39 protein-coding genes and 3 pseudogenes (2 of these 42 running past the window's edge) are annotated in these 57671 nt (G+C 72.0%); 29 read left to right on the top strand and 13 right to left on the bottom strand.

What is annotated here, in order from left to right; all coding sequences use genetic code 11:
* Positions 1 to 916, top strand: partial view of an acyl-CoA dehydrogenase family protein gene (locus OG422_RS00675; protein ID WP_405738423.1) — the 3' portion only. The gene continues 311 nt to the left of window position 1, outside the view; the window shows 916 of its 1227 coding nt (coding positions 312-1227); its start codon lies off the left edge, out of view; it ends in the stop codon at positions 914 to 916.
* Positions 917 to 1035: 119 nt separating this feature from the next.
* Here the strand turns inward: OG422_RS00675 and OG422_RS00670 are convergent, their stop codons facing one another.
* Positions 1036 to 1251: a hypothetical protein gene (locus tag OG422_RS00670; protein ID WP_405738420.1), complete on the bottom strand. Its 216-nt coding sequence runs from the start codon at positions 1249 to 1251 to the stop codon at positions 1036 to 1038.
* A gap of 327 nt (positions 1252 to 1578) precedes the next feature.
* Between OG422_RS00670 and OG422_RS00665 the strand changes: the two are divergent.
* From OG422_RS00665 to OG422_RS00645, 5 genes and pseudogenes are all read left to right on the top strand, one after another.
* Positions 1579 to 3170, top strand: a pseudogene (locus tag OG422_RS00665) (thiamine pyrophosphate-dependent enzyme).
* 378 nt (positions 3171 to 3548) lie between these two features.
* Positions 3549 to 3776: a hypothetical protein gene (locus tag OG422_RS00660; protein WP_405738417.1), complete on the top strand. Its 228-nt coding sequence runs from the start codon at positions 3549 to 3551 to the stop codon at positions 3774 to 3776.
* Between the two features lie 193 nt (positions 3777 to 3969).
* Positions 3970 to 4479, top strand: a complete 510-nt coding sequence (locus OG422_RS00655; protein WP_405738414.1) for a methylated-DNA--[protein]-cysteine S-methyltransferase — start codon at positions 3970 to 3972, stop codon at positions 4477 to 4479.
* A 69-nt stretch (positions 4480 to 4548) separates the two neighbouring features.
* Entirely contained in the window at positions 4549 to 5286 is a 738-nt protein-coding gene (locus OG422_RS00650) for a 2OG-Fe(II) oxygenase (RefSeq protein ID WP_405738411.1), read from the top strand.
* A 739-nt stretch (positions 5287 to 6025) separates the two neighbouring features.
* Positions 6026 to 8359 carry an MFS transporter gene (locus OG422_RS00645; RefSeq protein ID WP_405738408.1) on the top strand — a complete coding sequence of 778 codons (2334 nt, stop codon included), beginning with the start codon at positions 6026 to 6028 and terminating at the stop codon, positions 8357 to 8359.
* A 91-nt stretch (positions 8360 to 8450) separates the two neighbouring features.
* On the opposite strand, the gene OG422_RS00640 is transcribed toward OG422_RS00645, so the two are convergent.
* Positions 8451 to 9584, bottom strand: a complete 1134-nt coding sequence (locus OG422_RS00640) for a PQQ-dependent sugar dehydrogenase (RefSeq protein WP_405738405.1) — start codon at positions 9582 to 9584, stop codon at positions 8451 to 8453.
* Between the two features lie 1034 nt (positions 9585 to 10618).
* Between OG422_RS00640 and pqqA the strand changes: the two genes are divergently transcribed.
* The 5 genes from pqqA (at position 10619) to OG422_RS00615 (ending at position 14285) form a co-directional block, all read left to right on the top strand.
* Positions 10619 to 10801, top strand: a complete 183-nt coding sequence (gene pqqA / locus OG422_RS00635; protein WP_405738402.1) for a pyrroloquinoline quinone precursor peptide PqqA — start codon at positions 10619 to 10621, stop codon at positions 10799 to 10801.
* A gap of 265 nt (positions 10802 to 11066) precedes the next feature.
* Positions 11067 to 11825: a pyrroloquinoline-quinone synthase PqqC gene (gene pqqC / locus OG422_RS00630; RefSeq protein ID WP_405738399.1), complete on the top strand. Its 759-nt coding sequence runs from the start codon at positions 11067 to 11069 to the stop codon at positions 11823 to 11825.
* Entirely contained in the window at positions 11822 to 12079 is a 258-nt protein-coding gene (pqqD, locus tag OG422_RS00625; RefSeq protein ID WP_143944962.1) for a pyrroloquinoline quinone biosynthesis peptide chaperone PqqD, read from the top strand. Before pqqC ends, pqqD begins: the two co-directional genes overlap by 4 nt.
* Positions 12076 to 13260 carry a pyrroloquinoline quinone biosynthesis protein PqqE gene (pqqE, locus tag OG422_RS00620; RefSeq protein WP_405738395.1) on the top strand — a complete coding sequence of 395 codons (1185 nt, stop codon included), beginning with the start codon at positions 12076 to 12078 and terminating at the stop codon, positions 13258 to 13260. Before pqqD ends, pqqE begins: the two co-directional genes overlap by 4 nt.
* On the top strand, positions 13260 to 14285 hold the full coding sequence (locus OG422_RS00615) for a chitinase (protein ID WP_405738392.1): 1026 nt from the start codon (positions 13260 to 13262) through the stop codon (positions 14283 to 14285). Before pqqE ends, OG422_RS00615 begins: the two co-directional genes overlap by 1 nt.
* A 97-nt stretch (positions 14286 to 14382) precedes the next feature.
* Here OG422_RS00615 and OG422_RS00610 read toward each other — a convergent pair whose 3' ends face one another.
* From OG422_RS00610 to OG422_RS00600, 3 genes and pseudogenes are all read right to left on the bottom strand, one after another.
* Complete coding sequence (locus OG422_RS00610) at positions 14383 to 14568, bottom strand: hypothetical protein (RefSeq protein WP_143944052.1); 186 nt, start codon at positions 14566 to 14568, stop codon at positions 14383 to 14385.
* A gap of 200 nt (positions 14569 to 14768) precedes the next feature.
* Positions 14769 to 14870: pseudogene (locus OG422_RS00605) on the bottom strand (undecaprenyl-diphosphatase); the annotation flags it as partial.
* 185 nt (positions 14871 to 15055) lie between these two features.
* On the bottom strand, positions 15056 to 15757 hold the full coding sequence (locus tag OG422_RS00600; protein ID WP_405738388.1) for a TVP38/TMEM64 family protein: 702 nt from the start codon (positions 15755 to 15757) through the stop codon (positions 15056 to 15058).
* Positions 15758 to 16031: 274 nt separating this feature from the next.
* Between OG422_RS00600 and OG422_RS00595 the strand changes: the two genes are divergently transcribed.
* Positions 16032 to 16886, top strand: coding sequence for a spermidine synthase (locus OG422_RS00595; protein ID WP_405738385.1), 855 nt, complete (start codon positions 16032 to 16034; stop codon positions 16884 to 16886).
* A 22-nt stretch (positions 16887 to 16908) separates the two neighbouring features.
* Here the strand turns inward: OG422_RS00595 and OG422_RS00590 are convergent.
* Positions 16909 to 17520 (bottom strand): annotated as a pseudogene (locus OG422_RS00590) (MFS transporter); the annotation flags it as partial.
* A 275-nt stretch (positions 17521 to 17795) separates the two neighbouring features.
* On the opposite strand from OG422_RS00590, the gene OG422_RS00585 reads away from it, so the two are divergent.
* On the top strand, positions 17796 to 18251 hold the full coding sequence (locus OG422_RS00585) for a DUF4442 domain-containing protein (RefSeq protein WP_143944055.1): 456 nt from the start codon (positions 17796 to 17798) through the stop codon (positions 18249 to 18251).
* A 194-nt stretch (positions 18252 to 18445) separates the two neighbouring features.
* Positions 18446 to 19099 (top strand): DedA family protein, encoded by a 654-nt coding sequence (locus OG422_RS00580; protein ID WP_405738382.1) that lies wholly within the window; start codon positions 18446 to 18448, stop codon positions 19097 to 19099.
* Between the two features lie 60 nt (positions 19100 to 19159).
* On the opposite strand, the gene OG422_RS00575 is transcribed toward OG422_RS00580, so the two are convergent.
* Both OG422_RS00575 and OG422_RS00570 read right to left on the bottom strand, forming a co-directional pair.
* The gene (locus OG422_RS00575; RefSeq protein ID WP_405738379.1) at positions 19160 to 19369 is read right to left on the bottom strand and encodes a hypothetical protein; all 210 of its coding nucleotides are present in this window, start codon (positions 19367 to 19369) and stop codon (positions 19160 to 19162) included.
* 162 nt (positions 19370 to 19531) lie between these two features.
* Complete coding sequence (locus tag OG422_RS00570) at positions 19532 to 20425, bottom strand: NADP-dependent oxidoreductase (RefSeq protein WP_143944620.1); 894 nt, start codon at positions 20423 to 20425, stop codon at positions 19532 to 19534.
* A 70-nt stretch (positions 20426 to 20495) separates the two neighbouring features.
* Here OG422_RS00570 and OG422_RS00565 point away from each other — a divergent pair, with 70 nt between their 5' ends.
* The 4 genes from OG422_RS00565 to OG422_RS00550 all read left to right on the top strand — a co-directional run bounded on the left by OG422_RS00565 (position 20496) and on the right by OG422_RS00550 (position 23294).
* Positions 20496 to 21065 carry a TetR/AcrR family transcriptional regulator gene (locus OG422_RS00565; protein WP_405738376.1) on the top strand — a complete coding sequence of 190 codons (570 nt, stop codon included), beginning with the start codon at positions 20496 to 20498 and terminating at the stop codon, positions 21063 to 21065.
* 65 nt (positions 21066 to 21130) lie between these two features.
* Entirely contained in the window at positions 21131 to 21661 is a 531-nt protein-coding gene (locus tag OG422_RS00560) for a gamma carbonic anhydrase family protein (RefSeq protein WP_405738373.1), read from the top strand.
* A gap of 92 nt (positions 21662 to 21753) precedes the next feature.
* Positions 21754 to 22527 (top strand): DapH/DapD/GlmU-related protein, encoded by a 774-nt coding sequence (locus tag OG422_RS00555; RefSeq protein WP_143944623.1) that lies wholly within the window; start codon positions 21754 to 21756, stop codon positions 22525 to 22527.
* A gap of 209 nt (positions 22528 to 22736) precedes the next feature.
* On the top strand, positions 22737 to 23294 hold the full coding sequence (locus OG422_RS00550) for a YbaK/EbsC family protein (protein ID WP_143943001.1): 558 nt from the start codon (positions 22737 to 22739) through the stop codon (positions 23292 to 23294).
* Positions 23295 to 23300: 6 nt separating this feature from the next.
* Here OG422_RS00550 and OG422_RS00545 read toward each other — a convergent pair whose 3' ends face one another.
* The 3 genes from OG422_RS00545 to OG422_RS00535 form a co-directional block, all read right to left on the bottom strand.
* Entirely contained in the window at positions 23301 to 23795 is a 495-nt protein-coding gene (locus OG422_RS00545; RefSeq protein ID WP_405738368.1) for a GNAT family N-acetyltransferase, read from the bottom strand.
* Between the two features lie 65 nt (positions 23796 to 23860).
* The gene (locus tag OG422_RS00540; RefSeq protein WP_143943003.1) at positions 23861 to 24268 is read right to left on the bottom strand and encodes a CoA-binding protein; all 408 of its coding nucleotides are present in this window, start codon (positions 24266 to 24268) and stop codon (positions 23861 to 23863) included.
* 196 nt (positions 24269 to 24464) lie between these two features.
* Positions 24465 to 25250 carry a type VII secretion system-associated protein gene (locus OG422_RS00535; RefSeq protein WP_143943004.1) on the bottom strand — a complete coding sequence of 262 codons (786 nt, stop codon included), beginning with the start codon at positions 25248 to 25250 and terminating at the stop codon, positions 24465 to 24467.
* A gap of 236 nt (positions 25251 to 25486) precedes the next feature.
* Between OG422_RS00535 and OG422_RS00530 the strand changes: the two genes are divergently transcribed.
* Both OG422_RS00530 and OG422_RS00525 read left to right on the top strand, forming a co-directional pair.
* Positions 25487 to 26113, top strand: coding sequence for a YigZ family protein (locus OG422_RS00530; protein WP_143943005.1), 627 nt, complete (start codon positions 25487 to 25489; stop codon positions 26111 to 26113).
* A 154-nt stretch (positions 26114 to 26267) separates the two neighbouring features.
* Entirely contained in the window at positions 26268 to 26615 is a 348-nt protein-coding gene (locus tag OG422_RS00525) for a hypothetical protein (RefSeq protein WP_405738363.1), read from the top strand.
* A gap of 171 nt (positions 26616 to 26786) precedes the next feature.
* Here OG422_RS00525 and OG422_RS00520 read toward each other — a convergent pair whose 3' ends face one another.
* Together OG422_RS00520 and OG422_RS00515 are read right to left on the bottom strand one after the other, a co-directional pair.
* On the bottom strand, positions 26787 to 27530 hold the full coding sequence (locus OG422_RS00520) for a GNAT family N-acetyltransferase (protein WP_405738360.1): 744 nt from the start codon (positions 27528 to 27530) through the stop codon (positions 26787 to 26789).
* A gap of 45 nt (positions 27531 to 27575) precedes the next feature.
* Positions 27576 to 28352 (bottom strand): thioesterase II family protein, encoded by a 777-nt coding sequence (locus tag OG422_RS00515; RefSeq protein ID WP_405738358.1) that lies wholly within the window; start codon positions 28350 to 28352, stop codon positions 27576 to 27578.
* A gap of 413 nt (positions 28353 to 28765) precedes the next feature.
* Here OG422_RS00515 and OG422_RS00510 point away from each other — a divergent pair, with 413 nt between their 5' ends.
* The 9 genes from OG422_RS00510 to OG422_RS00470 form a co-directional block, all read left to right on the top strand.
* Positions 28766 to 37045, top strand: a complete 8280-nt coding sequence (locus OG422_RS00510; RefSeq protein ID WP_405738355.1) for an amino acid adenylation domain-containing protein — start codon at positions 28766 to 28768, stop codon at positions 37043 to 37045.
* Positions 37042 to 44889 carry an amino acid adenylation domain-containing protein gene (locus OG422_RS00505; RefSeq protein WP_405738352.1) on the top strand — a complete coding sequence of 2616 codons (7848 nt, stop codon included), beginning with the start codon at positions 37042 to 37044 and terminating at the stop codon, positions 44887 to 44889. The genes OG422_RS00510 and OG422_RS00505 overlap by 4 nt, the downstream gene beginning before the upstream one ends.
* Positions 44886 to 50498, top strand: coding sequence for an amino acid adenylation domain-containing protein (locus OG422_RS00500; protein ID WP_405738349.1), 5613 nt, complete (start codon positions 44886 to 44888; stop codon positions 50496 to 50498). Before OG422_RS00505 ends, OG422_RS00500 begins: the two co-directional genes overlap by 4 nt.
* A gap of 313 nt (positions 50499 to 50811) precedes the next feature.
* Positions 50812 to 53202 carry an amino acid adenylation domain-containing protein gene (locus OG422_RS00495; protein ID WP_405738346.1) on the top strand — a complete coding sequence of 797 codons (2391 nt, stop codon included), beginning with the start codon at positions 50812 to 50814 and terminating at the stop codon, positions 53200 to 53202.
* 41 nt (positions 53203 to 53243) lie between these two features.
* A complete protein-coding gene (locus OG422_RS00490; protein WP_405738343.1) occupies positions 53244 to 54242 on the top strand; it encodes a TauD/TfdA family dioxygenase in 999 nt (332 codons plus the stop codon).
* A gap of 46 nt (positions 54243 to 54288) precedes the next feature.
* Positions 54289 to 55335 (top strand): 2,3-diaminopropionate biosynthesis protein SbnB, encoded by a 1047-nt coding sequence (gene sbnB / locus OG422_RS00485; protein ID WP_405738341.1) that lies wholly within the window; start codon positions 54289 to 54291, stop codon positions 55333 to 55335.
* A gap of 41 nt (positions 55336 to 55376) precedes the next feature.
* Positions 55377 to 56369 (top strand): 2,3-diaminopropionate biosynthesis protein SbnA, encoded by a 993-nt coding sequence (gene sbnA, locus OG422_RS00480; protein WP_143940543.1) that lies wholly within the window; start codon positions 55377 to 55379, stop codon positions 56367 to 56369.
* 61 nt (positions 56370 to 56430) lie between these two features.
* Complete coding sequence (locus tag OG422_RS00475) at positions 56431 to 56646, top strand: MbtH family protein (RefSeq protein WP_405738338.1); 216 nt, start codon at positions 56431 to 56433, stop codon at positions 56644 to 56646.
* 153 nt (positions 56647 to 56799) lie between these two features.
* Positions 56800 to 57671, top strand: the 5' portion of a protein-coding gene (locus OG422_RS00470) for a clavaminate synthase family protein (RefSeq protein WP_143940526.1). It continues 112 nt past the right edge of the window; only the first 872 of its 984 coding nucleotides appear in the window; its start codon is at positions 56800 to 56802; its stop codon lies off the right edge, out of view.

Here is a 57671-nt window from a genome sequence, read left to right as displayed (position 1 = left end):
CGAGGAGCAGATCGGCACCTGGATACCGCAGATGTACGGCACCCCCGACGATGTCAAGGTCGCCGCCTTCTGCTCCTCCGAGCCCGACGCAGGGTCCGACGTCGCCTCGTTGCGCACCCGCGCCGTCTACGACGAGGCCAAGGACGAGTGGGTCCTCAACGGCACCAAGACCTGGGCGACCAACGGTGGCATCGCAGGCGTCCACGTCGTCGTCGCCTCCGTCGACCCGGAGCTCGGCTCCAAGGGGCACGCCTCCTTCATCGTGCCGCCGAACACCCCCGGCCTGTCCCAGGGGCAGAAGTTCCAGAAGCACGGCATCCGCGCCTCGCACACCGCCGAGGTCGTCCTGGAGGACGTCCGCGTCCCCGGCAGCTGCCTGCTGGGCGGCAAGGAGAAGCTGGACGAGCGGCTGGCCCGCGCCCGTGAGCGCGCCAAGAGCGGTGGCGAGAGGGTGAAGAACGCCGCGATGGCCACCTTCGAGGCGTCCCGCCCGGCCGTCGGCGCGATGGCCGTCGGCACCGCCCGCGCCGCGTACGAGGAGGCCCTGGAGTACGCGAGGACCCGTGAGCAGTTCGGCCGCCCGATCATCGACAACCAGGGCGTCGCCTTCCAGCTCGCCGACATGCGCACCTCGATCGACGCGGCCCGGCTGCTGGTGTGGCGGGCCTCCTGGATGGCGGTCAACGGCAAGCCGTTCACGGCGGCCGAGGGGTCGCAGTCGAAGCTGTTCGCCAGCGAGACCGCCAAGAAGGTCACCGCCCAGGCCATCCAGATCCTCGGCGGCAACGGCTTCACGCGGGAGTACCCGGTCGAGCGGATGCACCGCGACGCCGCGATCTACACGATCTTCGAGGGCACCAGCGAGATCCAGCGCCTGGTGATCGCCCGGACCCTGTCCGGGATGCCGATCCGCTGAACCCCTACGGGGCGCGCCGCCACGGCCGCGCGCCCCGAACGGGATCCGACCGCCGGTACCCCCGATGCCCGGGGTGCCGGCGGTTTCCGTGTGTCCGGATTTCCGTGTGTCCGGGCGGGCTACGCCAGCGCCGTTCGCGCCGCGATCCCGCGGCTGCCGCCCGCGCCCCGCTCCGGCTCCAGCGCATCGAGGTTGGCGTCGGTGGCGTTCCAGTGGACGGGGGAGGAGGCGCCGAGTCCGTGCAGATGGACGCGGGCGGGCCGTCCCGTCCCGTCGTCCCGGTGCTCGATCCAGCGGATGCGGTCGCCTGCGGGGGTCACGGCGGCGTGGCGCACGGGCGGTACTCCTGCTCCCGGCGGGTCCCGGGCGCGGCGCCCAGCGGCCGTCCTCCGGTCGGACGTGACGGTACCGGCCGCCCGGGGCGAGGCCGCCGCGAGGGCTCCGTTCTCCTGAACTCCGTTGCATGTCAGGTGAGTTGACGTATGCGCGGCGATCCGACCGGGCGTCACCGTACGCCCGCCACCACTGGATCTCTTGACGGGCACACCGCCGCGCCCTACTTTTCTTCCGTAAAGCAAAACATGAATTCCATGATACGGAATTAGCGGGTTCCGGCTCCGCCGCCGGACCACGCCCCTGACCGGCCGACGCAGGAGTACGCGATGCCTCGAATGACAGCCGCCCGCGCCGCGGTGGAGATCCTCAAGCGGGAGGGCATCTCCCACGCCTTCGGGGTCCCGGGCGCGGCGATCAACCCCTTCTACGCGGCGCTCCGGGCCGCGGGCGGGATCGGCCACACGCTCGCCCGCCATGTCGAGGGCGCCTCCCATATGGCCGAGGGGTACACCCGCACCCACCCGGGCAACATCGGCGTCTGCATCGGCACCTCGGGCCCGGCCGGAACCGACATGATCACCGGCCTGTACTCCGCGACCGGCGACTCCATCCCGATCCTCTGCCTCACCGGCCAGGCACCGGTCGCGGTGATGCAGAAGGAGGACTTCCAGGCCGTCGACATCGCCGCCATCGCCGGGCCCGTCACCAAGGCGGCGACCACCGTCACCGAGGCCGCGCAGGTCCCCGGCGTCTTCCAGCAGGCGTTCCACCTGATGCGCTCCGGACGGCCGGGACCGGTCCTCATCGACCTGCCGATCGACGTCCAGCTCACCGAGATCGACTTCGACCCCGAGACGTACGAGCCGCTGCCCGCCTTCAAGCCCGCCGCCACCCGCGCCCAGATCGAGAAGGCCCTCGCGCTCCTCAACGAGGCCGAGCGCCCGCTGATCGTCGCCGGCGGCGGCATCATCAACGCCGACGCCTGCGCTCTGCTGGCCGAGTTCGCCGAGCTGACTGGCGTCCCGGTCGTCCCCACCCTGATGGGCTGGGGCATCCTCCCCGACGACCACGAGCTGAACGCCGGAATGGTGGGCCTGCAGACCTCCCACCGCTACGGCAACGCCACCCTCCTCGCCTCCGAACAGAAGGCCGCGGGCGCGCTGCCCGACCGCGGCGCATGGGCCGCCGCCACCCAGGAGCGCCGGGCGCGCCTCCAGCGGCGTACCCACTTCGACAACGTCCCGATCAAGCCGCAGCGCGTCTACCAGGAGATGAACAAGGCATTCGGGCCCGACACCCGCTACGTCACCACCATCGGCCTCTCACAGATCGCCGGCGCGCAGCTGCTGCACGTCCACAAGCCGCGCCACTGGATCAACTGCGGCCAGGCCGGACCGCTCGGCTGGACCATCCCCGCCGCCCTGGGGTCGCCACCGCCGACCCCGGCACCCCGGTGGTCGCGCTCTCCGGCGACTACGACTTCCAGTTCATGATCGAGGAGCTGGCGGTCGGCGCCCAGCACCGCATCCCGTACGTCCACGTCCTGGTGAACAATGCCTACCTGGGGCTGATCCGCCAGGCACAGCGCGCCTTCGACATCGACTTCCAGGTCAACCTGGAGTTCGCGAACATCAACACCCCCGAGCTGGGTGTCTACGGCGTCGACCACGTCAAGGTCGCCGAAGGGCTGGGCTGCAAGGCGATCCGGGTGACCGAGCCTGAGCAGCTGCTGCCCGCGTTCGAGGAGGCGAAGAAGCTCGCCGCCGAGCACCGCGTCCCGGTGGTCGTCGAGGCGATCCTGGAGCGGATCACCAACATCTCGATGGCCGGTGCCGAGATCGACAAGGTCAACGAGTGGGAGGAACTGGCGACCGAGCCCGGCCACGCCCCCACGGCGATCAAGCCGCTGAAGGTCTGACCTGCGCATCCGCCCTGGAGGAACGAACCCGGAAGGGCTGCCCCTGAGGGGCCCGTCTCTTCCGGAGCGGTCGCGTGGCCACCGTCACCCGCGCAGGCCGGAACACCGCCCTCCGGCTCGCCGTTCCACTGGGTGCGGGCACCGGAGGGACAGCGTCCCCGGGCCTCACCCTCCGCCTGTGGGGACGATCGTCCGGCTGAAGCCCCCCCAGCGCCTTTTGCCGAGAGGCGACCGCCTCCGGGCCCGCACCTCAGCCGCCCCGGCCGGTACCCCCCCGTCCGGCCGGGGCTTCCCCGTACGGGCCGCCCGGCGCACGGCACGGGGCGCCGCGGGCCGGGCCGACATGCGAGGCCGCGGACCCCGTCGCAGTCTGGAGGCATGACCGAGCACCCGCCCGTCATCGTGCATCCGCCGTCACTCTCCGGTGGGCGCCGCGTCACCGTGCACGGCCAGATCGTGGGTCTGGCCCACGGCCGCGGCGACGTCGCCGAGTTCCTGCGCCGCGCCGGACTCTGCGAACCGGCCGAGGACATCACGCTCGACGACCCCCGCCTCGTCGAATGGCGCGGCGGCGACCTGGACGACTGGCCGATCCCACCTGCCTGACCGGCGCCCCGCCCGCCCCCGGACGACAGCCCGGGGGCGGGCGGACGCGCGTCCCTGAAGCCCGGCCTTCCCGTCGGCCCGATGGCCGCCCCGGCCCCACCGGAGCGCCGTGTCCGATTTCCGCCAGCGAGACCCTCCGCCGTACCGCACAGTGGAGCGTGTACGGCCGAGAATCTCAGGAACGGACAGCCTCATGACCCACTACGCCACGTACGACAGCCCGCTGGGCGAACTCCTCCTGGTGGGCGAGGTGTCGGCGACGGCCGTCGGCGGCACCGCGCTGACCGCCCTGTCCCTGCCCGGCCAGAAGGGCGGCGCCACCGTCCAGGACGGCTGGATCCACGACCCGTCGGCCTTCACCGAGGTCACCCGCCAGCTCCGCGCCTACTTCGACGGTGAGCTCACCGACTTCACCCTCGAAATTGCCACCCCGGGCACGGAGTTCCGCCAACGCGTCTGGAAGGCCCTGGAAGCCATCCCGTACGGCACCACCACCAGCTACGGCAAGCTGACCGCCGAGATCGGTGCCGCCCCGGGCGCCGTCCGCGCCCTGGGAACCGCCATCGGCGCCAACCCGGTGCTCATCGTCCGGCCCTGCCACCGCGTGATCGGCGCCGACGGCTCCCTCTCCGGTTACGCGGCCGGACCCGAGCGCAAGGAACGGCTGCTCCGCCTGGAGAACGCCCTGCCCCGCACCGCGTGACCACCGGCGCGCCCCGCCCGTGACCGGGGCGCGCCACGGCCCCCGACCCGCCCCGCACCGGAGCCCCGTATGCCCACGACCACCGTCCGCCACCCCGACCGCTCCGGCCTCGCGGTACGCGTCGCCGCCACGGACCCGCAGGCCCTCACCGCGGAACTCGACGCCCTGGGCTGCGCGATGACGCCGCGCCTGCTCACCCCGGCGGAGTGCCGCGACCTCATCGCCCTGTACGACCGGGCCGAACTCTTCCGCTCCACCGTGGACATGGCCCGCCACCGCTTCGGATCCGGCCAGTACCGCTACTTCGCCCACCCGCTGCCCGAGCCGGTCCGCCAACTGCGCGCCGCGCTCTACCCGCTGCTGCTGTCCGTCGCCCGCGACTGGGCCGACCGGCTCGGCCGCCCCGCCCCCTGGCCCGACACCCTCGACGCATGGCTGGAACGGTGTCACGCCGCAGGTCAGGACAGGTCCTCCCAGATCCTGCTGCGCTACGGCCCCGGCGACTGGAACGCCCTCCACCGCGACCTCTTCGGCGACATGGTCTTCCCGCTCCAGGTCGTCATCGGCCTCGACGTCCCCGGGGACGACTACACCGGAGGCGAATTCCTCCTCGTCGAGCAGCGCCCGCGCGCCCAGTCGCGTGGCACGACGACCGTCCTGGAACAGGGCCACGGACTCGTCTTCACCACCCGCGACCGCCCGGTGCGCTCCGCCCGCGGCTGGTCGGCGGGGCAGATCCGCCACGGCGTCAGCACCGTACGGTCCGGCCGCCGCCACTCCCTCGGGATCGTCTTCCACGACGCCTGAACCATGACGGACGGCGGGCAGGGCCGAGGGGCCGGGCGAGGAGCCCGGCCCCTCCGTCGTGTCCTGACGGGGGAGCGTCCGGCGCCCGGTGCCGCTCGCGGGTCACCCCGTTGTCAGTGGTGTGCTGTTGACTGGTATCCGTGGCCGGACGGACCGCGGTCGCCGTGGCCCGGATCCCGTCCGGCCGCCGGTGAGCCGGGTCCGGGCCCGGCCGCGCCGTCGGCCGTCCGGCCGGAGTCAGCAGCGAAAACGGCACCGGGGGAGGGCCGATGACGGACGGACACCTGACAGCGGGCAGCGGGGTGACCCAGATCACGCGCATCTCGCGGGACGGACGAGATCGCGCCGGAATACGACCGCGACGTACAACGTTCGGTATGCACGTACCTGGCCCGCCACCCGGCATACCGACACCCTGATTCCGCCCCTCGAAGCCACCGCCGCGCCAACACCCTCATTCCGCCCGCACGTTGACCGCCACACGCGGCGACCACCCGTCACCCCGTTCCCGGCCTGCGCAGCCGGCCCCGGACCGCTCCGGCCCGTGGGCTCCGCCGCGCGCCGGAACCCATGAGGCACCGCGCGGACACCGAACCGCCCACTGGGCGCGGCCGCGTACGACGACCGCTGCCCGGCGGCGCCACCCGCCGTGCCCGAGACCGACCCGAACCGTCCGACCGCAGCAGGCCGGACGGACCAGATCCGTATCCGCTCCACTCTCCGCCCGGAGGCCGCAGGCATGACCCAGACGACGACGGAACAGCCACCCCGGAGCGCGCCGCCCACCACCGCGCCCCCGGTGCCCGACCCCGGAAAGGAACGGAGAACCGGCGGCATCGTCCCCGTCCTCGCCTTCTGCGGCATCGTCGTCGCCGTGATGCAGACGCTGCTCGTGCCGGTCATCAAGGACCTGCCGACGCTGCTGGGCACGGCACCGACCAACGCCACCTGGGTCATGACCGCCACCCTCCTCTCCGGGGCCGTCGCGACGCCCATCATGGGGCGCCTCGGCGACCTCTCCGGCAAGCGCCGGATGCTCCTCGCCAGCCTCGCCGTCATGGTCATCGGCTCGCTGATCTGCGGCTTCACCGACAACCTGGTCGTCATGATCGTCGGCCGGGCGCTCCAGGGCTTCGCCATGGGCGCCATACCGCTCGGCATCGGCATCATGCGCGACGAACTCCCCAAGGAACGCCTCGGTTCGGCGATGGCCCTGATGAGCTCGTCCATCGGCGTCGGCGGCGGCCTCGCCCTGCCCGTCGCCGCCCTCGTGGCCCAGCACGCCGACTGGCACGCCCTGTTCTTCCTCGCCGCCGGACTCGGCGTCCTGTCGATGCTGCTGACCGTGCTCGTCGTCCCCGAGACCTCCGTGCGGGCGCCCGGACGCTTCGACCTGCTCGGCGCCCTCGGCCTCTCCGCCGGGCTGATCGCGCTGCTCCTGCCGATCACCAAGGGCGGCGACTGGGGCTGGGGTTCGCCCACCACCCTCGGGCTGTTCGGCCTCGCCGCGCTGATCCTGGTGCTGTGGGGTGTGATGGAACTCCGCCGCGCCGACCCGCTGGTCGACCTGCGCACCAGCGCCCGCCGCGAAGTCCTCCTCACCAACCTGGCGTCCATCACCGTCGGCGTCGCGTTCTACGCCATCTCCCTGGTGCTGCCCCAGGTGCTCCAGCTGCCGGCGTCCACCGGCTACGGCCTCGGCCGGTCGATGGTGGTCGCCGGGCTGTGCGTGGCGCCGCTCGGCCTGACGATGATGCTGGTCGCCCCGGTCTACGCCCGCCTCGCCGCCCGCCGTGGCCCGAAGGCCACGCTGCTCCTGGGCATGCTGGTCATCGGCGTCGGCTACGGCGCCGGAATCGGCCTGATGAACGCCCCCTGGCAGACCGTCATCATCGCGGTGGTCGTGGGCGCCGGTATCGGCCTGGCGTACTCCTCACTGCCCGCCCTGATCATCGGCGCCGTCGACCCGTCCGAGACCGGCGCCGCCACCGGTCTGAACACCCTGATGCGTTCGATCGGCACCTCCGTGTCGAGCGCCGTCATCGGCATGGTCCTGGCCCATATGTCCACCACCAGGGGGCCGGTCACCTACCCGACGATGGCCGGGTTCCGGGTCTCCTTCATGATCGCCACGGGCGCGGTGCTCCTCGGCGTCGTCTTCGCCGTGTTCCTGCCCTCCCCGCGCCGCGCCGCCCGCCCCACCCTCGTCGCCGGGAACACCGGCGGGGAGACGGAGACGAACGGTTCCCGCGCCGCCGCGCCCGCAGCAGGCCGGGCCGACGTGGCCGGTCAGGCCGGTGTGCGGGGCGGGATCCGGGCCGCGTCCGGTGCGCCCGTGGCGGGAGCGAGCGTCACCCTCATCGACCGGCGGGGCCGTCAGGCCGGTGTCACCACCACCGACGCCGGGGGACGCTTCGCCCTCCCGGACCCGGGCGCGGGCACGTACGTCCTCACCGGCGCCGCCCCCGGCCACACCCCGCACGCCCTCGCGCTCACCTGCGACGTCGACGGTGCCCCCGTGGACGTACTGCTGACGCTGACCGGCGCCGCGCGGCTCGCCGGGACGCTGTCCGGCGGGGAGCGGGGCGCCGCGCTCGCCGGGGGCGCGGTCGTCGTCACCGACGTGGACGGCGAGGTGGTGGGCCGGGCGGTCACCGGCGCCGACGGCCGCTGGATGATCCGCGAACTGCCCTGCACCGTCTGCACGGTGGCCTTCAGCGCCCCCGGTCACCGGCCCGAGGCCCGCACCGTCGATCTGGCGGACACCTCCGGGCCCACCGGCTGCGAAGAGGTCCGGCTGCGGCCGGTGGCCTCGGTGCGCGGCACGGTCCGGGGCCCCGACGGCGCGCCGCTCGCCGACGCCGCCGTGACGGTATTGACGGACGGCACGGTCGCCGGACACATCGTCACCGGCCCCGACGGCAGCTTCGCCTTCGACGGCCTGACCGGCAGCCACCTGACGCTCACCGCGTCCGGCTACCCGCCCCGCGCCACCCCCATATCCCTCACCGCGGGCAGCCACCGGACGCTCGACGTGGACCTCGTCCAGCCGTCGCCGGACGAGATCGGCTGAGGCGGGCGGCGGTTCCGTACAGGGGACCGCCGTCCACCCGGGGCCGGGCCGTGAGGGCTTGGCCCCGGGGGCGGGAACCCCCGCGCCGCGCTCACTTCAGGTCGATCCGGAAGACCTTGTCCGAACCGGCGCCGCCGTCACCGTTGTTGTCGGCGTTCGTCGTCGTCAGCCACAGTGCCTTCGTGCCGGGTACGGCCTCGACGGTGCGCAGCCGCCCGTAGTCCTTGGTGTAGTACGCCTTGGGCGTACCGGCGGTGGTCCCGTCGACGGGGATGCGCCAGAGCCGCTGGCCGCGCAGCGCCGCCATGTAGAGGGCGCCGTCCGCGTAGGTGACGGCGCTGGGGGAGGCGTCCTTCACCGGCCACTGCCGCTTCGGGTTGGTCATCCCGTCGTCCGAGCAGGTGCCCTCGCAGACGGGCCAGCCGTAGTTCTTGCCCGACTCGATGAGGTTCAGCTCGTCGTACTTGGCATTGCCGAACTCCGCCTCCCACAGGCGGCCCTGGGCGTCCCAGGTGAGGCCCTGCGGATTGCGGTGACCGTAGGAGTAGACGAGGTTGCCGAACGGGTTGCCCGGCGCCGGTTTGCCGTCGGGTGTCATCCGCAGGACCTTGCCGTTGAGGGACTTCTTGTCCTGCGCCAGATCGGGGGTCTGGGCCTCGCCCGTGGTGGCGTAGAGCAGGCCGTCGGGGCCGAACTTGATGCGGCCGCCGTTGTGGTACGTGTTCTTCTTGATCCCCTTGACCAGCACGGTGTAGTCGCTGAGCTTGCCGTCCTGGTAGGTGAGGCGGGCGATGCGGTTGCCCTCCTTGGCGGTGTGCATCACGAAGACATGGTGGTCGCTCTTCCACTTCGGTGACACCGCGATGCTCAGCAGACCGCCTTCACCACCGGTGGTCACCACCTCGGGGACCTTGCCGACCTCCTTCTTCTTGCCGTCCTGGGTGAGGCTGAAGACCTTGAAGGTGTCCCGCTCCGTCAGCAGCGCGGACCCGTCGGGGAGCCAGCTCAGCCCCCAGGGGATGGACCAGCCCTCCGAAACGGTCACGGGCTTGCCGGGCGCCGAATCGGCCACGGCGGCAGGGACGTTGGCACCCGCCGGATGCGCGGGACCTGCCGTGGCGGGCCAGGTCGTACCGACGGCGAGGAGCAGCCCGGCGGCCAGGGCGGACGCACCGAGACTGGGAAGCGAGAGGAGATGGGTAAGGAAGGGGCTGCGCTTGCGCATGGGGGGCCTCCGGTCAGGAAGGTGCGGCAGGACATAGCCGGGGGAGCGGTGGAACGGGGCGGTGCGCGCGGGACGTGAGGGTGCGTGCCGGGGCGGGGCGGGCGTCCTCGTCCGGCCGGAGCGGTGGCCACCGGCCAGGGCGCCCACCGCCCACACCGGCCACCGCCCACAGCAACCGAGCGTGGATCACCGCCACCCCGTCCGGGCGCGGGGCCGACGGCGGGCCGCCAAGAGCTAATAGGAAAGTTTCCTGTTTGTTGACTGGCCGGGAACCTACTGCGGGCCCCGGGCACCGTCAAGAGACCGGGCAAGGGCGCGAGAGGCGCAGGGGCGCGCCCACGGCATCGCGCGATGCGCCCACCCGGCACGCCACCCGCCGCCTCACCAGGCACGCTCGCCGAGCCCGGCGCCTGCGGCGGAGCCCGCCCGGCGCCCACGGTCGAGCCCGGCGCCCGCGGCCGAGCGCGCCCGGCTCCGCCTCGCCCGCCCGAGCGCCGCCGGAGCCAACCCCCCGGCACCACACGCCCCCCGAGTACAGCAACTCACCCCGAACCCCGACCGGTTGCCGCATACCTGCGCCATCCCCCGGGAACATCCCATCCGCCCAGCGGCCCCAGCCCTCGCGCCGACGGATATCGCCCCCCACCCGAAAACCCGATTCCCGCCCGATCCGCACGCCGAACAAGCCGCCCCACCAGGCACATTGCCCATCAGAAAGAGAAGAGGTGCAGCGCCCCGTGAGGAAATGGACCGGACCAGTGCGCTCCCGCCCCATTGACTCAGGCGCTCGTGGGCGGTGATTCTGCGGTGCGGTACGGAGCGTCACGGCGTGGCAGGTGCACCGGGCATGCACCGGTCTCCCGGGACGGTGCCGTGCCGAAGGCTGTCACGTCACAACGCCCTTGAAAATAAAGGGAGTTGTCGGAACCCGGACGTCGGCGCCGTGGCCGGTGCGGGCGGCGCCCGGGGCGTGCGGCCGCCGTGTCCGAAACTCTCCGTTCCCACCACCTGTACCAGCGAAGGGCGGAACCTCCATGACCAGCCTGCAGACCGTACGCACCCCGCACACGACGGACACCCCGTCCACCGAGGCCCCGGCGGCCGCACCCCGTCCGCGCGGCGTCGCCGCCCGGCCCGCGACCACCTGGGCCACCCCCGGCTACACCGTGATCGACACCGCGCTCGAAGTCACCGCGTACCGCCTCGCCGACCGCTGACCCACCGACCGCACACGCCGCTGACCGGCCCGGTCGTTGCGCTCCGCCACGGGGCGCGCCCGTAGCCGGGCCGACGGCCGCGTACACCGGCGCCGTGGCGCGTGCCCCGGCCCGGCCGGGCGCGCGCCCACCCCGAACGCCCCCCACACCTCTCTCACCCCCCACCAACCCCGCGTACCGCCGCCCGCGCATCCCGGCGCACGGCGTCCCACCCGGGCGCCGCCGTACGGGAGTGCGCCGCGGCGGAAGGGATGGAGATCGCGCCATGAACGGCCTACAGGGAGACCCGGCCCCCGACCACTGCGTCCGCCCGGCGGCCCGGGCCTCCTTCGAGGAACGCCTGCGCACCGTCGCACGCGAGCACTACCACGACCGCCATCCCTTCAACATCCGAATGCACGAAGGGGAGTTGACGCCGGAGGAGCTGCGCCGCTGGATCCGTAACCGGTTCCACTACCAGCGCCACATCCCCGTCAAGGACGCCCTGATCACCGCGAAACTCGGCACGCCCGAGCTGCGCCGCATGTGGCTGCGCCGGATCCGCGACCACGACGGCGACCGCGAGGGCGAGGGCGGTATCGAGCGCTGGCTGCGGCTCGGCGAGGCCGCCGGAATCGACCGCGCCGTCCTGCTGGACGAGTCCGGGGTGCTGCCCGGCGTGCGCCTCGCCGTCGAAGGCTATGTGAACTTCTGCCGGTTGCGCTCCCCGCTGGAGGCGGTCGCCGCCTCCCTCACCGAACTGTCCGCACCGGACATCATGCGCACTCGTATCGGGGCCTTCGAACGCCACTACCCCTGGATCGAGCGGGACGGCCTGACCTACTTCCACGACCGGCAGGGGCAGGGCAGCCGCGACAGCAAGGAAGCCCTCGCCCTCGTCCTCGACGGCGCCCGGACCGAGGCGGAACAGGACCGCGCCGTCGCCGCCCTCGCCTTCAAATGTGAGGTGCTCTGGTCCCTCCTCGACGCCGTCGAACGCGGTGGCCGTCCGCCCGCCGCCGACCCGGCCGGAGCGCGGGCATGACCACCTGGCGCCCCGGCCCGGCCCCCGGCGTCCTCCTCCGCGCCGACCGGGTCCGCGGCGTCGACCTGCTGCTTCTCCCCGAACGCGTCGTGGTGCTGGAGGGCTCGGCGGGCGAGGTGCTGCGGCTCTGCGACGGTACCCGCGACGTCCCGCAGATCGTGCGGGAGCTGACCGCCCGCCACCCCGGCGCACCCGTCGCCGACGAGGTCCCCGCCTTCCTCGACCGCGTACGGAAGGAGGGCTGGCTGCGATGACCACACCGCCCGCCCCGGACGCCGTCCCGCCCACTCCCCACGACGGACCCACTCAGGGCCCCGGCCCCGTACCGCCGCCCCCCTGGGCGCTCCTCGCCGAGCTGACCCACGCCTGTCCGCTGCACTGCACCTACTGCTCCAACCCCCTCGAACTCACCAGTCGCAGCGCGGAGTTGACGCTCACGGAGTGGCAGGACACCTTCCGGCAGGCCGCCGACCTCGGCGTCGTCAGCGCCCATCTCTCCGGCGGTGAGCCGCTGCTCCGCCCGGACCTCGCCGAGCTCGTCGCCGCGGCCGACGGAGCGGGCATCCACACCCAGCTGATCACCAGCGGCGTCGGCCTGACCCGCGAGCGGCTGGCCGCCCTCACCGACGCCGGGCTGCGCAGCGTCCAGCTCTCCGTTCAGCACGCCGACGCGGCGGCCGGGGACCGGATCGCCGGGCGGCGCCGCGCCCACGCCGCGAAGGAACGCGCCGCCGCCCTCGTCACCGATGCCGGGTTGCCGCTCGGCCTCAACGTCGTCCTGCACCGTCACAACCTCGCCGTCCTCGACGCGCTGATCGACCTCGCCCCCGCCTGGGGTGCCGGACGCATCGAACTCGCCCATACGCAGTTCTACGGCTGGGCCCTCCTCAACAAGGCCGAACTGCTGCCCACCCGCGCACAGCTGGCCGAGGCGGAGGAGACCGTACGGCGCCGACGGCGGGAGCTCGACGGCCGGGTCGAGGTGATCTGGGTCGTCCCCGACCACTTCGAGGGCACCGCCAAACCCTGCATGGGCGGCTGGGGCGCCGTCTCCCTCACCGTCACCCCCGACGGCACGGTCCTGCCCTGCCCGGCGGCCGCCGTCCTCCCCGGGCTCGACCCGCCCGGCGTCCGCGACCATCCGCTGCGCTGGATCTGGGAGCGCTCCCCGGCCTTCGCCCGCTACCGCGGCACCGACTGGATGCGCGAGCCCTGCCGCAGCTGCGCCCTGCGCGAGCGGGACTTCGGCGGCTGCCGCTGCCAGGCGTACGCCCTCACCGGGGACGCCGCCGCCACCGACCCGGCGTGCCGCCACTCCCCGCACCACACCGTCATCCGCGACCTGGTGGACGCACCCGCGCCACCGTCCCACGCGCTGGGCCGCCCCCGGCGACCCGGCCGTCCGTCCCCGTCCCGCAGAGTGGAGAACTCCTGATGGATCGCGCCACATCCCCCACCCGCCGCCGTTCCCTGGTCGGCGCCGTGGCCGCGACGCTCCTGGCCACCGCCGCCACGACCGGCGCCGCCGGTACCTCCGCCGCCGCGCCGCCCGCCCACACCCCGAAGGCCACCCCGTCGATGGCCGCCGCGCCCTACGAATACCTCGGCTGGGGCGACCCGCAGCCGCCCGCCGACGTGATGAAGGCGACCGGCATCAAGTGGTTCACCCTCGCCTTCATCCTCTCCGACGGCGGCTGCAACCCCGCCTGGGACGGCGAACGGCCGCTGACCGGCGGCAGCGACGCCAAGGCCATCGACACGATCCGCGCCAACGGCGGCGACATCGTCATCTCGGCCGGCGGCTGGAGCGGCAACAAACTTGGCGAGAAGTGCGACAGCGCCGACGCCCTGGCCGGTGCTTACCAGAAGGTCATCGACGCGTACCACCTCAAGGCCCTCGACATCGACATCGAGGACACCGAGATGAGCAACGCCACCGTCCGGCAGCGCGTCGTCGACGCCCTGAAGAAGGTCAAGGACGCCAACAAGGGGCTCGTCACCTACGTCACCATGGGCACCACACCCGAGGGCCCGACCGACGAGGGCAAGGACATCATCCAGCGCGGCGCCAAGGCGGGGCTGGACAACGACGGCTGGGTGGTCATGCCGTTCGACTTCGGCAGCCACAGCGGCACCATGGGCGAGGCCACCGTCAGCGCCCTCGACGGGCTCGCCGCCGACGTCAAGGACGCCTACGGCTACAGCCAGGACGACGCCTACCGCAGGATCGGTGTCTCCTCCATGAACGGCCACACGGACGAGGCCGACGAGAACGTCACCCTCGACGACTTCCGGACCATCCTCGACTACGCCCGCACCCACCACCTCGCCCGCTTCGCCTACTGGGCCGTCAACCGCGACCGGTCCTGCGGCTCCGGGGGAAGCGACGGCGACAGCTGCAGCGGCGTCGACCAGGAGCCCTACGCGTACACCAAGGTCGTGGCGCAGTACGAGGGATGACCTGCCGGAGAGCAACGGAGCGGCGGCCCCGGAGCACCGGGGGCCGCCGCACATTCGTGGTCCGGGACGTGGATGACGCGGTGTCGGAGTCCGTCGGTCACGCCGCCTCGACGACCTCTGCGCGCACCGCCTGCGTCCAGGTCTCCAGCAGCGTCGCGTACTCCGTCATGTCCTGCGCCGTCCAGGTCCAGCTGGGCCGGGCGCACACGAAACGGCGGATCGCGTCGTTGGCCTCGGAGGCAGGGGCGGGCGCGCCCGAAAGGGCGGAAGGAGTAGGGGACATGGCAGACATGCTAGGGGCAACCACTGACAATGCCTCACCCCGCGCACGGCCCTTCTCGGCCCCCGCCGCCGCGCCCGCCGTCCCCGACCTTCCCGCAACTCCCTGCTGACCAGCGCGAACAAGGGAACATTCCCCCATGGTTCGCTGGCTGCATGTGTCCCTTCCCACACGCTCAGCGACCGCCGCGGGCCCAGGAAGCCTCATCCCGCCGACTCCGCCGCATGCGGACCGAGCACCCCGGCACCGATGAGGGCGAACAGTGCGATTCCCAGGACGATGTGGTAGATCACGAACGGCAGGAAGCGAACCAGCTCATGGGGCGGCAATCCCGGGATGAGGCCGCGTGCCCGCCCCCGTGCGCCGCCGGAGCGAAAGGGAAGCGGCGCGGCACGGCGGACGGGGAAGGTGATCACGCGGCGGCCCGGGCACCGTAACGATGGAAAATGTACGGCGGACCACGCCCGGACGGCCGCCGGGTGACCCCGGGTCAGCCGCCGCGCAGCGCCTCCCGCTTGCGCCAGGCGACGGCCGCGGCCACGAGCCCGCTCACCGCGATGAACGCCGTCGCGAGCAGGAACGCCGGTGAGGTGGGGGCGGTCGCCCGCGCCCCCGCGACGGCGTACGCGACGGTGTTGGGGACGCTGCCCACCGCGGTGGCCAGCAGAAACGACGTCCACCGCATCCGGGAGACCGCGGCGCAGTAGTTGGTCGCGCAGAACGGCAGCCCCGGCAGCAGCCGGACCACCAGCATGGAGCGGAAACCGTGCTCGCTCAGCTGCCGGTCCGCGGCGGTCAGCCACCGCGCCCGCAGCGTCCGCCGCAGCGCGTCCTGCCCCAGCCACCGGCCAAGACCGAAGGCGAACCCGGCGCCCAGCACCGTCCCGGCGAGCGCGGTGGCGCTCCCGGAGCCGCTGCCGAAGACCGCGCCCGCCGCGAGATTGAGGAACGGCCGCGGCACGAACGCCGTGGTGCACACGCCGTACGCCACGGCGAAGACGACCAGCGCGCCGGGCCCCGTCATCCGCTCCGGCAGATCCCCGGTCAGCAGCCGCTGCGGCTGCCACACCAGCATCGCCCCCGCCGCACAGGCCAGCAGCGTCGCGAGCAACGCCAGCCGGCACCAGGGGGAGAGCAGGACGCGCACGGCACGCGCGGCGGGACCGTCGGAAGGCGCGGCGGGTTCGAACACGTCGGGAGCGTAACTGACGGGGTGCGCGGACCGGGCCTCCGTGAGCCGTGCCGCACCAGGCGGACGGTGGACGCTGCGTGAGGGCCGCGCGGCGCCCGCGCCCGGCGCGTGCCGGTGGACGGTGGCGCGCCGCCCCGGTCGTACGTCGCGGTACCGCCGCGCACCGGTCGACCGCCCGCCATGCGCCGCCCCATGCCGAGCGCCGCCCCGCCGCCCCCTCCGCCCGCCGCGCGGCCGGTCCGCCCCGCCCCCACCCGCCCGGCACAATGGGACCGTGGACGCACCCTCTGAGCCGATACCGGTCATCCGTGACGTGGACGGCGGCACCGCCCGACTCCTGCCCGACGTGGACCGGCCCCGGGCCCGGCTGCTGACCGTCGACGGTGCCCCGCAGTCCTATGTGGACCTCGACGCCCCCGAGCACCTGGAGTTCGAGTACGTCCGCCGCCTCGCGCACGTCCTGGACGAGTCCGCGGCGCCCGGCCGGCCGCTCGATGTGCTGCACCTCGGCGGCGGCGCGATGACCCTGCCCCGCTACGTCGCGGCCACCCGCCCCGGCTCCCGGCAGCGCGTCGTCGAGGCCGACCGGGGCCTGCTCGCCCTCGTCGCCGACGAACTGCCGCTGCCCGCCGAGAGCGGCATCACCGTGCGCGTGGGCGACGCCCGGCAGGCGCTGGAGGCGGCGCCCGAGGGCTCCGCCGACCTCGTCATCGGCGATGTCTTCGGCGGCTCGCGGGTGCCCGCGCATCTGACGACCGTCACCTACGCCCGCGCCGTGGCCCGCGCCCTGCGCCCCGGCGGGGTGTACGCGGCGAACCTCGCCGACGGCGCGCCGTTCACCTTCCTGCGCGGCCAGCTCGCCACCGCCGCCGCGGTCTGGCCGGAGGTGGCGCTGATCGCCGAACCGTCCGTGCTCCGCGGCCGCCGCTTCGGCAACACCGTCCTCGTCGCCTCCGCCGCCCCGCTGCCGCTCTCCGCGCTGACCCGCCGCGCGGCCGGTGACGCCTTCCCGGCCCGGGTGACCCACGGCGCCGCCCTGCGCCGCCTGACCGGTGACGCCGTCCCGGTCCACGACGCCGAGGCCGTCGCCTCGCCGGAACCGCCACGGGGCGCGTTCAGCATCGGCTGAGGTGGCCGGGGCCCGGCGCGCCTCAGCCGACCGCCGGATCCTCCGCCACCGGCGGCACCGCCGCCCCCGCCGGAGCGGCCGTCCCCGCCGCGTCCGGTGTCCGCCGGACCAGCCGCCGTACGTCCGGCACGCACAGCACCGCCGCGGTGAGCAGCACGACCAGACCGGCGCAGCCCCACAGCGCCGCCGGGAGGCCGACGGCGTCCTGGACGGGACCGGCGAGCACGGTGGCGAGCGGGATCCCGGCGAGCGAGCCCAGCCAGTCGTACGAGGAGACCCGGGAGAACTTCTCCTCCGGGATCTCCTGGTGCAGCGCGGTCATCCACGTCACCGAGAACACCTCGACGGCCACGCCCGTCACGCCCATCACCACGGTCAGCCACACCGCGGAGAGCGGCACCGCCGGCGCCGCCGACGGCAGGGCGAGCGGGAAGACGCACAGCGAACCGGTCAGCAGCAGGCGGCGCGGCCGGTAGCGGGTCATCAGCAGCGCCCCGCCCACGGTGCCCGCGCCGAACGCGCCGAGCGCCACGCCCCAGGGCCCCGGGCCGCCCAGGTGCGCGGCGGCGACCAGCCCGACGTCGGTGGCGGAGCCGCCCGCCCCCAGCACGGCGAACGCGGCGGCGATCAGCGCGCCGGAGTGGCCGAGCCCGGAGATGGCCGTGGCGGCCGTGAGGATCGTGCAGTTCCGCCCCGCCCAGGCCGGCCGGCCCGCTCTCACCGCCGCACCGCCACCGCGACGGCCGGGCGTACGGGTCGGGGGCGCGGCCCCTCGGCGTGCTGCGGGCCGGGTCTCCCGGGCGGCTGCGGTGCGGTCGTCGTCATGGGCGTCCACGACAGGTGGCGGCCGACGCCGTGGTGCGGGGTCGGGTCTTCCGCTGGAAGCTACTCGTAGGTAACGTGCTGCTCATGTCTTCCGAGCCCCTGCCGTCGATCGGCGCGATGATGGCGGCCTCCGTGCCGATGGTCCGCACCCTCCACCTCGAATTCACCGAGACCACGGCCGAGCGCGCCGTCGTCCGCCTCCCCGACCAGCCCGCCTTCCACAACCACGTCGCCGGACCGCACGCCGGGGCGATGTTCACCCTCGCCGAGTCCGCCAGCGGCGCCATCGTGATGAGCGCCTTCGGCTCCGAGCTGCACCGCGCCGTGCCGCTCGCCGTCGGCGCCGAGATCGGCTACAAGAAGCTCGCCAAGGGCCCCGTCACGGCCACCGCCCAGCTCGGCCGCCCCGCCGCTGAGGTGATCGCCGACCTCGACGCCGGGCAGCGCCCCGAATTCCCCGTGAACGTCACACTCACCCGCGAGGACGGCGCGGTGACGGGCGAGATGTCCATCGTCTGGACCCTCCGCCCCCACAGCTGATCCCGCCCGGCCCCCGGCCGTACCCTCCGCCCTCGGACGTCCCCCGGCGCGTGCGCGACCCCGCCCGCGCGCCGGGCTGTCGAGTACGCTTCCCAGGCGCGCCCATCCGGCGCGCCGGGGGAATCGGACACACCGGCTTCGGTGACACCGGGCAGCGGCCCACGGGGGCCCGACACCATGCGGAGGAAGCGGCTTTGCACATCCAGGAGTGGCTGGCGACGGTTCCGGCCCTGAGCGTGTATCTCCTGGTCGGGGTGGTCATCGGCGTGGAGAGCCTGGGCATTCCGCTGCCGGGCGAGATCGTCCTCGTCAGTGCGGCGATCCTGTCCGCGACCCAGGACCACATCGACCCGTTCGTGCTGGGCGCCTGCGCGTCGGCCGGTGCGATCATCGGCGATTCCATCGGCTACCTCATCGGACGCAAGGGCGGCCAGCCGCTGCTGGACTGGGCGGGCAGCAAGTTCCCCAAGCACTTCGGGCCCGACCATGTCGCGATGGCCGAGGAGAAGTTCGCCAAGTACGGCATGTGGGCGGTCTTCATCGGCCGCTTCATCGCCCTGCTGCGGATCTTCGCCGGTCCGCTGTCCGGCGTGCTGAGGATGCCGTACTGGAAGTTCCTGATCGCCAATGTCCTCGGCGGCATCGTCTGGGCCGGCGGCACCACCGCCCTCCTCTACACCGTCGGCGTGGTCGCCGAGCCCTGGCTCAAGCGCTTCTCCTACTGGGGGCTGGCCGCCGCCGTGCTCTTCGGCATCGGCTCGTTCCTCCTCATGAAGCAGCGCGCGAAGAAGGCCGCCGCCGCGCGCGCGACGGCGGCCGAGGAGCCGGCCGGCGCGCCGACCGACTGACGCCCTCCGCTCGCGCGGTACGTCCCGGCCCGGTGGCTTCTGCCGCCGGGCCGGTGCCGTTCAGCGGGTGAACCAGATGTCGGGCCCGCCCTCCCGCCACTCGCAGACCCTCGCGTCCTCCCAGATCAGATCCGCCGCCGGGAACCCGGCGCGGCGCAGGAACGCGGCGATGTCGCCCCGGCGCCGGGCCCGCCCGATGTCCTGCCCGTGGAGCGTGACGCGGCGGCCGCCCGAGCAGGGCGGGTGCACGACGACGGGTGCGCGAGGCATGGCCCCAGCCTGCGCGCCGCCGCCCTTGATCGCATGCCGGGGGTGCGGGGCGCGTCACGTTGCGTGACGGCGATACGGGTGGCTCCCCGGGCCCGGTGCCAGGACGCGTCGGGCCCGGGGCCGCTTCCCCTTGAACTGCGGACGCCACCGCGCAGGAGACGCTCAGACGACGATGACCCGCCGCCCGCGCGCGTGACCGGCCTGACTGTCGATGTGTGCCGCCGCGGCCTCGGCGAGCGGGTACGTCTTCTCGACCGGGATGTGGAGCGCGCGCCGCCCGAGGAGATCGACGGCCTCGGCGAGTGCGTCCGGCACGCTCCCGGCCACGCCGGAGAACCGGACGCCGAGCTCCGGCGCGCCGAGATCGGCGATGGAGACCACCTTCCGCGGATCCCCGGTCAGCTCGACCAGCTCGCGGATCACGCCCGAGCCGGCCAGATCGAGGGCCGCGTCGACCCGGCCGAGCCGCCGCACCCGCTCGACCCAGCCCTCCCCGTACGTCGTGGCGACGGCGCCCAGGCCCCGCAGATAGTCCTGGTTCGCGGCACCGGCCGTGCCGATCACCGTGATGCCGCGAGCGCGAGCGATCTGCAGCACCGCCGACCCGACACCCCCGGACGCGCCGCTGACCAGCAGCGTCTGCCCGGACCGCACACCGACCTCGCGGATGACGCGCAGCGCGGTCTCCACCACGGAGGGGTACCCGGCTGCCTCCTCGAACGACAGCCCCTGAGGCATCCGGGCCCAGGCCGACAGCACGGCGAACTCGGCGTAGGTGCTCACCCCCTCGCCGAACACACGGTCGCCGACCGCGACCCCCGTGACACCCTCGCCGACCTCGTCCACCACCCCGGACGCGTCCAGCCCGACCCCGGCGGGCAGCTCGACCGGATGGGCCTTCAGGAGCTGGCCTTCACGGATCCTCCAGTCGACGGGGTTCACTCCCGCCGCCCGCACGGTGATGCGTATCCGGCCGGGGCCCGCGTGGGGCTCCTCGGCGTCCACGAGGCGCAGCACGTCCGGGCCGCCGAACTCGGCGAAACTCACTCTCTTCATGCGGCCGACCGTAACACTAACCGTTAGTGTTTCGGAACGGTTCCGCTTTTGCATTTGATAGCGTCGGTGCATGCCCGAGCAGCCCGGACGTCGTGAGCGCAAGAAGGCCGCGACCCGTCAGAAGATCGCCGACGCCGCCCTACGGCTCTTCCTGGAGCGCGGGTACGACGCGGTGGGCATCCGCGACGTGGCAGCCGAGGCCGACGTGGCCGTCACCACGCTCTTCTCCCACTTCGCCGCCAAAGAGGCCCTGGTGTTCGAGCAGGACCAGGACGTCGAGCGCCGCCTCACCCAGGCGGTCACCGGCCGGGCACCGCACGAGCCGCTCCTCCCCGCGCTGCGCCGCGAGATCCGGGCCCTGGTGCGGCACTGCACGTCGGACGCCGCCGCCCCGGTCCGGCGCATGGTCGAGGGCTCACCCGCCCTGCGGGAGTACGAGGAGTCGATGCGGCTGCGCCACGCGGAGTCGCTGGCCACTGCCCTCGCCGCCGATCCCGGCCTGTCCCGGTCCGTGACGGCCTGCCGGGCGCTCGCACGGTTCGTGATCGACGCCTACGCGCTGGCCCTCGGGGCGGCCGATCCGGAGACCGCGGTGGATGAGGTCTTCCGGATGATCGAGGCGGCCTGGGAGGCCGCCTGACGCCCCGTCCCACCCGTCGCCTACTGTGCATCCGGCGCGATCCGTACGGACGAAGGAGAACGGCAATGGCGCAGGGCGCACTCATCGCGGGCGTGGGTGACACCGCACCGGTCGTCGACCCGGAGGCGTTCACCGCCCCGACCTCGGTCGTGCTGGGCGAGGTGACGCTCGCCGCGCGGGCGAGCGTCTGGTACCAGACGGTGCTGCGCGCCGACTGCGGTCCGATCACCGTCGGCGCCGGCAGCAACATCCAGGACAACTGCACCGTCCACGTCGACCCCGGCTTCCCGGTGACCGTCGGCGCCGGGGTCTCGGTCGGCCACAACGCGGTCCTGCACGGCTGCACCATCGAGGACGACGTGCTGGTCGGCATGGGCGCCACCGTCCTCAACGGCGCGCACATCGGCGCCGGTTCGCTGATCGCCGCGCAGGCGCTGGTGCCCCAGGGCATGGTCGTCCCGCCCGGCTCGCTGGTCGCCGGGGTCCCCGCCAAGGTCAAGCGGGACCTGACCGACGAGGAACGCGAGGGCATCAAGCTGAACGCTGCCGTCTACCAGGACCTCGCGGCCACCCATGCCGCGTCGTTCACCGACTGAACCGCCGCTCCGGCCCGCGGGGTGCCCCGCTGGGGCGAAGATCACAGGGACGTGTGCAACCGGGCGCCCGGCGCGCTGAGTACGGTGTGCGAGTGGTGTCGAACAAGAACGTGTTCTCCTCCCTCGCCGCCTGGCGGCGCCGGGCCGTCTCGCGCGCCGTGCACCGCGGGACGCGGTGGGTGAGCCGGGCGGGAGCGGTCACCGCCGAGCGCCCCGGGCCGTACCGCTTCCGCGCCATCGGCCCCGGCACCCGCCTCGCCTTCCCGCAGGGCACGGTCTTCGGCGACCCCTGGATCGCCCTGGGCGACCACTGCATCATCGCCCAGGATGTCACCCTGACCGCCGGGATGATGCCCGACCTCGACCTGGGCCCCGACCCGATCCTCACCCTCGGCAACGGCGTCGTCCTCGGGCGCGGCAGCCATGTGATCGCCGATGTCCCCCTCACCATCGGCGACGACTGCTTCTTCGGCCCGGGCGTCTACCTCACCACCACCAACCACAGCTACGACGACCCCGAGGTGCCCGTCGGCAAACAGTGGCCCCGCAGCGCGCCGGTCAGCATCGGGCCGGGCAGCTGGATCGGCACCGGCGCGGTCATCCTGCCCGGCGCCCGGCTCGGCCGGAACGCGGTCGTCGCGGCGGGCGCGGTGGTCCGCGGCGAGGTCCCCGACCACGCCGTCGTCGCCGGTGCCCCCGCCCGCGTCGTCCGCCGCTGGGAGGCGGGGTCCGGCTGGCAGCCACCCCTGCGCACCCCGGCGCCGGTGCCGGTGCCGGAGGGTGTGACGCCCGAACAGCTTGCGGCCCTGTCGGCGGTGGAGATGCCGTCCGAGGCCGAGGACGGCGGGGCACCGGGCGCCGGGTGACCGGAGCCCGCCACGCACCCACCGGGGTCGGCTTCCGGTGACCGGATCGCGCCACGCGCCCACCGGCCGCGGCCCCGGCGACCGGATCGCGCCCCACGCCTTACCGTCCCCGGGCCCCGGCGACCGGCACCCACCGCACACCCATCGGCCCCCGCCCGCCCCCTGAGACGCCCCGCCGAACGCCCGGCTGCGGCTGTTAGCTTGGCTCCATGCCCGTGCCCATGGATGCGTTCTCCGATGTCCGGCCCGCCGTCGACTGCCTGGACCTGCTCGCCCCGCCCGTCGCCGCCGCCCTGCGCGCCTGGAGCGGTTCGGTGCCCGTGGCGGAGGTCCGCTACGTCGACACCGACCCGGCCATCGCCGACACCGCCGTCCTCGTCGCCCACCACGGCGACTGGCTGCTGGAGCAGTCGGCGAACTGCGTGGTCGTCGCCGGGAAGCGCGGCGGGGTGACCACCCTCGCCGCCTGCCTGGTGCTCTCCCACACCCGCGTCGACGTCAACGGCGCCGTACGCCGTCAACTCGGCGCCCGCAAGGCATCGTTCGCCCCCATGGAGACCGTCGTCGGCGACAGCGGGATGGAGTACGGCGGCATCACCCCCATCGGGCTGCCCGCCGAGTGGCCGCTGCTCGTCGACGCCGCCGTCGTGGACACGCCCTACGCGCTGATCGGCAGCGGCAGCCGCCGCGGCAAGCTCATCGTCCCCGGCAAGGCGCTGGCCGAACTCCCGCACGCCACCGTCCTCGACGGACTGGCGACCGCCTGACCCGGCTCAGCCGCCCGCCCGCCACGACCGCAGGTCCCGCGAGAGTGCGGTGGAGTGCGCCGCGAACCCCAGGCTGCGATAGAGGGGTTCGGCGGCGTCGGTGGCGTGCAGATCGACCCGGCTGACCCCCAGCTCCGCGAACCGGCCCAGCAACGCCTCCGTCACCGCCCGCGCGTACCCGCGTCCCCGGTACCGCTCGTCCGTGCAGACGCTGAAGACGAAGCCGAACCGGCCCGTGGGATGCCCGGGCGCCGGAAGCCGTTCCTCGATCGTGCCGACCGCGCACGCCGCCAGATGCGGCGCCTCCGCCCCGGATGCGCCGTCGACCACATACGCCACGAACGCCTCGGGGAAGTCCGTCAGCCGGCGCCGGGCCATGGCCTCGGCGTCGCGCTCCCAGGGCCCGGGCGCGTCCCGCCCGTTCATCGCGGCGAACATCGACCGGCGCAGCCGGACCAGCTCGGCGGCGTCCCCGGGAACGGCGGAACGTGGCGTGATCATGCCCGGACGCTATCGCCACCCCGAAGCGGCGCCGTCACCGGGCCCGCACCCTGCCGCCGCACCGCTCAGCCCAGGCGCGGTATCTCGATCGCCGGGCAGCGGTCCATCACCATCGCCAGCCCCTGGCCGCGCACCCGCTCCCACGCCGCCTCGTCCACGACGCCGAGCTGGAGCCACACGCCCTTCGCGCCGATGGTCACCGCCTCGTCCGCCACCGCGCCCGCCCGGTCGGCGGCCACGAACACGTCCACCACATCGACCGGGAACGGGATCGCCGACAGTGACGGATAGCCCCGCTCGCCGTGGACCGTCTCGGCCCGCGGATGCACCGGCACGATCCGCTTCCCGAACCGCTGCAACACCTCGGCGACGCCGTACGCCGCCCGTGCCCGGTTCGTCGACAGGCCGACCACCGCCCAGGTGTCGCCCCACTCCGTGAGCATGCCGCGGATCACCGCAGGATCGCCGTACACGCGCCGCCTCCCCGTTCCGTACCGTCGTGCCGTACCGGACCCCGGACCCGCCGCGGAGATGCACGAGACGGATGGCCTGGCCCGTACGCACAACGGCCGACGGGCGCCCAGGATTCCCGTCCGCGCGAATCTCCGGACGGTGGAACGCCCCGCCCGAAGGGGAAGACGGGCGGGGCGGGTTCGTGGGAGCGGGCCGTCAGACGGCGCCGCCCCGGGCCCCGCTGCTCGCCATGCCCGCACCGACGGCGGCGGTCCGCGCCGGTTTGCCGATCGGCAAACCGCCGCGTTCACCCGCCTCGCCGTCACGCACCGGCTCCGCGCCGCCCGCGCCGGTACCGGGGCGGCCGATCGCCGCCTCCACTGCGACCCGGCCCGGCGCGCGCTCTTCGACCGCCGCCCGTACCGCGTCCGGCTCCACCAGCATGCTCACCGCGCCCGTCGGGTTGACGTACAGCGCATGCCCGGCCGGGAGGCGCTCCAGCAGCTCCGCCACCGGGCGCCGGTCGACCAGCAGCCGTCCCACCGGCTCCAGATGGTCCTCCGAGGTGTAGACGGGCACCACCGGCGTGCCCTCCGGCGACGCCGCGGGCAGCGGTGCGCCCGCCGCCGTCACCAGGTACGACACCTCGGCGGCCGCCAGCGTCCGCGCGACCTCCGGCACCGGCCCGTACCCCGTCGCCGCCAGCTGCACGGCCTGGTCGACCGCGTCCGTCGGCTCCGACCAGTCCAGCATCTGCGGGGACGGCCGGTACTCCGGGTTGTCCCGCCAGTCCTCGATCTCGCCGGTCGGCCCCGACCGCCACTGCCCGATCACCGCCCACAGTGGCGGCGGGCCCTGGCCCGACCACGTCAGGTCCACCATGGCCAGCCAGTGGTCCGGCGCCTCGCGGGCCGCCTCGATCACCTCCGGCGGCGGCTCGGGCATCGCCTCGCCCGTCACGGGCGTGCCCGCCGCCAGCGTCGTGTGTGTGTTGTCGTCCATGAAGCCTCCGCCGACCCGCCGTACGGTTCCTGGGTGCGCGAGCGGGCCCCGTGCACGAGGCCGTCGCCCCGGTCACAGTGCCCACGGGCGGCCCCCGCGTCCGCCCGACGCACCGCAACACCCGCCCGGATACGCCGCCTGGACGTGCCCCGGGCCCCCGGACGGCGGACATCGCCCCGCGCCCCCGTGGGACGGCCGGTGACCGGGCCCGCCGCGCCGCCGCATAGGCTGGTGCGATGCAGGAGCAGTACCGGACCCTCGCCCACGCCGGGGTGCACGAGATCGAGATCAACAAGTCCCGCTTCCTCTGCGCCCTCGCGCCCGTCGCGACCGAGGCCGAGGCACAGGACTTCATCGCGGCCGTCCGTAAGGAGCACCCCACCGCCCGCCACCACTGCTACGCGTACGTCCTCGGCGCCGACGGCGGCGTCCAGAAGGCCAGCGACGACGGCGAACCGGGCGGCACCGCCGGCGTCCCGATGCTCCAGATGCTGCTGCGCCGCGAGATGCGGTACGTCGTCGCCGTCGTCACCCGTTACTTCGGCGGCATCAAACTCGGCGCGGGTGGCCTGATCCGCGCCTACGGCGGCGCCGTCGGCGAGGCCCTGGACACCCTCGGCACGGTCGTCCGCCGCCGCTACCGTCTGGCGACCGTCACCGTCGACCACCAGCGGGCCGGAAAGCTGGAGAACGATCTGCGGGCGACCGGCCGCGCCGTGCGGGAGGTCACCTACGGCGCCGAGGTCCGCATCGAGGTCGGCCTGCCCGAGGCGGACCTCCCGGCGTTCGGCGCCTGGCTGGCGGACACCACCGCCGGTACCGCCGTCCTGGAGCTGGGCGGCGAGGCGTACGGCGAGGCATGAGACGGGGTACGGGCCCTGGCGGCCGGGCGCGCCTGGGAGGACGGCCGGGTGGGGTGAAGGCAACTTCCAGGCGCCGCGACAACAGTTCGATACGGATCGCATAAAGCCGCTGTCTACCGTTCGCTCCGGACAATTCACTTTCTGGAGGCGGGATATGACGATGCGAGTCAAGAACGTGGTGCGGCGGGTCACGATGGGGGCGGCCGCCGTCTCCCTCGCGATCCTCGGTTCGGGCACGGCGCACGCGGCCACGGGCACTCTGGACTTCTACGGACCGGGTGTGCAGAAGCTGACCGACCCCAAGGACGGCCAGTGCTACAACGTCGTGGTCGGCGACTACGGCGACAAGAGAGTCACCAACAACACCAACAAGCCGATCCACTGGTACGCCTACGACAACTGCTCGGGTGACGAGGGCCATGCCGTACAGCCGGGTGCTACGGGCGTGTCCAGTGAGACGTGGTGGCCGATCGTTCAGATCCGGTCCGTCAAGATCGGCTGATCCGACCCGAGTGGAACGACTGGACCGGTCCGGGTCGACCGGCTGAGCCAGGCTGCGTCGCCGCGTCGGCCGGGGGTGTCCCCGGTCGGCGCGGCCTGTTGCGTCCAAGGTCTTATCCGCCCTGTTGGACACTGAGGTAATCGACCTCTGCATCAGTCGGCGGGGAAGATCTCACCAGACGTCGAACTCCAGGGTGCTGAATTCCCGGACCGTGCGGAATCCCAGGCGCTCGTAGACGCGCTTCGCGCCGTGGTTGGCGGAATCGAGAGCCAGCAGGCAGCCGGACGGCTCGCGTCCCAGGGCCTGACGCGCGAGCCACGCGGTGACTGCCGCTGCCAGCCCCTGGCCCCGGTACGCGGGCGCGGTGGCGATCGAGGCGAGGGAGCGCAGGGCCGCGCCCGGCTTGCGCACCATGGCTCCCCCGCAGATCAACGCACCGTTGGTGTCACGGACCCCCGCCCAGAGTTCGACGTCGGGCGCTCCGGGGCGTACCGAGTGTTCGGGACTGGCCGCGGTGAGCAGCGCGGTGATCTCCGCGCTCGGTTCCCTGGCCACCGGCACGACCCGCCCCTCGGCAGGCAGCGGCGGCGGGGCGTGGTGCAGGGACAGCACCTCCCATTGCGTCGCGGCGGTTTCGGTCCCCTCCACCTGGGTTCCGCGGGGCACCGTGAGGAGATACGGGGGCTCGGCCCGCCCCGCGAGCAGAAGCCGGACGAGCTCGGCGACGGCGTGCGGGTCGCCGACTGCGGTGAGGCATCCGTCCGGTTCGTCGGCGGTGCCGGTGCCGTAGCAGGCGGCACCGGGCATCAGCCACCCGGGCCCGGACCACGACGGGCCGATGATGCTCCTGGTCCACAGGTCATCGGTGACGGCCAGGATCTCCGCACCGGTGCACAGACGGGTGCCAGCTGTCACGGACGACTCCTCCCACTCTTGGTGCTGTGCCGCATCGCACTGCGGTCATGCTGCCGTCACTCGGGCGAGGCGGGTGTTGATGTCGCCGAGCACGTCGGCGGCGTGCGGGACGAGGAAGAAATGGCCGCCGGGGAACGCGCGGGAGGCGAATCGTTCGGGGCCGCCACTGACGTCGGCCCAGGCCAGAACGGACTCCGCAGGGTTGTCGACGTCACCCTCGCCGTAGTACGCGGTGACCGGCACGTGGAGCGGATGCAGTGTGGCCTCGGAGGCATAGGAGTCCACCAGCTGGTAGTCGGCCCGGATCGAGGGCAGAACGAGGTCGAGCAGGTCCGGGACGTCCAGGGCTGCGGCCAACGGCCCGCCGCGGCGGCGCACATCGGAGATCAGGTCGTCGTCCGGCTGGGAGCCCAGAGCGGAAGGGCGCAGACGGTGCGGGGCCGCGCGCCCTGAGACCAACAGCATGGCCGCGCCGGGACGGCCGCCGGCCGACAGGCGCCGTGCGACTTCGTAGGCCACCGAGGCTCCCATGCTGTGCCCGAAGAATGCAGTCGGCTCCGTAAGAAACGGTGCCAGCGCGTCCGCGATGGGCGCGGCGAGATCCTCCATGGCGTTCACGCAGGGTTCGTTGATGCGACTTTCGCGGCCGGGATAGCACACCGCGAGGACTTCTATGTCCCCAGCGAGCCGCTGCGGCCATTCGCGGAAGAAACTGGCGGCGCCGCCGGCGTGCGGGAAGCACACCAGCCGCCCGCGCGGATTCTGTACACGGCGCAGGCTGCGCAGCCAGGGGACGTCGGTAACAGCTGGGGCAGAGCTCATCACGGGCACCTCCGGATCCGGGACCGGCCCTCGGGAAGCAGGGTGGGCGCGCATCGATGTCCGTGGAAATGGCCGCTTGCGCTCGGCGCTTCGCACACTTCCGGGTGAGGGGGCGCTCCGCTGCCAACCGATTCAATACCCCAACCGGGCGGGCCGTTCCAGAAATCCCGCAATGGTTGCCCCGCTGGTGTCCTGGAGGGCATGGTCGTCATCGATTCCTCTCGGATGTGCGTCGGCACAACCGACAGCCGGAAGGTATAGCAGGTGCTTATCAGTGGCTTATTGCCGTTGCGGACAGCGGGCCTTATTGCCTGAAAGGGCCTCAATAGAGCTCTGAAATGCCCACTCCATACCTTGCTTGTTCAGGTCCGACGTGAGCGGACCGCCGGCAGGTGAATTGAGGAGTCGGATCCATGGCAGGTATGGCGGTGCGGAACTTCTCGTCGTCGGAGGGAAGGATGCCGGGTGCCGGTCTGCTGCAGCGCCTGGCAGAGCACGCTGCCCGCACGCCGGACCACCTCGCGGTAACCGGTCACGGAGCCTGCTGGAGCTATCAGGACTTCGCGGCGGAGACGGACCGGCTGGCCGGACGGCTACGGGCGTCAGGCGTGGCTGCCGGCGACACGGTAGCCGTCCATGCGCGGCGCGCCCCCGCGCTGGCCCTGGCGCTGACCGCGGTGGCGAAGGCGGGCGCGGCCTTCACCGTGCTGGACGAGGCATACCCACTGGAGCGGCTTCGCCGGTATGGGGAGCAGGCGCGGCCGTCGGCCTGGATCTCCTGCGTTCCGGACGGAATCCCGGCCGGGCTGGCCGACGGCCCGGTGCTGAGCGTGGGGACACGTGACGTGACGGGTGCACGCGAAACCAGCGGGGCAACCGCAGACCTGACCACTCAGCCGAACCCCGAGCACCCCGCCTACCTGGTCTTCACCTCGGGCACCACCGGTCGCCCCCGTGCGGTCCGGGGAACCTGGGAACCGGTCGAGCACTTCCTGGACTGGTACGCCACAGCCTTCGATCTCGGCCCCGGCGACCGGTTCGCGGTCCTGTCCGGCCTCGGACACGACCCCTTGCTGCGCGACCTGTTCACCGCCCTCTGGGTCGGTGGCACGATCTGCTTCCCCGACGCGGAGGTGCGCGAGGCCACGAAGGTGGCGGAGTGGCTCGCCGACGAGTCCATCACCGTGGCCCACCTCACTCCCGGCCTCGGCGACGTCCTGGCTGACAGTGCCCCTGCGGGCGGCTGGCCCGCCTTGAGGCTGACCGGTTTCGGCGGCGAGGCGGCGACCTGGCGTCTCGTCGACTCCTGGGCGGTTGCCGCTCCCCACAGCCGGGTGCTCAACATGTACGGCACCACCGAGACCCCACAGGCAGTCTCGGTCCTGACCGCCCGGGACCCCGGCCGGGAGCCGTTCGCGCCCCGGGGTGGTGCCGGCGTTCCGCTCGGTACCGGCATCGACGGCGTCGAGCTGCTGGTGCGCGGCGCGGACGGCACCCTCGCTCCGGTGTGCGACGCCGGCGAGGACGGCGAGGACGGCGAGCTGGTGGTACGCAGCCGCTACCTCGCTCACCACCTCGACCAGCCGCAGCCCGGCTCCGGCAGCGACCCCGCAACCGCAGTCGCCGAGGACCGCGACGGCGCGCGCCTCTACCGCACCGGCGATCACGTACGGCCGCGTGCCGACGGCACGCTGGAGTACCTCGGCCGCCTCGACGCGCAGATGACCGTCCGCGGTTTCCGGGTGGAGCCCGCGGAAGTCGAGGCCGCCCTGCTGGACTTCCCGGGCATCCTCCATGCCGCCGTCGTCTGCCGCAGTGGTTCCCTGACCGGCCACGTGGTCGCGGCCCCGGGCGCCTCCCCGCGGATGGCCGCCGTACGGGACTTCGTCGCGGAGCGGCTGCCCGCACATGCGGTACCGGCCGGAATCGCGCTGGTCGACGGGCTCCCGCTGACCCCCAACGGAAAGGTCGACAGGGCCGCCCTCGCCACCGCCGGGGAGAAGCGCGCAGCCGACGGCCCGACCGCCGCCGGCCAGGGGCCCAGGACCGCACGTGAGGAGATTCTGTGCGGGCTGTTCGCCGAGGTGCTCCGGGTCGACCGGGTCCACGCCGACGACGACTTCTTCGCGCTCGGCGGCCACTCGCTGAAAGCAACCCGCCTGGTCAACCGCATCCGCCGGCTGCTGGATATGAGCCTCCCGGTGAACGCGGTCTTCGACGCCCCCACCCCCGCCACGCTGGCCGCCCGGCTCGACGACGTCGGCGCCGGCCGTCCCCGGCTGGTTCCCGCCCGGCGCCCGGAACGCCTGCCGCTGTCCGCCGCCCAGCGCCGGCTGTGGTTCCTCCACGAGCTGGAGGAGACCGGCACCTCGTACAACGTCGCGCTCACCATCCGCCTTGCCGGTCCGCTCGACCGGGACGCCCTGAGCGCCGCTCTCGCCGACCTCACCGACCGGCAGGAGGTGCTGCGCACCGTCTACCGCCAGGCCGACGGCGAGCCCTACCAGCAGGTGCTCTCCGCCCATGAGGCGCGGCCTGACGTCCCGGTCGTGTCCGTCGACGAGAGCGGGCTCGACGGCGAGGTCGCCAGGGCCGCCCGGTACCGGTTCGACCTCGCCGCCGAAGCACCGCTGCGCATCGTGCTCTTCAGGCTCGGTGAGGACCGCCACGTACTGCTCCTGCTGCTGCACCACATCGCGACCGACGGCGGCTCGCTCGCCCCCCTCAGCCGTGACCTGTCGGCGGCCTATGCGGCACGGCTCGGCGGCGCCGCCCCCGACTGGCAGCCGCTGTCCGTCCAGTACGCCGACTACACCCTGTGGCAGCTCGGCACCCCGGGCACGGAGCCCGGCAACACCCACGGCGGTCAGGAGACGCCGGACGATCTCGCCTACTGGGAGAACCGCCTGGCCGGCATTCCCGAGGTGCTCGAACTGCCGACGGACCGGCCCAGACCCGCCGTCGCGGCGGGCCACGGCGCAGTGGTCCGCTTCACCATCGACGACGAGCTGCACCAGCGGGTCACCGCACTCGCGCGCCGCATGGGCACCACCGTCTTCATGGCGGTCCAGGCGGGCTTGGCCGCCCTGTTCACCCGCCTCGGCGCCGGCACCGACATCCCCATCGGCACCGCGGTGACCGGCCGCGGGGACGAGGCGCTGGACGACCTCATCGGCTGCTTCGCCAACACCCTGTGCCTGCGCACGGACACCTCGGGCGATCCCACCTTCCGCGAGCTGCTCGGCCGGGTACGACGCGATGACTTGGGGGACTTCGCCCACCAGGACATCCCTCTCGACCGCCTGGTGGAACATCTCAACCCGAGCCGCTCGCTCGCCTACCACCCGTTGTTCCAGACCATGCTGACCTTCCAGGGCAGCGATCGCTTCGAGTTTCGGATGCCGCACCTGACGGCCGAGATCAGCACCGTCGACAAGGAGTCCGCCAAGGTCGACCTGTCCTTCGTCTTCCAGGAGCGGACCGGCCCCGACGGCGTGCTCACCGGCCTGGACGGCAGGCTGGAGTACGCCACCGATCTCTTCGAAGCGGAGAGCGCCGGGGCGCTGGCTGCCCGTCTGGTGCGCCTGTTGGAGTGCGTCGCTGATGACCCGGATCGGGTGATCAGTGGCCTGGATGTCCTCGATCCGGCTGAGCGCGCCCAGTTGCTGCACGAGTGGAACGACACGGCGCATCCGGTGCCCGATACCACGTTGCCCGAGTTGTTCGAGGCTCAGGTGTGCCGCACGCCGGACGCGGTCGCGGTGGAGCACGGTGGCACCACTCTCACCTACCGGGAGCTGAACGAGCGCGCCAATCGGATCGCCCGCCACCTCGTTGAGCGGGGGGTGGGCCCGGAGAGGTATGCCGCGGTGGCGCTGCCCCGCTCGGTCGACCTGGTCGCCACCCTGCTTGCGATCGGCAAGGCGGGCGGCGCCTATCTGCCCCTGGACCTGTCCTACCCCGCCGACCGCACCGCCTTCATGCTCAGCGACATCGCGCCGGTCACCGTCGTCACCACCTCCGCACTCGCCGGTGAGCTGCCCGCCTCCCCGTCCCAGGTGGTGCTCGATGCCCCGGACATGGCGAAGGCGCTGACGGACATCGATGCCCGGAACCTCACCGACGCCGATCGCCTGGCGTCGCTGACCCCTGCCCACGCCGCCTTCGCCATCTTCACCTCGGGTTCCACCGGCCGGCCCAAGGGCGTGATGGTCGAACACCGCTCGCTGGTCCGCTACCTCGCCTGGGCCCGCCGGGCCTACGACAGCGTGGCCGGAGGTGCCCTGGTGCACTCCCCGGTCTCCTTCGACCTGACGGTGACCGGCCTCTTCGCCCCGCTGACCGCGGGCGGCTGCGTCCAGCTGGTGGAACTGGACGGGAATTCCCCGGCCGACGCGATCGCCGACGGCTTCAGGCCGACCTTCGTCAAAGCGACCCCCAGCCATCTGCCGCTGCTGATCGAACTCGCCGACAACTTCTCGCCCTCCGACCAACTGGTCCTCGGCGGGGAATCGTTGATGGGGGAGGTGCTCGACGAGTGGCGGGCCCGGCATCCCGGCGTGACCGTGATCAACGAATACGGCCCGACGGAGACCACGGTCGGCTGCACCGAGTACCGGATCGCCCCGGGAGACGTGGTGCCGGCCGGTGTGATCACGATCGGCCGGCCCATCTGGAACACCCGGATGTACGTGCTCGACGCCCGGCTCCAGCCCGTGCCGGCCGGTGTCCCCGGCGAGCTCTACATAGCAGGCGACCTGGTCACCCGCGGCTACCACGGCCGTCCGAAGCTGACCGCCGGCCGCTTCGTGGCGGATCCGTTCGGGCCGCCCGGAGCGCGCATGTACCGCTCGGGCGACCTGGCCCGCTGGAACCGCTCGGGCCTCCTGGAATTCATCAGCAGGGTGGATCACCAGGTGAAGGTGCGGGGCTTCCGCATCGAACTGGGCGAGATCGAATCGGTCCTCGGGGCCCACCCCGACATCCAGCAGGCTGCGGTCGTCGTACGGGAGGACCAGCCGGGTGACAAGCGCATCGTCGCCTACGCCGTCCCGGCGTCCCCCGGGCTCGCCCCGGCCGCTGTCCGCTCCTACGCCGCCGAGCGGCTGCCGGACTACATGGTGCCTGCGGCCGTCGTGCTGCTGCCCGAGCTCCCGCTGACCGCCAACCGCAAGCTGGACCGCGCCGCACTGCCGGCTCCGGAAGCCGAGCGGGCCATGGCGGGCCCCGCCCCCAGGACCGCACGCGAGGAGACGCTGTGCGGACTGTTCGCAGAGGTACTCGGCCTCAGCCGGATCGGCACGGGCGCCGACTTCTTCGAGCTGGGCGGACACTCCCTGCTGGCGATACGTCTGATCAGCCGGGTCCGCTCTGCCTTCGACGCCGAACTCCCCCTGCGTGCGCTGTTCGAAGCGCCGACGGTGGCAGGCGTGGCCGCGTACCTGGACAGCGCGGACCGGGAACGGGAAGCCGGCGGTCAGCAGGGGCAGGCGGCACGGTGCCGGCTGGAGCCGCAGCCGCGGCCCGAGCTCGTCCCGCTTTCTTATGCCCAGCAGCGGTTGTGGTTCCTGAGCCGGTTGGAGGGTGTGGGGGCTACGTACAACGTGCCGTTGGTGTTGCGGTTGTCGGGTCGGTTGGATGGTGCTGCGTTGGGGGCGGCGTGGGGTGATGTGGTGGGTCGGCACGAGAGTCTTCGGACGGTGTTTCCGGAGGTGGATGGTGTGCCGCGGCAGCGGGTTTTGCCGGTGGGGGAGGGGGTTCCTCGGCTGGGGGTGGTGGAGGTGGCTGGGGCGGAGTTGGGGGCGGTGCTTGCGGGGGCGGCGCGGTACGGGTTTGTGCTGGATGCGGAGGTGCCGGTGCGGGTGTCGTTGTTCCGTACGGGGCCTGGGGAGCACACGCTTTTGGTGTTGATGCATCACATTGTTGCTGATGGTTGGTCTGTGGGGCCGTTGTTGGGGGATTTGTCGCGGGCGTATGGGGCGCGGTTGGCGGGGTTGGCTCCGGTGTGGGAGCCGTTGCCGGTGCAGTACGCGGACTACACGCTGTGGCAGCGACAGCTCCTCGGTGACCCCGAGGACGCGACCGCCCTGCTCGCCCGGCAGACCGCCTACTGGACCGAACGCCTCGCCGGGCTGCCGGAGCTGACCGAGCTACCGCTCGACCGCCCGCGTCCGGCCGTCGCCTCCCACCAAGGCGAGCGGGTCCTCTTCCACATCGGTCGGGACACGCACCGGGCGATCACCACACTGACCCGTGAGACCGGGGCCACCGTTTTCATGGTGTTGCAGGCGGGGGTTGCGGCGTTGCTGTCCCGTATGGGGGCCGGCACCGACATCCCGATCGGTACGGCGGTGGCGGGGCGCAGCGACGAGGCGCTGGAGGACCTCGTCGGGTATTTCGTGAACACGTTGGTGCTGCGTACGGACACGTCGGGTGACCCGGGTTTCCGTGAGCTGCTGGAGCGGGTGCGGGAGACGGACCTCGGGGCGTTCGCCCACCAGGACGTGCCCTTCGAGCGCCTCGTCGAGGTGCTCAACCCGGCCAGGACGCTCTCGCACCACCCCCTGTTCCAGGTGATGCTGGTCCTTCAGGAGAGCGCGGTGGACCCGGCCCTGCCGGGTCTGGCCACCGAGGTGGAGGACCTCAGCGCAGGAGCGGCCAAGTTCGACCTCACCCTCAGCGTGGTGGAGAGTGAGAACGGCATCGACGGCAGCCTCGGCTACGCCTTGGACCTCTTCGACCGCGAGACCGCCCGGGACCTCGCCGACCGCCTGGTCCGGCTCATCGAGGCAGCCGTCGCCGCCCCCGACCGGCCCCTCGGCGAGCTGCCCGTCCTGCTCGACGACGAGCGCCGCACCATCCTGCGCGAGTGGAACGACACCCGGGCACCCCTACCGGACGGCTCTCTCACCGACCTCTTCCGGGCCCAGGTCGCCCGCACCCCGGACGCGCCCGCGCTGCGCCTGGGTGACCGGACGCTCACCTATGCGCAGCTCGACCGCCGGGCCAACCGGCTCGCCCACCGGCTCATCGCCGAGGGCGTCGGTAACGAGACCCCGGTGGTGCTGCTCCAGGAGCGCTCGTTCGATGCGGTGGCCGCCATCCTCGGCGTCCTCAAGGCAGGCGGAATGTATGTCCCGCTCGACACCCGCTACCCGGCCGCGCGCATGCGGACGGTCGTGGAGCAGAGCGGGGCATCCATCGCCCTCGTCGACGGCAGCGTCCGCGGCCGGGGACCGGGGCAGGAGCCGCTGCTCCCGGACGGCATGACGGTGCTCTCGGCCGCCGAAGACCCCGGCGTGAGCGACGGCCAGGACCACGACCCGGGCCTGGCCGCCCACCGCGGACAGTTGGCCTACGCCATGTTCACCTCGGGCTCCACCGGAATTCCCAAGGGTGTTGCCGCGACCCACGGAGGAGTCGCCGCGCTCGCGGCCGACCCGGCCTTCGCGGACGGCGCGCACCGCCGGGTGCTGCTGCACTCACCGCTGGCCTTCGACGCCTCGACGTACGAGCTGTGGGTGCCCCTGCTGTCGGGCGGCGAGGTCGTCATCGCGCCGCCGGGCGAGGTGGACGTGAACGTGCTGCGGGGGCTGCTCACCGGAGCCGGCCTGACCGCGGCCTTCTTCACCACCGCACTGTTCAACCTGCTCGCGGAGGAGGAAGACAACCCGCTGGCTGCTCTCCGCGAGGTGTGGACCGGGGGCGAGGCGGGCTCGCCCGCGGCCCTGCGCAGGGTGACCGAGCAGTGCCCGGGCACCACTGTCGTCCACGTGTACGGCCCCACCGAGACCACGACCTTCGCCACCTGCCACCCGGTCCGCACCTCGTACGACTACCCCGGTGTGCCTCCCATCGGCGGGCCCATGGCCAACACCACCGCATATGTGCTGGATGCGGGGTTGTGTCCGGTGCCGGTGGGTGTGGTGGGGGAGTTGTATGTGGGGGGTTCTGGTTTGGCGCGGGGGTATGTGGGTCGTTCGGGGTTGACGGCGGGGCGGTTTGTGGCGGATCCGTTCGGGGTGCCTGGGGCGCGGATGTATCGCACGGGTGATGTGGTGCGGTGGTGCCGGTCGGGTGAGTTGGAGTTTGTGGGCCGTGTTGATCATCAGGTGAAGGTGCGGGGGTTCCGTATCGAGCTGGGTGAGGTCGAGGCGGTGTTGTCGGGGCATGGGTTGGTGCGGCAGGCCGTGGTGGTGGTGCGGGAGGACCGGCCGGGGGATCGGCGGGTGGTGGCGTATGTGGTGGGTGAGGCGGATGCTGCCTCGTTGAGGGCGTATGCGGTCGAGCGGTTGCCGGAGTACATGGTGCCGTCGGCGTTCGTATCGCTGGCGGAGCTGCCGCTCACCCCCAACGGCAAACTGGATCAACGTTCCTTGCCTGCGCCCGACTTCGCCGGTCATATGGCGGGAAGGGCTCCGCGTACCGAGCGGGAGGGGCTGCTGTGCTCCCTCTTCGCCGAGGTACTCGGCCTGGAGCAGGTCGGCGCCGACCGGAGCTTCTTCGACCTGGGCGGGCACTCGCTGCTGGCCACCCGGCTGATCAGCCGCATCCGCTCCGCCTGCGGGGCCGAGGTCGGCATCCGCACTCTGTTCGAGAACCCAACCGTGGAAACCCTGGTGGGCCGGCTCGCGGACGCCGCGCCGGCGCGGCCGAAACTGCGGCCCAGAACGAGGTCTGAGGAGACGTTGTGATTCCGCTTTCTTATGCCCAGCAGCGGTTGTGGTTCCTGAGCCGGTTGGAGGGTGTGGGGGCTACGTACAACGTGCCGTTGGTGTTGCGGTTGTCGGGTCGGTTGGATGGTGCTGCGTTGGGGGCGGCGTGGGGTGATGTGGTGGGTCGGCACGAGAGTCTTCGGACGGTGTTTCCGGAGGTGGATGGTGTGCCGCGGCAGCGGGTTTTGCCGGTGGGGGAGGGGGTTCCTCGGCTGGGGGTGGTGGAGGTGGCTGGGGCGGAGTTGGGGGCGGTGCTTGCGGGGGCGGCGCGGTACGGGTTTGTGCTGGATGCTGAGGTGCCGGTGCGGGTGTCGTTGTTCCGTACGGGGCCTGGGGAGCACACGCTTTTGGTGTTGATGCATCACATTGTTGCTGATGGTTGGTCTGTGGGGCCGTTGTTGGGGGATTTGTCGCGGGCGTATGGGGCGCGGTTGGCGGGGTTGGCTCCGGTGTGGGAGCCGTTGCCGGTGCAGTACGCGGACTACACGCTGTGGCAGCAGGAGGTGCTGGGTTCGGAGGAGGATCCGGACAGCTTGCTGTCGAAGCAGTCGCGGTACTGGCAGGAGCAATTGGCCGGGTTGCCGGAGCTGACCGAACTGCCCCTCGACCGGCCACGTCCCGCCACCGCCACCCACCAGGGATGCTCGGTTGCCGTGCGCCTCGACGCCGGGACACACCGCGCCCTCGATGCACTCGCCCGCCGTACGAACACGACGATGTTCATGGTGTTGCAGGCGGGGGTTGCGGCGTTGCTGTCCCGTATGGGGGCCGGCACCGACATCCCGATCGGTACAGCGGTGGCGGGGCGCAGCGACGAGGCGCTGGAGGACCTTGTCGGGTTCTTCGTGAACACCTTGGTGCTGCGGACCGACACCTCCGGTGACCCGGGATTCCGCGAACTGCTGGAGCGGGTGCGGGAGACGGCCCTCGGGGCGTTCGCCCACCAGGACGTGCCGTTCGAGCGGCTGGTGGAGCTCGTCAACCCGGGCCGCTCGTTGGCCTACAGCCCGCTGTTCCAGGTGATGCTCGTCCTGCAGAACAACGCCGGAGGCAATCCGGCGCTGCCGGGCCTGGCCACCGAGGTGGAGGACCTCAGCGCAGGAGCCGCCAAGTTCGACCTCACTTTCAGCCTGCACGAGCACCGTGCGGCCGACGGCACCCCCGACGGCATCACCGGCGGCCTCATCTACGCCACCGATCTCTTCGAAGCGGAGAGCGCCGGGGCGCTGGCTGCCCGTCTGGTGCGCCTGTTGGAGTGCGTCGCTGATGACCCGGATCGGGTGATCAGTGGCCTGGATGTCCTCGATCCGGCTGAGCGCGCCCAGTTGCTGCACGAGTGGAACGACACGGCGCATCCGGTGCCCGATACCACGTTGCCCGAGTTGTTCGAGGCTCAGGTGTGCCGCACGCCGGACGCGGTCGCGGTGGAGCACGGTGGCACCACTCTCACCTACCGGGAGCTGAACGCGCGCGCCAATCGGATCGCCCGCCACCTCGTTGAGCGGGGGGTGGGCCCGGAGAGGTATGCCGCGGTGGCGCTGCCCCGCTCGGTCGACCTGGTCGCCACCCTGCTCGCGATCGGCAAGGCGGGCGGTGCGTATCTGCCGGTGGATCCGGAGTATCCGGCTGAGCGGATTGCGTACATGCTGGAGGACGCTCGTCCTGTGTGTGTGGTGTCCGACTCGGTGACGGCTGATGCGTTGCCTGGTGTGGCGGGTCTGGTTCTGCTGGATGACCCGGGTGTCGTGTCCGGTATTGCTGCTGTGGACGGCGGTGATCTCACGGACGGGGAGCGGAGTGCTCCGTTGCAGTGGGGCTCTCCGGCGTACGTGATCTACACCTCCGGCTCCACGGGACGGCCCAAGGGCGTGATCGTCACCCATGGCGGCATGGCCAGCCTGTCCCTGACCCAGATCGAGGCGTTCGACGTCACCTCCGACAGCCGGGTGCTGCAGTTCGCCTCCCCGAGCTTCGACGCCGCCTCCTGGGAGTTGTGCATGGCGTTGTTGTCGGGGGCGCGGTTGGTGTTGGCGTCGTCGGAGGAGTTGTTGCCGGGTGCGTCGTTGGTGGAGGTGTTGGCGCGGCATGGGGTGACGCATGTGACGTTGCCGCCTGCGGCGTTGGGGGTGTTGCCGGAGGGTGGGTTGCCGGACGGGATGACGTTGGTGGTGGCGGGTGAGGCGTGTCCGCCTGGGCTGGTGGGGCGGTGGTCTGCGGGGCGTCGGATGGTCAATGCGTACGGGCCGACGGAGACGACGGTGTGCGCGACGATGAGTGGCCCGTTGGTGGGGGAGGTGGTGCCGCCGATGGGGCGGCCGATCGTCAATGCCCGGGTGTATGTGCTGGATGCGGGGTTGTGTCCGGTGCCGGTGGGTGTGGTGGGGGAGTTGTATGTGGGGGGTTCTGGTTTGGCGCGGGGGTATGTGGGTCGTTCGGGGTTGACGGCGGGGCGGTTTGTGGCGGATCCGTTCGGGGTGCCTGGGGCGCGGATGTATCGCACGGGTGATGTGGTGCGGTGGTGCCGGTCGGGTGAGTTGGAGTTTGTGGGCCGTGTTGATCATCAGGTGAAGGTGCGGGGGTTCCGTATCGAGCTGGGTGAGGTCGAGGCGGTGTTGTCGGGGCATGGGTTGGTGCGGCAGGCCGTGGTGGTGGTGCGGGAGGACCGGCCGGGGGATCGGCGGGTGGTGGCGTATGTGGTGGGTGAGGCGGATGCTGCCTCGTTGAGGGCGTATGCGGTCGAGCGGTTGCCGGAGTACATGGTGCCGTCGGCGTTCGTATCGCTGGCGGAGCTGCCGCTCACCCCCAACGGCAAACTGGACCACAAGGTGTTGCCGGCGCCCGAGTGGGGTGCGGAGGGGGCCGGGCGTGCGCCGCGTACGCTGCAGGAGGAGATCGTGTGCGGTCTCTTTGCGGAGGTGCTGGGGCTGGAGCAGGTCGGCGCCGACCGGAGCTTCTTCGACCTGGGCGGGCACTCGCTGCTGGCCACCCGGCTGATCAGCCGCATCCGCTCCGCCTTCGGCGTGGAGCTGCCGATCCGGGCGCTCTTCGAAGCCCCGTCCCCCGCAGCCCTGGCCGGGTGCGTCGAGGGCGCCGGCCGTGCGCGCACCGCCCCCGTGCCGAGGGAACGGCCCGACGTGCTGCCGCTGTCCGTCACCCAGCGTCCGCTATGGGTGCTCGACCGGTTGGAGGGTGTGGGGGCTACGTACAACGTGCCGTTGGTGTTGCGGTTGTCGGGTCGGTTGGATGGTGCTGCGTTGGGGGCGGCGTGGGGTGATGTGGTGGGTCGGCACGAGAGTCTTCGGACGGTGTTTCCGGAGGTGGATGGTGTGCCGCGGCAGCGGGTTTTGCCGGTGGGGGAGGGGGTTCCTCGGCTGGGGGTGGTGGAGGTGGCTGGGGCGGAGTTGGGGGCGGTGCTGGGCGAGGCGGCGCGGTACGGGTTTGTGCTGGATGCGGAGGTGCCGGTGCGGGTGTCGTTGTTCCGTACGGGGCCTGGGGAGCACACGCTTTTGGTGTTGATGCATCACATTGTTGCTGATGGTTGGTCTGTGGGGCCGTTGTTGGGGGATCTGTCGCGGGCGTATGGGGCGCGGTTGGCGGGGTTGGCTCCGGTGTGGGAGCCGTTGCCGGTGCAGTACGCGGACTACACGCTGTGGCAGCAGGAGGTGCTGGGTTCGGAGGAGGATCCGGACAGCTTGCTGTCGAAGCAGTCGCGGTACTGGCAGGAGCAATTGGCCGGGTTGCCGGAGCTGACCGAACTGCCCCTCGACCGGCCACGTCCCGCCACCGCCACCCATCAGGGCGATGACGTGGAGGTACGGATTTCCCCCGATCTCCACCGCCGGCTCGGTGCGCTGGCACGGGCAACCGGGGCCACCGTTTTCATGGTGTTGCAGGCGGGGGTTGCGGCGTTGCTGTCCCGTATGGGGGCCGGCACCGACATCCCGATCGGTACGGCGGTGGCGGGGCGCACCGACGAGGCGCTGGAGGACCTCGTCGGGTATTTCGTGAACACGTTGGTGCTGCGTACGGACACGTCGGGTGACCCGGGTTTCCGTGAGCTGCTGGAGCGGGTGCGGGAGACGGACCTCGGGGCGTTCGCCCACCAGGACGTGCCGTTCGAGCGGCTGGTGGAGCTCGTCAACCCGGCCAGGACGCTCTCGCACCACCCCCTGTTCCAGGTGATGCTGACCGTGCAGGGCCACCAGGCGGGCACCGCCGAAATGCCGGGCCTGCGAGCCGAACCGGTGGCGGCGGAGACCTCGGCCGCCAAGTTCGACCTGGCTTTCAGCCTGCGCGAACACCACGATGAGACGGGCGCCCCGGACGGCATCACCGGCGGCGTCGTGTATGCCACCGACCTCTTCGACCGCGACACGGTCGAGGCACTGGTCACGCATCTGGCGCGGTTGCTGGAGTCGGCGGCGGCCGACCCCGAGTGCCCGGTCGGGCTGCTGGAGGTGCTGTCCGAAGGGGAACGCAGCCGGTTGCTGGAAGAGTGGAACGACACGCGGCGCGACACTGCCGTGGGGACCTTGCCGCAGTTGTTCGAGGCCCAGGTGAGCCGTACGCCCGATGCGGTGGCAGTGGAGTACGGCTCCACGACGGTGTCGTACGCGGAGGTGAACGCGCGAGCAAACCGGCTGGCGCGGTACCTGGTGGGTTCGGGCGTCGGGCCCGAACGCCTGGTGGCGGTGGCGCTGCCCCGCTCGGTCGAGTGGCTGGTCACGGTGTTGGCGGTGGTCAAGGCGGGTGGTGCGTATCTGCCGGTGGATCCGGAGTATCCGGCTGAGCGGATTGCGTACATGCTGGAGGACGCTCGTCCTGTGTGTGTGGTGTCCGACTCGGTGACGGCTGATGCGTTGCCTGGTGTGGCGGGTCTGGTTCTGCTGGATGACCCGGGTGTCGTGTCCGGTATTGCTGCTGTGGACGGCGGTGATCTCACGGACGGGGAGCGGAGTGCTCCGTTGCAGTGGGGCTCTCCGGCGTACGTGATCTACACCTCCGGCTCCACGGGACGGCCCAAGGGCGTGATCGTCACCCACGCGGGCATCGCGAGCCTCGCCACCGGCCAGATCGAGCGCTTCGATGTGCGCTCCGACAGCCGGGTGCTGCAGTTCGCCTCCCTGAGCTTCGACGCGGTGATCTCCGAACTCTGCATGGCGTTGTTGTCGGGGGCGCGGTTGGTGTTGGCGTCGTCGGAGGAGTTGTTGCCGGGTGCGTCGTTGGTGGAGGTGTTGGCGCGGCATGGGGTGACGCATGTGACGTTGCCGCCTGCGGCGTTGGGGGTGTTGCCGGAGGGTGGGTTGCCGGACGGGATGACGTTGGTGGTGGCGGGTGAGGCGTGTCCGCCTGGGCTGGTGGGGCGGTGGTCTGCGGGGCGTCGGATGGTCAATGCGTACGGGCCGACGGAGACGACGGTGTGCGCGACGATGAGTGGCCCGTTGGTGGGGGAGGTGGTGCCGCCGATGGGGCGGCCGATCGTCAATGCCCGGGTGTATGTGCTGGATGCGGGGTTGTGTCCGGTGCCGGTGGGTGTGGTGGGGGAGTTGTATGTGGGGGGTTCTGGTTTGGCGCGGGGGTATGTGGGTCGTTCGGGGTTGACGGCGGGGCGGTTTGTGGCGGATCCGTTCGGGGTGCCTGGGGCGCGGATGTATCGCACGGGTGATGTGGTGCGGTGGTGCCGGTCGGGTGAGTTGGAGTTTGTGGGCCGTGTTGATCATCAGGTGAAGGTGCGGGGGTTCCGTATCGAGCTGGGTGAGGTCGAGGCGGTGTTGTCGGGGCATGGGTTGGTGCGGCAGGCCGTGGTGGTGGTGCGGGAGGACCGGCCGGGGGATCGGCGGGTGGTGGCGTATGTGGTGGGTGAGGCGGATGCTGCCTCGTTGAGGGCGTATGCGGTCGAGCGGTTGCCGGAGTACATGGTGCCGTCGGCGTTCGTATCGTTGGCGGAGCTGCCGCTCACCCCCAACGGCAAGCTGGATCAACGTTCCTTGCCTGCGCCCGACTTCGCCGGTCATATGGCGGGAAGGGCTCCGCGTACCGAGCGGGAGGGGCTGCTGTGCTCCCTCTTCGCCGAGGTACTCGGCCTGGAGAAGGTCGGCGCCGACGACTCCTTCTTCGAGCTCGGCGGCGACAGCATCCTGTCCATCCAGCTGGTGAGCCGGGCACGCTCGGCGGGCCTGCTCTTCTCCGCCCGTGAGGTTTTCACCCATCAGTCCGCCGCCGCGCTGGCCACTGTCGCCGGAGCGACGGCCCCGGCGGCCGGGGCGGAACGGCAGGAGGGAACCGGGAGTCTCGCGGCGACACCGATCATGCACTGGCTTCGGGAGCTCGGCGGTTCCTGGAAGGGCTTCAACCAGTCGATGGCCGTTCAGGTGCCCAAGGGCGCTGACCCGGCCCGGCTCAGGACCACCGTCCAGGCCGTACTGGACCACCACGACGTGCTCAGAATGCGCGCCGTGCCGACCGCCGACGACTGGGAACTGTCGGTGCCTCCCCGTGGTGCGGTCTCCGCCGAGGACGCCCTGCGCAGGGTGCCCGCGACCGGCCTCGACGCGAGGGCCTGGGAAGCGCTGGTCGAGAGTGAAGGCGAGACGGCACGCGCAAGACTGGCACCCGACGCGGGCGTGATGGTGCAGTTCGTCTGGTTCGACCGCGGGCCGCAGTGCCCGGGACGACTGCTGATCGTGGCGCACCACCTCGTCATGGACGGCGTCTCCTGGCGCATTCTCCTGCCGGACCTCGCCGCGGCCTGGCAGGACACGGCAGCCGGCGGCCGTCCGGAGTTGGCGCCGGTGCCGACTTCCTTCCGTCGCTGGAGCCGCCTGCTCGCCGAGAACGCCGGCACCTCGGCCCGTACCGCCGAACTGCCCAGGTGGCAGGAGCTGGCGGGGGCGGCGGACCCGCTGCCCGGCACCGGCACACCGGACCGTGCCCGGGACGTGGCCGGCACGACCCGGTCGCTCACCGAGCGCCTGCCGTCCGAGGTGACCCAGGCGCTGCTCACGACCGTACCGGCGGCCTTCCACGCCGGTGTGAACGACGTGCTGCTGAGCGGGCTCGCGCTGGCCGTGCTGGAGCGACGGCGCGCCGGGTACCGGGAAGAACGCGGTACGGGGGCCGGAGGGGCAGACACCGACACCGCGCTCCTCCTCGACCTGGAAGGGCACGGCCGCGAGGAGATCGTCCCGGAAGCCGATCTCTCCCGTACCGTCGGCTGGTTCACCTCGCTCCATCCCGTCAGCATCGATCCCGGACCAGTGACCGACGACGAACTGCGGGCGCCGGGCGCCGCGTTGGGACGGGCGCTGAAGCGCATCAAGGAACAGCTGCGGACGCTGCCCGACAACGGAATCGGCTACGGCATGCTGCGCCATCTCCGGTCCGACGGCGCGGCCGCACTCGCCGGCCGTCCGGCGCCGCAGATCGGCTTCAACTACCTCGGTCGATTCCCCGCGATGGCACCCGCCACGGGGTCGGCGCGGAGCACCGCGGACGCCGCCGACTGGGCGGTCGTCCCCGGCGTACGAGGGCCGCTGCCCCGTGATCCGGACATGCCGGTCGGCCATGCCCTGGAGATCAACGCCATGACCCAGGACCTCCCGGACGGGCCCGAGCTCACTGTGACCTGGTCCTGGCCGGCCGCACTGTTCGACGAGGACGACATCGCCGCGCTGGCCGCCGCGTGGTTCCGGATGCTCGGCGCGCTCGCCGAGCACGCCGAGGCCCCGGATGCCGGTGGCTACACGCCGTCCGACCTGAGTCTGGCCGCACTGAGCCAGGACGAGATCGAGGACCTGGAAGCAGAATTGAGGGACATCATATGAAGGCTTCGAGACTTGAAGACGTCCTGCCGCTCTCGCCGCTGCAGGAAGGACTGCTCTTCCACGCGCTCTCCGACGAGCAAGGCACCGACGTCTACCACACCCAGCTGGTCATGGAGCTCGAAGGGCTGCTGGACGTCGAGCGGCTGCGCTCCGCCGCGCGCGCCCTGCTGCGGAGACACGCCAACCTGCGGGCCGGGTTCCGGCAGCGCAAGAACGGCCAGCCCATCCAGGTGATCCTCGGGCAGGTGCCGCTGCCGTGGGCCGACGTCGACCTGACGCCGCTGCCCCCGGAAGAACGACAGCAGGCACTGGAGACGCTGCTGGAGGAGGACCGGGAACGCCGGTTCGTCCTGTCGGCCGCACCCGTGGTGCGATTCACGCTGGTACGACTGGAGGAGCGGCGCCACAAGCTCGTCCTGACCAGCCATCACATCCTCATCGACGGCTGGTCCGCGCCGATCCTGCAACGCGAACTGCTCACGCTGTACGCGAGCCACGGCGACCCCTCGGGCCTGCCCGCCGTCACTCCGTACCGCACCTACCTGGAATGGCTCGCCCGGCAGGACGCGGACGCCGCCAAGGAGGCATGGCGGCACGCGCTGGCGGAGCTGGCCGGCCCCACCCTGGTGGCGGCGCCGGATCCACAGCGCGCGCTGATGCTTCCCGAGTACCACACCACCACCCTCTCCGAGGAGCTCACCGCGGCCCTCACCGGCCGGGCACGGGCTCACGGCCTGACCGTCAACACCCTGTTGCAGGGCGTGTGGGCGCTGGTCCTCGCGGAGCTCACCGGGCGGGACGATGTCGTCTTCGGCTCGGTGGTGTCCGGCCGCCCGCCGGAGATACCCGGTATCGAGACGATGGTGGGCCTGTTCATCAACACCGTTCCGGTCCGGGTGCGCCTGGACCCGCGGGCCTCCCTCGCCGACAACCTCGCCCGGTTACAGGGCGAGCAGTCCCTGCTGCTCGACCATCAGCACCTCCGCCTCGGTGAGCTGCAGCGGCTCGTCGGCGCCAGTGACCTCTTCGACACGGCGCTGACCGTCGAGAACTACCCGGGCGGTGGCACCGCGGGGACCGGCGCCGACGGGCTGCACGTCACGGGCGTCTCCGGCAAGGACGCGGCCCACTACCCCCTGCGGCTGATCGCGGGTCTGCTCGGCAGCCGGCTCCAGGTGCGCCTGGAGTACCGCCCCGACCTGTACCGCCCGCAGGCCGCCCAGGCCCTCGTCGCCTGGATCGAAGCGCTCCTGCGGGCGGCGACGGACGACGCCGGGCGTATGCTCGCCCACCTGCCGCGGCCCACCGACGAGCAGCGGGCGGCCTTCCCCGAGACGGTGAGGGCGCACGAGCACAAGGCGGCGCACGAGACCGGGGCCGACGACGCGGACTGCGGAGAGGTGGCCTTGGCCACACGGACCGCGGATACGCCTCTCACGCCATCGGAGGAGATCCTGTGCGGTCTCTTCGGCGCCCTTCTCGGGCACGACAAAGTCGGAGTGGAGGACGACTTCTTCGCACTGGGCGGTCACTCGCTGTCCGCCATCAAGCTACTCAGCCGGGTCCGCACCGCCTTCGACGTCGAATTGCCGATCCGTACGCTGTTCGAGGCGCCCACGGTGGCGGCGCTGGCCCGGCGCATCGGTCAGGCCGGGCAGGCCCGGCCCGCGCTGACTCCCGGCGAGCGCCCCGAGCGCGTCCCGCTCTCCTTCGCCCAGCAGCGCCTGTGGTTCATGCACCGCCTGGAGGGCCCCAGCGCCACGTACAACATCCCCATGCCGCTGCGGCTCACCGGGCCGCTCGACCGGGCGGCACTGGCCGCGGCGCTGAGCGACCTGACTGCCCGTCACGAAAGCTTGCGCACCGTCTTTCCCGAGGCCGACGGCGTTCCCTACCAGCACATCTTGGATCCCGAACAGGCACGCCCGCAGTTCGAGTCGGTCGAGTCGTGCAACGGGACGAGCGCGCGGCAGCTGCTCGACGCGTCACGGTACGCCTTCGACCTGACGCAGGAGATCCCGCTGCGCGCCACACTGCTGCGGATCTCCGAGCGGGAGCACATCCTGCTGCTGCTCGTGCACCACATCGCAGGGGACGGCGGCTCGGTCGCACCGCTGCTGCGGGACCTGGCCGAGGCCTACACCGCGCGGCACGCGGACAGCGCACCTGCATGGACGCCGCTGCCCGTCCAGTACGCCGACTACACGCTCTGGCAGCGGCAGCTCCTGGGCAGCGAGGACGACCAGGAAAGCCTGCTGGCCGAGCAACTCGCCTTCTGGCGGAAGACGCTGTCCGGGGCGCCCGAGCAGCTGGTCCTGCCGGCGGACCGCCTCCGCCCCGCGGTACCCGACCACCGCGGCGGCACCGTGGAGTTCGCCCTCGACGCGGTCACCCATCAGCACCTCGCCGAGCTGGCGAAGGCCGCTGACTGCACCTTGTTCATGGTGGTGCAGGCCGGACTCGCCACATTGCTCACCAGGCTCGGAGCCGGCCAGGACATTCCGCTCGGCACCGCTGTCGCGGGCCGCACCGACCAGGCGCTGGAAGACCTGGCCGGCTTCTTCGTCAACACTCTCGTGCTGCGCACCGACACCTCGAACGATCCCACCTTCCGTGACCTGCTGCGCCGGGTCAGGGAAACGGACCTGGCGGCCTACGCGCACCAGGACGTGCCGTTCGAGCGGCTGGTGGAGGCCGTGAACCCGGTGCGGACGGCCGCCTCGCACCCACTCTTCCAGGTGATGCTGACCTTCCAGAACAACGCCCGGCCCCGGCTCGAACTGCCGGATGTCACCGTGGGTTTCGAGGGGTTCGGGGTCGGCGTCGCCAAGTTCGACCTGAGCTTCAGCATCGCCGAGACCAACGGCCCCGATGGGCGGCCCGCGGGACTGCGCGGCGTGATCGAATACGCCGAGGAGCTCTTCGACCCGGGCACCGTGCGGACCCTCGCCGAGCGCTTCGCCCGGCTGCTCGCCTCGGCAGCGGTCGAGCCCGCCCGGCCCCTCAGCAGGCTCGACCTGCTCTCCGACGCCGAACGCCGCGCGGTGTCCGACGCCTGGCAGGGACCTCCCGGGAGCGAGGCGCCCGCCACGCTCCCCGAGCTGTTCCGGCGGCAGGTGGACCGCACCCCGCACGCACCGGCGGTGGAGGCGGCCGACGCGACCTTGACCTACGCGGAGCTCGACGCCCGGGCCAACCGGCTGGCGCACCACCTCATCGCCCGTGGGGCAGGCCCCGAGCGCCTCGTGGCCCTCGCATTGCCCCGGTCGGCCGCACTGGTCACCGCCGTTCTCGCGGTGTCCAAGGCGGGCGCCGCGTATCTGCCGCTCGACCCCGACTACCCGCGGCGGCGGCTCGATCTGACGCTCGCCGACGCCGCGCCCGACTGCGTCCTGACCACGGCCGAGTTCGCCGGCCGGCTGTCCGCGGGAGAGGCCGCCGTCGTCCTGCTCGACGACCCGGCCACCGCAGCGGCCCTGGAGGACGGCGACGGCATCGCGCCCGCCCCGGCCCTCCTGCCCGACCACCCCGCGTACGTGATCTACACGTCGGGCTCCACCGGCACCCCCAAGGGCGTCGTCGTACCCCACAGCGGCCTGGCCGGGCTCGCCGCCAACCACCGCTCCGTGCACGGGGCGGGGGAGGGCAGCCGGGTACTGCAGTTCGTCTCGCCCGGCTTCGATGTGTCGGTCTCCGAGCTGTGCATGGCGCTGCTCACCGGCGGCTGCCTGGTCGTCGCCGACCAGGTCCCGGTCGGCGGCGAGCTCGCCGCCTTCCTCGCCGAGCGCCGGATCACTCACGCGCACATCCCGCCGGCCGTCCTCGACAGCGTCCCCGCCGCCGCCCTCCCCGACCTGGGGACCCTCATCACCGGCGGCGAGGCGTGCACCCCCCAGCTGATCGACCGCTGGGCGACCGGCCGGCGCATGGTCAACGGCTACGGCCCCACCGAGATGACCGTCGAGGTCACCTGCGCCGTCAACGACCCGGAGGAGGACGGCCCGGCATCCATCGGCCGTCCGCACCGTGACGTCCGCGTCCACGTGCTGGACGATCGGCTCCAGCCGGTACCTCCCGGTGTCCCCGGCGAGCTCTACCTCTCCGGCCCCGGTATCGCCCGCGGCTATCTGCACCGGCCGGGCGCCACCGCCGCGAGCTTCGTCGCCGACCCGTTCGGCGGGCCGGGCAGCCGGATGTACCGCTCCGGTGACCTCGGCAGGTGGCGTGAGGACGGGCGCCTCGACTTCCTCGGGCGCGTCGACGACCAGGTCAAGCTCCGCGGCTTCCGCATCGAACCCGGCGAGATCGAGGCCGTGCTCGGCCGGAGGGCAGGCGTGGCCAGGGCGGCGGTGACGGTCCGTGAGGACCGCCCCGGCGACCGCAGGCTGGTGGCCTACGTGATGCCCGAGGACCCGGACGGCGCGGACCTGGACGCCGCCCGGCTGCGGGCGGACCTCGCCGAGGAACTCCCCGCGTACATGGTGCCGTCGGCGGTCGTCCTGCTCGACGCGCTGCCGCTGACCCCCAACGGCAAGCTGGACCACCGGGCGCTGCCCGCCCCCGAGGCAGGCAGGGGCGGCGGGCAGGGCCCCCGCTCGGCACACGAAGAGGTGCTGTGCCGGCTGTTCGCCGAGGTGCTCGGCGCCGAACGCGTCGGCATCGACGACAACTTCTTCGAGAGCGGCGGGCACTCCCTGCTCGCTTCCCAGCTGGCCGGGCGCATCGGCCGCGCACTGGGCGTCGAGGTGCCACTGCGGGCGGTCTTCGAGGCCCCCACCCCTGCCATGCTCCTGCGGCGGCTCTACGGCGACGGTGACCATACCGACGGCTTCGGCGAGCTGCTGCCGCTGCGCACCACGGGAGAGCGGCGTCCGCTGTTCTGCGTGCACCCGGTGGGCGGCCTCGGCTGGTGCTACTCCACGCTGCTGCCCACCCTCGATGCCGACCAGCCCCTGTACGGGCTCCAGAACAAGGGCCTGGCCGGTGGCGAACCGCTCACCGCATCCTTTGCGGAGCTGCTCACCGGCTATGCGGAGCAGATCCGCTCCGTCCAGCCGACCGGGCCCTACCGCCTGCTCGGCTACTCGATGGGCGGTGTGCTGGCCCATGCGCTCGCCGTGGCACTGGAGCAGCAGGGCGAATCGGTGGAACTCCTGGTGCTTCTCGACTCCTACCCCGTCGAGCCTGGCATGAAGGGGGAGCTGACCAAGGAGCAGGTGCTCACCGACATGTTCCAGGCGTACGCGCGGATCCACGGCGACCCGGACCAGGTCCCCGCCGATCCGGCCGAGACACGGGCCCGCGTCGTCGATTACATGGGGCGTGGTGCCAGCGAATCCCGGTATTTCGACGACGAGCAGCGTGGCACGGTCCTCGATGTCCTCATCAACAACGTGACTCTGGTGCACCCCACGGAACTCGGTGTGTTCACGGAGGACGTGCTGCTGGTGGCGGCGACCGAGAACGTGCGGCCCTGGGCGGACCCGCAGGCGTGGCAGCCCTTCACGGCGGGCGGTTTCGAGCGTTACGAGATCGCCGCGACACACGAGGGCCTGCTGGCCCCGGAGCCGGCCGCGGAGATCGGCCGCATTCTGTCGAAGCGTCTGTGACGGCGGGCTGACGGATTTCCGGTACGCAGTCGTGTTTCATCCGGTGGCGGTGGGCTGTACAAGGCCACCGCCACCGCCACCGGCATGTGCCGTGCCGATTCCGGTGCTGCTGAGAATGAAGTAATGCAATATTCCCGCGATAAGAGGTCTGATTAATGTCGCCCCCGAATGCGTGAAGTTGACTGACGGCTCATGAACGTGACGGTCATCCCGGGTGGAGGCGAAACTCGTGCGGGACAGTGCGGGCGAAAACGGCGCAGCGGCCGGTCGGAACTACTGGCGCAAGGTACTCGACGCCGGCGGATTCACGCCCTTGCCGGCCTGGGCCGCCTCGGCGCGGCCGGAACGGGGGCTGGGCGAGTACCGGGCAGCACTGCCCGCCGGGGCCGACGTCACCAGTTCCGTGCTGCTTGCCGTACACGCGAAGGTCGTTGCGGCGCTGACCGGCGAGCGCGGGACGGTCATCGGTTTCCAGCCCGCGGCCCGGCCGTCGCAGGACGGCCCCCTGCCCGCACGGGTGAGCGTCGAGGGGGGCACCTGGCAGGAGCTGATCGGGGCGGCGGACCGTACCCGCCGCGACATCCTGCGGTATGCCGCGCAGGCCCCGCAGCCCGCCGAGCATGCGGGTCGTGCGCTGCTGGACACCATGGTGGCCGAGCGGACCGGCGAGCTTCCCCCCGGAGTCGTTCTGGCGGTATCCGCGGACGGCGGGGCCCTTGTGGTACGTCACCGCACCGAGGTCCTCGACCACCAGGCGGCGGTACGCATCGCCGGATACTTCACCACCGCACTGCGCCGCATCACCGAGAACCCGGCGGACGCCCACGACCGCAAGAGCCTGCTCTCCGCCGACGAACTCCACGTGCAGACGGTGGAGTTCGCGGGGGCCGAGGAGCCGCTGCCCGACCGCAGGTTCCACGAGCTCTTCGAGGACCGGGTGCGCCGCCACCCGCATGCCGTGGCGGCCGTGCAGGGCGGACGCCGTGTCACCTACGAGGAGGTCAACCGGCAGGCCAACCGCGTCGCCTGGGCGCTGCGCCGTTCCGGGCTCGGGGACGAAGACGTCGTCGCCGTGCTGACCGAGCGCAATCTCGCCTGGCTCGGCGCAGTGATCGGAGTCTTCAAAGCCGGCGGGGTGTACCTGCCCATCGAGCCGAACTTCCCCGCCGCACGGATCTCCGCCATGCTCGACCGCAGCGCCTGCCGTTACGCCCTGACCGAGCACGGCCCGGCCCCCGTCCTGGACCAGGTGAGGGCCGCGCCGCTCCCCGGTCACCGGATGGAGGTGATCCGGCTCGACGAACTCTCCGGCCAGGACCTGCCCGATCACAACCCCCGACTGCCGGTCGCCGGGGACCAGCTCGCGTACATCTATTTCACCTCCGGCTCCACGGGCGAACCCAAGGGTGCGATGTGCGAGCACGCCGGATTCAGCAACCACCTCCTCGCCAAGATCGAGGACCTGGGCGTGGGGGAAGGGGGCACGGTCGCGCAGGTGGCACCGCAGTGCTTCGACATATCGCTGTGGCAGCTGGTGTCCGCCCTTCTGGTAGGCGGCACCACGCATATCGTCGAGCAGGAGGCGGTCCTCGACATCGGCAGGTTCGTGGACACCCTGCGCACCGGCCGGGTCGAGGTGGCCCAGCTCGTCCCCTCCTATCTGGAAGTGCTGCTCGCCCACCTGGAAGGCAGGCAGGGACAACTGCCGGACCTGCGGTGCGTGTCGGTGACCGGCGAGGCGTTGAAGAAGGAGCTCGTCGAGCGCTGGTTCGCGGCCTTCCCCGACGTGGCCCTGGTCAATGCCTACGGCCTCACCGAGACCTCGGACGACACCAATCACGAAGTGATGCGCCGGGTGCCGGACGGGCTCACGGTGCCGCTCGGACGGCCCGTACGCAATGTGCGGGTCCACGTGGTCGACGAGCACCTCGACCCGGTGCCGCTCGGCGCGCCCGGGGAGATCGTCTTCTCCGGTGTGTGCGTGGGCCGCGGATACATCAACGACGAGGCCCGCACCAAGGAGACCTTCCTGCCGGACCCCTCCCGGCCGGGTGAACGCCTCTACCGGTCGGGTGACTTCGGGCGCTGGACCCCCGATGGGCGGCTGGAGTTCCACGGCCGCCGGGACTCCCAGCTGAAGATCAGGGGTTTCCGGATCGAGACCAGCGAGATCGAGAACCGGCTGCTCCAAGTGGCCGGTGTGCGGGACGCCGCGGTGGTCGCCGCGGGCTCCGGCGAGGGCCGCTACCTCGTCGGTTACTACGCGGCCCCGGACGGGCCGGAGCCGCAGGACGTACGTGCCCGGCTCGCCGGGTCGCTGCCCGAGTACATGGTGCCCGCGCGGCTGGTGCAGCGCGACGCGCTGCCGCTCACGCCCAACGGCAAGATCGACAAGAAAACACTGGCCGCACAGGCCACGGGCGCTGACGAGGCACCGGACCATCCGGGGAAGCCCCGGACCGACAGCGAACGGCGGATCGCCGGCGCATGGTCACAGGCGCTCAAAGTACCGGTCGAGCGCATCCTCCGCACCGCCCACTTCTACGAGACAGGTGGCACCTCGCTGACCGCCGTACGCCTGGCCGTCGCTCTGGACCGGCTCGTCTCCCTCAAGGAGATCGCCGAGCACCCCGTCCTCGCGGACCTGGCGGAACTGCTGGACCGCAGGCTCGCCGAGCAGGATCCCGCCGCAGCCGTCCACTGACGCCCCGCCGGCGCCACCGTACCGAGGGAGACATCGAAGAGATGACGTCCGTCCCAGCCGAAACCTCATCGGGTGCACTCGACGTGACCCCGGCCGCGCCCGGTCGGCTGACCGTCCTGCACGTGCGTGAGACCGACGGCGACGCCCCGCGCCGGGCCGCGGCACACCGCGCGGAGGTGCTGCGCAGCGTCGCCGAGCACGGTGCCGTACTGCTGCGCGGCCTGGGGCTCCAGTCGCCGGCCGCGATGGCTGACACGGCAGTCGCGCTCGGCATCGAGCCCATGGTCGAGCGGGAGCGCTTCTCCCCGCGGCGCGAGTACCAGCGCGCCGTCTATTCCTCCTCCGAGTGGCCGAGCGACGAGCCGATCTGCATGCACCACGAGCTGAGCTACGCCGCCGAGGTGCCCGCATTCGCACTGTTCGGCGCCCTGGCCGTGCCCCGGGAGGGCGGCGCCACGGCTGTCGCCGACTCGCAAGAGGTCCTGTACGCCCTCCCCGATGACCTGGTGGCGCGATTCACCCGCCTGGGCTGGCAGCTCACCCGCACCTATCGTGAGGTGGGCGTGGCCTGGAGCGAGGCGTTCGGCACCGACGACCCGCAGGACGTCGACGCGTACTGCCGGCACGCGCTCATCGACCACGAATGGCTGCCGGACGGCGCGCTGCGCACCCGCCAGCGCAGGGCCGCGGTGCTCAGCCACCCCGGGAACGGCCGCCCGGTCTGGTTCAACCAGGCCGCCTTCCTCAACGAACTGACCCTCGACCCGATGGTCCGCGCATACCTCACCGATGTGTACGGCCCCGACTCCCTGCCGTTCCACACCACCTACGGCGATGGAACGCCTATTCCCGCAGCGGCCGTCGACGTGATCAACGAGGCATACCGAGCGGCAACCCGGAGCGAGCCGTGGCAGGTCGGAGACCTGCTGCTGGTCGACAACGTGCGGATGGCGCACAGCCGCGAGGCGTACGAGGGCGACCGCGAGATCGCCGTGATGTTCGGCAACCCCACACAGCTCGCGGGACACGTCCTGCCCTGAGCCTCCACCCGCAACACGCCACCCCATGCCAGCTACGGAGACGCACATGTCACACACTTCTGAACCGGCTGCTCCGGCGCCCTCCTTCGCCGTGATCCCCGGCGCCCACGTGCACCGCGTCCTGGAGGGACAGCACAAGCGCACCACCGAGATCATCGAGGCGGCCTACCGCACCCACGGCAGGGGCGGGACCGTCAACCCGCCCTCGTACTTCCTGCGCTTCCCCGACCGCCCCACCTCACGGATCATCGCGCTGCCCGCCTCTGTCGGCGGTGATGTCCAGGTCGACGGGATCAAGTGGATATCGAGTTTCCCGGAGAACGTGAGCACCGGGCTGCCCCGGGCTTCCGCCGTCCTCATCCTCAACGATCAGGAAACCGGGTACCCGCTGGCGTGCCTGGAGAGCTCCATCATCAGTGCCGCGCGCACCGCCGCCTCGGCCGCTGTCGCCGCCGACCGGCTCAGCCAGGGACGCGCCCGCCCCCGGAGGATCGGCTTCTTCGGCGTCGGGCTGATCGCCAGGTATGTGCACACCTATCTGACCGGCACCGGTTGGACGTTCGAGGACACCGGCGTGTACGACCTGTCGCAGGAGCACGCCGAGGGCTTCGCCGGCTACCTGAAGGAGTCCGGTGCCGGGGGGACCGTCACCGTGCGGGAGAGCGCCGAGGACCTGATCCGCTCCAGCGATGTGGTCGTCTTCGCGACCGTCGCCGGCGAGCCGCACGTCACGGACCCCGACTGGTTCTCCCACAACCCCGTTGTCCTGCACGTCTCGCTGCGCGACCTGTCGCCCGAGGTGGTCCTTGCCGCCACGAACGTCGTGGACGACGTGGAGCACTGCCTCAAGGCCAACACATCCCTGCACCTGGCCGAACAGCAGGTGGGAAACCGGGACTTCGTCAGCGGAACCCTCTACGACGTGCTCACCGGAGAGCTGGAGATCCCCGGCGACCGGCCGGTGATCTTCTCGCCCTTCGGGCTCGGGGTCCTGGACCTCGCGCTCGGCAAGCACGTCTACGACACCTTGCAGGCTGCGGGAGAACTGACGGTCGTCGACGGCTTCTTCCACGAGACGCGCCGTTATGGGTGACCGGCCCGCGCTATCGACCCTTCCACACCACGGGGGGTAGTGTGCCGATCATTTCGGCTCCACATGAATTCCATGAGGAAGATCTGTTCGTCGATCTGAAGCCCACGCTCGACATCTCGCTCTTCCTCAAGTGCGAAGGCTTCAATTTCGCTGGCTCGATCAAACAGAAAGCCGCGCTCGAAATGGTCGAAGCGGCGGAGAGAGCCGGGGTGTTGACGACCGGATCGACCCTGGTGGAATCCTCGTCCGGAAATCTGGGCGTCGCGCTGGCCACGATTGCGGTGAGTAAGGGATACCGCTTCGTCTGCGTGACCGATTCACGGTGCAACCTGGGGTCCCGGCGGCTCATGGAGGCGCTGGGCGCCGATGTGCACATCGTCACCGAAGCAGACCCGGACGAGGGGTTCCTCGGGGCCAGGCTCACCTACGTCCGGCGGCTGTGCGAGAGCGACTCCGGGTATGTGTGGCTCAACCAGTACCTGAACCAGGACAACTGGCGTGCGCACCACCGGCTGACCGCGCCCGCCATCGCTCGCCGCTTCACCGGCCTCGACGTGCTCTTCGTGGGAGCCGGCACCACGGGCACGCTCATGGGCTGCGCGCGATGGTTCAAGGAGTTCCGTCCCGAGGTCCGGATCGTCGCGGTGGACAGCGTCGGCTCGGTCGCCTTCGGGGGCCCGCCGGGAACCAGGATGATCCCCGGCCTCGGCGCCGGGGTGCGCCCGCCGCTGCTCGACGAGTCCTACGTCGACGACGTCGTGCTGATACCCGAAGCCGTGACCGTGCAGATGTGCCACCGGCTGGCCGCCCGCGGGTTCCTGTTCGGCGGCTCCACCGGAACGATCGTCGCCGGGGCCGTTTCCTGGCTCGCCACTCATGACACGGGCTGCACCGAGCTCACCTCGGTGGCCATCTCTCCGGACCTGGGCGAGCGCTACCTGGACACGGTCTATCAGACCAACTGGGTGCACGACCTGTACGGACACCAGGACGCCGATGCGGGGACGCGGACCGTCGCGGAGCCGAGGAGCTGAGCGCCGGTCCCGCCGCCCGACCGTCCGTCCGCCATCCATGGATGAAGAAAGCGAGTGAGCAATGACCAACCCGTTCGAGGACACCGAGGGCCGATACCTCGTACTCATCAACGACGAGGGCCAGCACTCCCTGTGGCCCGCCTTCGCAGAGGTACCCGCCGGCTGGCAGGTGGCCCAGGAAGAGAGCGGGCACGAGGAGAGCCTCGCCTACATCGAAAACCACTGGACGGACATGCGCCCCCGGTCCGTCGCCGAGGCCATGAACCGTGCCGGATAGAACGTCCCTCGTCGGAACCGGTCCCGGCGGCGTCCGACCGGACAGGGCCGTTCTCCCTTCACCCGGACCTGCTGCTCGTAGCGGAACCGGACCTGCCGGACAGGACGTCCCGTTGCCTGTTGCCCAGGTCAGTGAGCAGAAAGCGAGGAATTGATGACAGTGACATGCGACCTCGGCGTCACCACACCGGTGATTCCCGTGGATCCGGAGTCGGCGGACAGGACAGCGGAGACGGCGCGCCGGATCCTCCCGGTCGCCGGCGGGCACATGGACGATCCGCAATGGATCGCCGCGGCCCGGGACGCCTGGTCCGAACTGCCGGTCGGACTGCGCCGCGCGCTGCTCGACTTCCGCCGGGCGTCCGGCCCCACCGGTTCAGCACTGGTACGCGGGCTGCCGGTGCACGAACCGGCGCTCCCCCCGACCCCGTCCGTCAAGGGATCCGTCCAGCGCAGCGCCACCGTGCCCGCGGCAGTGCTGATGATGATCGCTGCCGGCCTCGGTGATCCGGCCGCCTTCCGACCGGAGAAGAGCGGCGCCCTGGTGCAGGACGTCGTCCCCGTCCCCGGGCAGGAGGACTTCCAAGGCAACGCCGGATCCGTACTGCTCTCCTTCCACAACGAGAACGCCTTCCATCCGCACCGGCCGGACTTCGTGATGCTGCTGTGCCTGCGCGCCGATCACGACCGGGTGGCCGGGCTGCGCACCGGCTGTATCCGCCAGGCGCTGCCGTTGCTGTCCGAGGAGAGCCGTGAGGCGCTGTCCCTCCCGGAGTTCGTCACCGCGGCGCCGCCTTCCTTCGGTTCCGGAAGCGGCGGCACCACACCGCACCCGGTGCTCTTCGGCGCGCCCGAAGACCCGGACGTACGGGTCGACTTCGCCGCCACCGAGCCGCTCACACCGTGCGCCGGCCGGGCGATGGATGCACTCCAGGCGGCGTTCGGCCGGACCGCCCGGACCGCTCTGCTGGAGCCGGGCGACCTGGCCATCGTCGACAACCGGGTCACCGTGCACGGCAGGACCGC

It is taken from the genome of Streptomyces sp. NBC_01525 (assembly GCF_045040405.1).
In the GTDB taxonomy this organism is placed as follows: domain Bacteria; phylum Actinomycetota; class Actinomycetes; order Streptomycetales; family Streptomycetaceae; genus Streptomyces; species Streptomyces benahoarensis.
Note: the sequence above shows the minus strand (reverse complement) of the source record. Positions and strands in the feature narration are given on the sequence as shown.

Bases quoted from the DNA above. Each gene is read 5' to 3' on its own strand.
- OG422_RS00660 (WP_405738417.1), top strand. From the start codon at position 3,549: ATGACCGAGCACCCGCCCGTCATCGTGCATCCGCCGTCACTCTCCGGT.
- OG422_RS00655 (WP_405738414.1), top strand. From the start codon at position 3,970: ATGACCCACTACGCCACGTACGACAGCCCGCTGGGCGAACTCCTCCTG.
- OG422_RS00650 (WP_405738411.1), top strand. From the start codon at position 4,549: ATGCCCACGACCACCGTCCGCCACCCCGACCGCTCCGGCCTCGCGGTA.
- OG422_RS00645 (WP_405738408.1), top strand. From the start codon at position 6,026: ATGACCCAGACGACGACGGAACAGCCACCCCGGAGCGCGCCGCCCACC.
- OG422_RS00640 (WP_405738405.1), bottom strand. From the start codon at position 9,584: ATGCGCAAGCGCAGCCCCTTCCTTACCCATCTCCTCTCGCTTCCCAGT.
- pqqA (WP_405738402.1), top strand. From the start codon at position 10,619: ATGACCAGCCTGCAGACCGTACGCACCCCGCACACGACGGACACCCCG.
- pqqC (WP_405738399.1), top strand. From the start codon at position 11,067: ATGAACGGCCTACAGGGAGACCCGGCCCCCGACCACTGCGTCCGCCCG.
- pqqD (WP_143944962.1), top strand. From the start codon at position 11,822: ATGACCACCTGGCGCCCCGGCCCGGCCCCCGGCGTCCTCCTCCGCGCC.
- pqqE (WP_405738395.1), top strand. From the start codon at position 12,076: ATGACCACACCGCCCGCCCCGGACGCCGTCCCGCCCACTCCCCACGAC.
- OG422_RS00615 (WP_405738392.1), top strand. From the start codon at position 13,260: ATGGATCGCGCCACATCCCCCACCCGCCGCCGTTCCCTGGTCGGCGCC.
- OG422_RS00610 (WP_143944052.1), bottom strand. From the start codon at position 14,568: ATGTCCCCTACTCCTTCCGCCCTTTCGGGCGCGCCCGCCCCTGCCTCC.
- OG422_RS00585 (WP_143944055.1), top strand. From the start codon at position 17,796: ATGTCTTCCGAGCCCCTGCCGTCGATCGGCGCGATGATGGCGGCCTCC.
- OG422_RS00575 (WP_405738379.1), bottom strand. From the start codon at position 19,369: ATGCCTCGCGCACCCGTCGTCGTGCACCCGCCCTGCTCGGGCGGCCGC.
- OG422_RS00570 (WP_143944620.1), bottom strand. From the start codon at position 20,425: ATGAAGAGAGTGAGTTTCGCCGAGTTCGGCGGCCCGGACGTGCTGCGC.
- OG422_RS00565 (WP_405738376.1), top strand. From the start codon at position 20,496: ATGCCCGAGCAGCCCGGACGTCGTGAGCGCAAGAAGGCCGCGACCCGT.
- OG422_RS00560 (WP_405738373.1), top strand. From the start codon at position 21,131: ATGGCGCAGGGCGCACTCATCGCGGGCGTGGGTGACACCGCACCGGTC.
- OG422_RS00550 (WP_143943001.1), top strand. From the start codon at position 22,737: ATGCCCGTGCCCATGGATGCGTTCTCCGATGTCCGGCCCGCCGTCGAC.
- OG422_RS00545 (WP_405738368.1), bottom strand. From the start codon at position 23,795: ATGATCACGCCACGTTCCGCCGTTCCCGGGGACGCCGCCGAGCTGGTC.
- OG422_RS00535 (WP_143943004.1), bottom strand. From the start codon at position 25,250: ATGGACGACAACACACACACGACGCTGGCGGCGGGCACGCCCGTGACG.
- OG422_RS00530 (WP_143943005.1), top strand. From the start codon at position 25,487: ATGCAGGAGCAGTACCGGACCCTCGCCCACGCCGGGGTGCACGAGATC.
- OG422_RS00525 (WP_405738363.1), top strand. From the start codon at position 26,268: ATGACGATGCGAGTCAAGAACGTGGTGCGGCGGGTCACGATGGGGGCG.
- OG422_RS00515 (WP_405738358.1), bottom strand. From the start codon at position 28,352: ATGAGCTCTGCCCCAGCTGTTACCGACGTCCCCTGGCTGCGCAGCCTG.
- OG422_RS00510 (WP_405738355.1), top strand. From the start codon at position 28,766: ATGGCAGGTATGGCGGTGCGGAACTTCTCGTCGTCGGAGGGAAGGATG.
- OG422_RS00500 (WP_405738349.1), top strand. From the start codon at position 44,886: ATGAAGGCTTCGAGACTTGAAGACGTCCTGCCGCTCTCGCCGCTGCAG.
- OG422_RS00490 (WP_405738343.1), top strand. From the start codon at position 53,244: ATGACGTCCGTCCCAGCCGAAACCTCATCGGGTGCACTCGACGTGACC.
- sbnB (WP_405738341.1), top strand. From the start codon at position 54,289: ATGTCACACACTTCTGAACCGGCTGCTCCGGCGCCCTCCTTCGCCGTG.
- OG422_RS00475 (WP_405738338.1), top strand. From the start codon at position 56,431: ATGACCAACCCGTTCGAGGACACCGAGGGCCGATACCTCGTACTCATC.